A 57,671-nucleotide genomic window follows, 5' to 3' on the forward strand; every position below is an offset into this window, starting at 1 on the left:
GGTCAGCTTGCGGTTGGTGACAACCACGTTGCGGCGTTCTTCGACCACGGTCAGCTCGGGCGGGTATTCCCCGATCTCACCGCTGGCGGTGCCTTCGAACTGGGTTAGCGTTGTCACCAGCGCAGAGACGACAATCACGTCACCCGCGTTCACAACAGTCTCGGGCGTCGGCTCAACCGGGGCACCGTCCTGCAGCAGCTTTTCGACAATCAGATCGCCGTCATACCCGCCCTCGATGGCGGTCACAGACTGTCCGGCGATCGCCGCATCGGCGTTGACCTGATAGGCGCGCGCGTCGAACCGGTTCATTGGAAGGAACTCACCTTCCTCAAGCTTGCGACCACCCCCGCTGAGCTTTTGGGCCAGTTTGATCGCCTCTTGCCGCAGGTCGACGCGCATGATGATCGGGATGACGCTGACCGCGAGGATCGGGCCGATTGAGCCAAAGATATAGGTTACCGAATAGCCGACCGCGATGTTGGTTTTTAGCTTTTCGGCTTCATCCGCGGCCAACCCCAGCAGATCGATGGCGTTACCGGCGGTGCCGATGATGGCCGATTGGGTCAGCCCTCCGGCGGCCAGCCCGGCGGCCAGACCTTTGTCCAACCCGGCCAGACGGGCCACGACGATGACGAAGAACAGCCCCCATAGCGTCATCATGAAAGCAGCCAGCAGCTTGGTCAGCGCAGTGCGGTTCAGCGCGGCAAAGAATTGCGGCCCGCCATTATAGCCGACCATGAAGATGAACAGCGAAAAGAACACGTTCTGAACATCGGTGCTGAGGGTGATACCGCCGATCTGCCCGACGAACACCGCCACCAGCAGCGTCCCGGCAATACCGCCCAGTTCGAATTTGCCGACGCGGAATTTGCCGACGCCATATCCCAGGCCCAGACACAGGAAAAGCGCCATGATTGGAAAGGCGCGGAGCTGTTCAGTGATCAATTCCATCTTGAAACCTCCATGTCAAAGTCTGGCCGACAAGGCAGCGCCTCAGAACGCTGAAAACAATTGAAATATTGGTTTAGTGTACTGGCGCTAGGGTAAGCATCCGCCTTGCAGTCTGTCAAATTGTCATTTGTGCCAATGGGTTGACCAATGAGAGTGCCTGTATCAAGGCGGTTGAACAAAACACGGCTTCGAGGGCGCTGTTTCCGCCAGAGATCGGAATTTCCGGTTGCCCCGGGCACGGACCGGGATACCTAGGCCGCTAGACCAAGTTGCAAGGGTATCTTTTGACATCCGCCACCCTCATCCTGCCCAATCAGCTTTTTGCCGATCACCCCGGATTGTCGGACAAGACCCGGCGTCTGGTTCTATTCGAAGACCCGCTGTTTTTCGATGACGCCATCTATGCGGCGCGGATGCACAAGCAAAAGCTGTGGCTGCATCGCGCCAGTATGATGCGGTACTGCCAAAACCTGCTGGCCCGGGGCTTTGAGGCCGAAATCCATGGCTATGAAAGGCACGCGGAGGCAGCGCTGCGTCTGTTCCGACGTTTGGCGCGCGATGGGATGACGCAGCTGGTCATGGCGGACCCCGTTGATTTCCTCATTGAAAAACGTCTGCGGTGGGCGGCGGATCAGACGGGTCTCCATCTGGACATGCGCCCCTCGCCGGGCTTTCTGAATACGAAACCCGAAAATGAGGCATGGATCAAAACACGCAAACGGTGGTTCATGGCCGAGTTCTACAAAAGCCAGCGGCGGCGCTTGGGCGTGCTGATGGAGGGCGATCAACCCGAAGGCGGACAGTGGAGCTTTGATGAGGAGAACCGCAAGAAAGTTCCCAAAAAGCTGCTTGGCTCTTTGCCCTGGATCGACTGGCCCACGCATGGCGCCATAGACCGGGCCGCCGCAGACAGCGTGATGGCTGACTTCCCGGACGCCCCGGGTTCATTGGACACGCTGTATTATCCGACATCCCACTGCGCCGCCGCCGCGTGGCTACAGCAGTTTCTGGAACGCCGGTTTGACCATTTCGGCGACTATGAGGACGCGATTGTCGAAGGCGAAAGCTGGCTGTGGCATTCGGTTTTGACCCCCGCGCTCAACATCGGGTTGCTGACGCCGAAACAGGTGCTGGATGCAACCTTGGAGCATGCGCAGAAGCGGTCCGTGCCGTTGAACTCGGTTGAGGGCTTTGTGCGTCAGATCATCGGTTGGCGGGAATTCATGCGCGCGACATACGAAGATCTGGGCGTGCAGATGCGAAGGACCAACCATTGGGGTCATCACCGCCGGATGCCCGCGTCGCTTTATGATGGCACAACCGGCATCGCACCGATTGACGACACCATCGGGCGTGTGTTGCAGACGGGCTATTGCCATCACATCGAACGCCTTATGGTTCTGGGCGGCTTCATGTTCCTGTGCGAGATCGACCCCGACGATGTCTATCGCTGGTTCATGGAGATGTTCGTGGACAGCTATGATTGGGTCATGGTCCCGAATGTCTACGCGATGAGCCAGCACGCAGATGGCGGGCTCATCACCACCAAGCCCTATTTCTCGGGCTCAAACTATATCCGCAAGATGAGCCATTGGCCCGCAGGCCCTTGGGCCGAGGTCTGGGATGGTCTGTATTGGCGGTTCATCTTCAAACACGCAGACAGTCTTGGGCGCAATCCGCGCTGGGCGATGATGTGCAGAACCGCGATGCGGATGCCGGCTGAGACCCGCGAAAAGCATCTGAACAGAGCCGAGGCTTTTCTGGCCGGTCTCAGGTAAGCCAATGCACCTACCGGCAGGCCCTGAGAACCGAGATCAGGTGCTGTGACGCCTTCGACAACGTGTCTTCGTCAAAACCGGCATATCCTAGCAAGAGGCCCTGCATCTTGTCCGGCAGCACACAATGGGAAGACAACGCGCTGACGCGCAGCCCGCGTTGCTCGGCTTGCTGACTGACATGCTGATCCCACAGCGTGTCGCACGGCCCCTTTGGCAGGACGCAGAGATGCATACCGGACGAATCCGGTTGCAGGTCAAGCAGGTCCGAGGCTGGGGTCATCGACTCAAGCAGATGGGTTTGACGCTTGGCATAGACCCGCCGCATGCGGCGCAGGTGCAGGGCGAATTCTCCGCTATCCATGAAACTTGCCAATGCAGGTTGCGGTATCAATGACGCCCGGGCGCCAACCTTGCCAAGATACCCTTTGGCTTGGTCCATCAGGCGTTTCGGAAGCACCATGTACCCGATCCTCAGCGCCGGGCTGACCAACTTGGAAAAGCTGCCAAGATAGATCGTGTTGTCCAGACCATCGAGCCCGGACAGGGAAGGCAGCGGTTGCCCGCGATAGCGGAACTCGCTGTCATAGTCATCCTCGATCACCACGGCCCCGGCGGTTCTGGCCCAATCCAGCAGGGCGATGCGCCGCGATACCGGCAGGCTGGTGCCGGTTGGATAATGCCGGGACGGGGTGACGACGGTGGCCTGCGTTGCCTGCGGGATGCGCACTGCGTCCAACCCGTTGTCGTCGATGCGAACGGGGCAGGCGGTGTTGCCGGTGTCCGACAGGATCGTGTGCAGCTTGGGCCAGCAGGGGTCCTCGACCGCGATCTGTTTGCCCGCGCCAAGCAGCCCGTGAAAAATCACCTCGAACGCCTCGCGCGCACCTGATGTGATCACAACCTGTCCGGGATCGCAGGGCAAGTGCCGCCAGGCGGCCAGGTGATCGGCTATCGCTTCGCGCAGGGGGTACCATCCCAATGGGTCCGGGCGCGCCAGCAAACCCGCCGTTGGCGCGCGCCAGGCCCGTTCCAAGTGGCGCGCCCATTGCCGATGCGGCAGCAGCGCCTGATCCGGCAGTCCGGTTTGAAACGGCCGCCAGTTCTGCGCCACCGGTCCTGCGGGGCGTGGGATGGGCTGGGGTTGGGACAGATGGGTAATCTCACTGGCGATGAAGGTGCCGCTGCCTTGCCGAGAGATCAGATAGCCTTCGCTGATCATCTGGTCATAGACCGCCTGCACCGTTGTGCGCGAGATCGAAAGCTCGGACGCCAGCGCCCGGCTTGATGGCAAACGCCCCCCCGCCAAAGCCGGAGCGCCAGAGACTAGGGCACGCAGCTTTTCCAGCAATTGGGCCTGCAGGGACAGAGACTGTGACCCGTCCAGCGAGATCGCGAACAGGTCGCGATGTAAATTGGCCTTAGAAAATTTTTCAGAATTGGACATTTGAAAACGTCCAATATGGGGTCATTACCGCCATAGCAAGATCAAAACCCGAGCGACGACCATGACCGACACACTTGAGATCACCGACAAAACGCGCCTGCGCCGCTCTCATCAGCGGGGACATTTTGACCGCACGACAATCAACGCCATTCTGGACGCGCAGCCGATGTGCAGCGTGGGGTATGTGATTGATGGTGCGCCTTTCGTGACGCCAACGCTGCAATGGCGTGAAGGCGATCATGTGTACTGGCACGGATCATCCGCCAGCCGCGCGTTGCGCAAATCGCGTGACACGCAGGTCTGTCTGTCTGTCGCGATTCTGGATGGCTTTGTTCTGGCGCGGTCCGGGATGCACCATTCGGTCAATTCACGCTCGGTCACCTTGTTTGGGACAGCGTTCAAGATCGAGGACCCTGCGCAAAAGCTTGCGAAGCTGGGGCGCTTTGTCAACGGCTTGTTCCCGGGCCGGTATGAGGGACTGCGCCCGGATTATGAGCAAGACCTGAAGGCGACGATGGTGCTGGGCATGGAAATCACCGAAGGCAGCGCGAAAATCCGCACCGGTGGTCCGATTGATGAGGACGAGGATTACGACCTGCCGATTTGGGCGGGCGTCATTCCGGTGCGCACCACGGTCGGAGAGCCGATCCCCGACCCGCGCAACCTTGAGGGCGTTGCCATGCCCGACCACGTTCAGTCGTTCAAACTGTAAGGCGCGGCCATGACTCATCTGTCAGTGAACCTGAACGTCGCCGCTTTGCTGAGGAACCGGCGGGACCATCCCTGGCCGGATATCCTCGATCTGGCGCGGATTGCCCTGAACGCGGGCGCGGTCGGTGTCACCGTGCACCCCCGCCTGGATGAACGCCACACCCGCGCCGACGACGTACGCGCGTTACGTGGTTTTCTGGATGCAGAGTTTCCCGACCGGGAGCTGAATGTCGAAGGTTACCCCGACGCGCGCTTTTTGGCGCTGGTCCACGACGTACGCGCGGATCAGGTGACGCTTGTGCCGGACGATCCGGCACAGGCGACCAGCGACCATGGCTGGGACTTTGGCGCAGACGGGGCGATGCTTGCCGATGTTATTGCCGGGTTGAAACAGAACGGCCACCGGGTGTCTGTTTTCGCCGACCCCGAGGTCAGCCATATGGCGCAGGCCGCCCTGACCGGGACAGATCGGGTCGAACTTTACACCGGCCCGTTCGGCAGTGCCTATGACGACCCGGCGGCAGAAGCGCGCGAACTGGAGCGTCTGGCCCAAGCGACCGCCGCGGCCGAGGCGCAGGGCCTTGAGGTCAATGCCGGGCATGACCTGACGGTTCAGGGGCTGCGGAAACTGACCGCTCGGGTGCCGTCGATTTCCGAAGTCTCCATCGGTCACGCCCTGTTTTGTGATGCGCTGACCTTTGGCATGGCCGAAACCGTGCGGCGATATTTGACGTCTTGCGGACAACACAACATCTGATACGGATCAAAAAACAGCTCCACCAGCGGCCCCTTGCCAAAGGGGCTGTTTTGGAGTCCGGCGCCATGGACGCGATAACCATCTGGCGCATTTTTGCCTGTGAATTGTGAAATTGGCGTTCAAAATGCTGGACGAAACCGTTTTAGTGTCCAATGATGGCGTTAACATTCTGTTGCTGTATCATATCCACTTGCCGCGAAACGATGCAAAAAATAAGGCGGGTATGATCTGGGGCAGCATGTAAATAAAAGACTTTCTTGCTGTGAGCTCGACGAAAGTTAACTAACTGGTTAGATAAGAGCGGGAGACTCGCAAGAGCCTGGAGGACAAGACGCTAAATAATCGGTAGCCTTGTGGAACGGGAACGCCCGGCCGCGGCAGAAATCGCCAGGTAAAAGAGCGCGTCAGAACGCGCCCAAAGACAAAAAGATCGCATTTAGGGAGGAAACGATAATGCGTAAAATGCTGAAAACAAAATCGGTCATTGTGGCTGGGCTGCTGTGTACGTCCAGCCTTGCGCAGGCCGAAGAGGTAGAGGTTCTGCACTGGTGGACCTCGGGCGGTGAGGCTGCCGCGCTGAACGTTCTGAAAGATGACCTGTCAGGTCAGGGTGTTGGCTGGACCGACATGCCGGTTGCTGGCGGCGGGGGTGAGCAGGCGATGACAGTGCTGCGCGCCCGTGTGACCGCTGGCAACGCGCCGACGGCGGTGCAGGGTCTGGGCTTTGACATTCAGGACTGGGCCGCGCAGGGCGCGTTGGCCGATCTGAACGAGGTGGCCGCGCAGGAAGGCTGGGATGAGGTTGTGCCTGACGCGCTGAAGGCGTTTGCCAAGCATGATGGCAAATGGGTCTCGGCCCCGGTGAACGTGCATTCGACCAACTGGGTTTGGGCCAACAAGGCGGTTCTGGACGCAAACGGCATCGCACAGCCGACCAACTGGGATGAGTTCGTCGCCGCCGTTGAAGCTCTGAGCGCCGCCGGTGTGACGCCCATCGCCCATGGCGGTCAGGCGTGGCAGGACGCGACCGTGTTCGACGCGATCGTCATGTCGACGCTGGGCCCGGACGGCTACAAGGCGGCCTTTATCGATCTCGACGAAGACACTCTGGGCGGTGACGCCATGAAAGAGGCGTTCGACCGCATGTCCTTTATCGCCGCCAATGTTGACGAAAACTTCTCGGGCCGCGACTGGAACCTTGCCACTGCGATGGTGATCAACGGTGAGGCCGGGTTCCAGATGATGGGCGACTGGGCCAAGGGCGAATTCCTGAACGCGGGTAAAACGCCGGGCGAAGATTTCCTGTGCTTCCGCTTCCCGGGCACGCAGGATCAGGTGACGTTCAATGCCGACCAGTTCATGATGTTCGATCAGGGCGGCGCGGTTTCGGCTGAGCAGGCGGCGCTGGCCAGCGCGATCCTGTCGCCGTCGTTCCAGTCGGCGTTCAACGTGGTCAAGGGCTCGGTCCCGGCGCGTACCGATGTCAGCGACGCGGATTTTGATGCCTGCGGCAAGCAGGGCATGAAGGATCTGGCGGCGGCTGCGGCCTCGGGCAATCTTTTCGGGTCAATGGCCCATGGCCACGCGGCACCGGCTTCGGTCAAGAACGCGATTTATGACGTCGTGACGGCGCATTTCAACGGCGAGTATGACAGCGAAACCGCTGTGGTCGAATTGGTCGACGCCGTTTCGATCGCCAAGTGATCTTTTGATCCTCGGGGTGGGGTAATTGCCCCATCCCACGAGGGCGATCTACGTCTCAACACCACTCGCAGGAGGGCGCGCCATGGCTGTTTCGGCCGACGCGGATTTCAAGACACGCCTTCAGAACTGGATTCCCAAACTGGTCCTGTCACCGTCGCTGGCGATGATGTTGGTCTTTGTCTACGGGTTCATTCTGTTCTCGGTCTACCTGTCCTTTACCGACAGTCGTATTCTGCCAACCTATGGCTGGGTCGGCTGGGAGAATTATGACAAGCTGTGGCGGCTAAGCCATTGGGAAATCTCGTTGAAGAACATGGGGATTTTCGCGGGGCTCTATATTGTCATTTGCACCGCTATCGGGTTGGGGCTGGCGATTTTCCTCGATCAGAAAATCCGGGGCGAAGGGTTGCTGCGCCCAATTTACCTGTACCCCATGGCGCTGAGCTTTATCGTCACCGGCACCGCATGGAAGTGGTTTCTGGACCCGGGTATCGGGTTGGAAAACGTCATGCACACATGGGGCTGGACCAGTTTTGAATTCGACTGGATCAAGAACCGCGACTTTGCGATCTATACGGTTGTTCTGGCCGCGGTCTGGCAGACCAGTGGCTTTGTCATGGCGATGTTCCTGGCGGGCCTGCGTGGGATCGACAATGAAATCCTGCGCGCGGCGCAAATGGATGGGGCGTCGAACTGGAACCTCTATCGCCGCATCATCATCCCGCAGTTACGTCCGGCGTTTTTGTCGGCTTTCGTGATCCTCAGTCACCTTGCAATCAAGACCTTTGACCTTGTGATCGCTTTGACGGGTGGTGGGCCGGGTCGTGCGACTGAACTGCCCGCTACTTTCATGTATTCCTACACCTTCACGCGGAACCAGATGGGGATCGGTGCAGCCTCGGCCACGATCATGCTGATGACCATCGCGGCGATTATGATCCCCTATCTCTACGCTGAATTGCGGGAGAAACGCTGATGTCCCAAGCCACTCAGGATACCGCAATCCGCACCGGCCGCGTCACGCGTACGCTGATCTATCTGGTGCTGCTGCTATTTGCCTTGTTCTACATGTTGCCGCTTTATGTGATGCTGGTGAATTCGGTCAAACCGCTGGAGGAGATCACCGGCGGTGGCATGATGGACCTGCCGCAGGCCTTCACGATTGAGCCCTGGCTCAAGGCGTGGTCCTCGGCTCAGATCGGTGTCGATCCGACCGGGTTGAAGCCCTATTTCTGGAACTCGATCAAGATGGTGGTTCCGGCTGTGATGGTCTCGACCATTTTGGGCGCGCTGAATGGGTATGTGCTGACCAAGTGGCGGTTCAAGTATGACACTATCCTGTTCGGATTGATGTTGTTTGCCTGTTTCATCCCGTTTCAGATCGTCCTGATCCCCATGGCGCGGATGTTGGGTATCATCGGTCTGGCGGGTACCACCTGGGGTCTGGCACTGGTGCACGTGGTCTATGGGATCGGGTTCACCACGCTGTATTTCCGCAACTATTACGCCGTTTTCCCGACCGAGTTGATCCGTGCGGCACAAATCGACGGCGCCGGGTTCTTTCAGATTTTCTGGCGCATCCTGCTGCCCAGTTCCGGGCCGATCGCGGTGGTTTCGATCATCTGGCAATTCACCAATATCTGGAATGACTTTCTGTTCGGGGCGTCCTTTGCCGATGCCAACAGTCAGCCGATGACCGTGGCGCTGAACAACCTTGTGCAGTCGTCCACGGGGGTAAAGGAATACAACGTTCATTTTGCAGGTGCCATTCTGGCGGCCCTGCCAACTCTACTCGTCTATATCGTGGCCGGTCGGTACTTTGTCCGCGGCCTGATGGCGGGTTCGGTGAAAGGATAAGACCTGATGGGTTTTCTGGACATAGATAACGCGACCAAATCCTACGGGTCGGTCGAGGTGCTGCACAAGGTCGACATCTCGGTGCAAGAGGGTGAGTTTCTGGTGCTGGTCGGGCCGTCAGGCTGTGGCAAATCCACCCTGCTGAACATGATCGCGGGGTTGGAAGAGATCACCAGCGGCGAAATCCGCATCAAGGAACAGGTGATGAACGGGGTCCACCCGTCAAACCGCAACATCGCCATGGTGTTCCAAAGCTATGCTTTGTATCCCAATATGACCGTGGGTCAGAACATCACCTTTGGGCTTGAGATGCACGGCGTGCCCAAGGCTGATCGGGACAAGGCGATGAAAGAGGTCGCCAAGCTGTTGCAGATCGAACAGTTGCTGGATCGCAAACCCGGCCAGTTATCCGGGGGGCAGCGTCAGCGTGTTGCGATGGGCCGTGCATTGGTGCGCAACCCGGATGTGTTCCTGTTTGATGAGCCCCTGTCCAACCTCGACGCCAAGCTGCGCGTCGACATGCGAACCGAGATCAAGAAGCTGCACCAGAACCTCGGCACCACCATCGTCTACGTGACCCATGACCAGATCGAGGCGATGACCCTGTCCAGCCGCATCGCCGTGATGAACGGCGGATACGTTCAACAACTGGGCACGCCACAGGAAATCTATGACACGCCTGCCAACATCTTCGTGGCAACTTTCATGGGTTCACCCGCCATGAATGTGGTGCCCGCAAAGGTGGTGGTGCTGAATGGCCGTCCGCATGCCGAGGTGGCCATACACGATGGATCGATGGCGCAACTGCCGTTCAGTCAGGACAATCTGGCCGCATGGGATGGCCGTGACATTCTGCTGGGCATCCGGCCCGAGACGATCACGGATATGGATGGGGCGGACCGCAAGTCCTCGAACATCGCGCAGATGACCAATCGGATCGTTGTGACGGAACCCGCCGGATCGGACACGTTTGTGTCGATGACGCTTGGGGGGAAGGATGTCATTGCTCGCATGCGCTCGGACGCCGAGGTTGCGCCGGGGCAGGATTTTGCGTTCGCCGTGAATATGGAAAAAGCTGTGGCTTTTGACCCGGAAACTGAAATGCGGATCACTCCGTGACTTTCGTTGAGGTCGAGGGGTCACCCTCTCGGCCTTGATGACTGAAGATCAGTTGCGTTGACTGAACGTCAGATCGGAAATCGGCGGTTCGGCCAGACAGCGCGTGGTAGAACTGCACAAGGCCCGGCTCGACCTGTTGCGCCTGTGCAAGGCAGTCTTCGCACAGCTGCTCAACCTGATCGTAGGGCAGGCGATCTCGGATCGCTGTGATCAGCTTGGCGTGAGAGACTTCAAGCTTTTGGAAGGCGGGTGTGGCCAGCAGGGTTTTATCGCCGACCAGAACAAACACAGGCTCCAGATCAGACCGCCCCTTGAGGTGCACAAATCCGGCCTCAAGCATCGCCATGTCATCTCGGGTTTTGTCGTGAACCGAGTTCGAGACGACAATGTCATAATCCACGTGGCGGCAGCTCTGCTCGATCCGGGCTGCGACATTTACCACATCGCCGATCACTGTGTAGTTGAACCGGCGCTTGGATCCGATATTGCCGACACAGGCCAGACCTGTCGCACACCCGGTCGCCAGCGCAATCGGCGGACGCCCTTGCATCACCTCCGAGGCGTTGAAGGTCACCAGCGCCTGTCGCATGAGCAACGCGGCCTGTGCGGCACGACAAGGGTGATCCTCGACCGGCAGCGGGGCGTTCCAAAAGGCCATCACCGCGTCGCCGATGAATTTGTCGATCGTGCCTCTTTCCTGCAGAATTTCATCGCCCAGCTGCGAAAACAACTGGTTGAGCAGGGCAACCAGATCGGTCGCCGAGACGGACTCGGACAGGGGGGTAAAGCCGCGAATATCCGAGAACATTACGGTGATTTCCTGCGTCTCACCCCCCAGTTGCAACTGATGGCCCGATCCTTCCATTTCGTCCAGAATCTCGGGCGCGACATAGTGGGAAAAGATCTGACGGATCACCCGTTTTTCCCGCTCGGTCGTGATGAACAGATACCCCGCCAGCAACCCGAAATTCGCCATACCGCCCATCAGCGGAAAGGTGACGTCAAACAGAACAAGCTGGTTGCGAAAGGCCAGCCAACTGATCCCAAGCACCACCGCGGCCGAGGCCCCGCCCGCCACGAACGAGGCGACCGCGCCAAACCGCGCCATCACGGCCGTGACGACGATGCCCAGAGTGATAAAGGACAAAAGCTCAAGCGCGGCGGTCACGTCCGACCGGCTGAGCATTTCGCCGGTCAGGATCTGCTCTAGCAATTGCGCGTGTATTGAGACACCGGGGACGGATTCCCCTAATGCCGTCTGGTGCATATCAAACAAACCGGCGGCTGAAGTGCCGACAAGGATAATCCTGCCTTCGATCTGTTCACGCAGTACAGGATCGTCCGGTGCCTGCATGATGTCATTGGCCGACAGATACAGGTCGGGATCGTCGCGCCGGTACCGCACCCAAACTTCGCCGTTTTCGGTGGTGGGCAGTCGGAAATCGCCAATTTCCAGCGCCAGCATAATCCCGGCTTCGTCTGGCGTGCCTTCGGCGATGATGATGGATTCACCCATCGCAACCCGAAGCGCCTCGATCCCCAGGCCGGGCAGGGCCCCGTTTGGGCCGCCCCACAACACTGGAACCCGCCGAATGATCCCCGTGCCCCCGAGGGGTGAGACATTGACCCCGCCAATGCCCGCCGCGTTGATTTCCAGTGGTGGGGCAGACGGTGTCCAATGAGGGACCGAGACCAGCCCGGCAGTCGGTGCTTCGCCAATCTCGATAAGTCCGGCCTTGGCTGTCGTCGCTGTGCCATTGCCGGTTTGCCGGGCCGCCGCACCCAGCACGACGGGCCAATTGGCGATTTCCGATGCAAACAGGATGTCATTGTCCAGCGTAGCGGCCTGACTGTCGCCGGACAGAAGACCGGCAAGGCTGGGATCTTTGAGAAGCCGTGCGGGCGAGAACCTGTCGGGTTCGACGAACAGCATGTCAAAGGCGATGGCCGCTGCGCCATGTTCCCCGAGATTTTGAACCATTTGCGCCAACAGGGTACGTGGCCATGGCCACTGACCCCAGCTCTCAAGCGATTGTTCATCGATATCCACCACCCGCACCGGCAGGTCCGGGTTATACTCCCGCGGAGACATGCGTTGCAGAATGTCGAAATAGATGAGGCGCGTCATGCGCACGGGGTAGGGGTCGATCACTCGAATGAAACACCCAAACAGGATCAGACCAAGCCCCACCAGTTGAAAGCCACGGTGTCGCCCGGTTCGTTCTTTGGGCTTTCGGGTCACGTTTGCCTCCGAAATTCCGGTGGTTTAGCCGCCGTTGCCGCCATTGCCACCTGCAGCGCCGCTTCCGGGACTACCGCCAAAGCCGCCGGTGCTGCCGCTACCGATCGTGCCGCCACTGCCCGGACCACCGCTGCCAGAGCCGCCACCTATCGAACCGCCGCGCCCGTCTCCGCTACCGCTGCCGCCTCCGATATTGCCGCCAGTGCCGTTCCCGCTGCCAGTGCCGCCACCGATACTGCCACCATTGCCGCTTCCTGTAGGTCCATCTGCGGGGGATGGGGACTCGCCCGGAGACGCGCTAGCCTCGGCGCTTTGCACGCCGGATTGCTCTGGATCGGGACGGCGATCTTCCGAACGCTGCGGTGGCGGGGGCAGGGTGTCTGTCCCGCATCCACCGACGTCTATCTGCAAGGGAACCAGTAACTCTTCCTGCGCGCGGACAAACGGAAACCCGGTATCCAGCGCCTTGTCATAGCTTTCGCGATCAACTGGACGCCCGACATTTCCGGCCTGCGTCGTGGCCAAAAGACTGCATTGGCGACCTGCCTCACGGCAGGTCCCGCTTTGGCCGCACATCTCAACACGCCCCTGCAGGACCAGCATCGCGCTTTGCGTGCCCGGGACGACCCACAGATCAAAGGTGGTGCCCCGCACGGCCATGGTCGCGGTCGGTGTCTGAATGGAATAGGCGCGCTTTTTGCTTTTGCCCGAGATGAACCGGAAACTGCCGCCTAGGGCCTGAACGGCAAAGCTCTTGGCTTTACGGTTGCCGCGCAGCATCGTTACGTCCAGCATCATACGCGCATTCGGACCGATGGCGATCTTGGTTTCATCCACGAAAAGCAGTTGCACAACGCCGTTTCTGTCAGTCGAGATTGCATCCCCAGATGCAACATCCATCCCCGCTCGCAAAGCCTGAGATTTTCCGTCACGCGTGATTTGGGCACCCTGTTTGACACCAATGACCGTTCCAATATCGGCGATGCCTTGCGCTGGAAAAACTAAGAAACAACAGAAAACAAATAACACTTTAAACCAAGCCAAACCCACCGGTATTCCCCCACATAATGGTTCCACGCGCATCGCGCCCGCCGCTCGGTTCTGTGCCTCTATTTATTCAATCCATTGAAATGGTTTTTAATAAATATATGCAAATATGCCTTAAAACCTGCATGTTTGGCAAGTTTTGTCTGATTGCAGGGCCCGCCCGTCGTGCGGGAATGCCCGCGTGGTTCAGAAAGTTTCGCCGTACAACACCGTCCTTTCGCGAGGCAAGGCCCGGCTTTTGGTCTTATTCGGGACCCGCAACCTTTGGCATCCTTCGACCATGTAACGGTGCAAACAAGTTTCCTCTTCTTTGCCATTTAACCGAAGCCATGGGCGGGTAGGTGACGCGAAAAGCCCCGCCAAGCCTGCCGCAAAACCCGGGCCAACCGGTGCGTTTTCAAAGGGTTTGCATCGCCCGGCAAAAAAATCAGAACACTGCAGAATTGACCTTGTGTTTCCGTTGCGTGGACGGATATACCCGTCGGCGGAGACGTGGCCGAGTGGTCGAAGGCGCTCCCCTGCTAAGGGAGTAGGCGGGAAACCGTCTCGAGGGTTCGAATCCCTTCGTCTCCGCCATCCTTTTTCACCTGGCGATCAAACTTTTTGCGCGTGACATCGGGCCGTTTTGTTTTGCGATCAATTAGGTGTGCCTTCGAAGGGTGCTCTGGCGGTTTTGGTGCATGGTGTTCTAAGCTCTAGCGGGGTGTAGGAAAGCTGCTATAGTCCCTCAAAACAAGGGGGAACAGAGCCACATGAACAACCGTTTGCGCAAGATCACCATCGTCGGGGGCGGGACGGCGGGTTGGATGACCGCGCTTATTCTGGACATGGTGTTTTCCCGCACTTCAGGGCCAAAGGATCGCCCGGCTATCTGTCTGATCGAAAGTCCGAACATCTCGACCGTGGGTGTGGGGGAGGCGACTGTTCCGCGCATGCCGGTGACCTTGCGTCAGGCAGGCATTGCCGAGCGGGATTTCTTTCGTGAAACCAATGCGTCGTTCAAACTGGGCGTTAAGTTCTGTAACTGGAACAAGGATGCCAAGGGCAATCGCATCGACTATGTGAACCCCTTCGCCCACGGTCAGATGGTTGAGGGGTTGGAGGCCGCCGAGTATTTCCTGCGGTTCGGCAACGGGGATCGGGATTTCACGCAGTCGATCTCGCCTCATGATCATCTGGGTCGCATGTGCAAGGGCGCGCGGCAGCTAGGCCAGCCGGAATTCGAGCAACGCTTTGGCTATGCGTACCATCTGGACGCCGTCAAATTCGCGGGCATGCTGACCAAGGTCTGCACCAATCGCGGGGTTGAGCATATTCAGGATGAAGTCCAGTCAGTCGAGCTGGACGAGCAGGGCAATGTCAGCCACCTGATGTTGGAGCGGAAAGGCCGCCACGACATCGAGATGGTGGTAGATTGCACCGGGTTCCGCGGGTTGATCATCAACCAGGCGCTGGGTGAGCCATTCATGGATTACTCGGACTACCTGCCCAATGACCGCGCTATGGCGCTACAGGTCGAACATCCCGATCCGGAAAAGATCGAAAGCCTGACCCGCTCGACCGCGCTCGGCGCCGGTTGGACGTGGCGGGTGCCGCTGTATAACCGGGTGGGGACTGGATATGTGTTTTCGTCGGCTCATCGCACGGACGATCAGGCGGCCGATGAATATCTTGAGTGGCTGGGCGACAGCGGTAAGGGTTTGACCCCGCGCGTGATCCCGATGCGTGTGGGGCGTGTGCGCAATGCCTGGGTCAAGAACTGCGTGGCGATTGGCCTGTCCGGCGGATTTATCGAACCGCTGGAAAGTACCGCGATCCATATGATCGACCACGCGGTGCGTTGGTTCGCCGAACATCTGCCCACGCAGGAAATCGAGCCCGCGATGCGCGACAGATATAACCGGCAGATGGATAAGATGTATAATGAGGTGCTGGAGTTCATCTGTCTGCATTACCGTCTGGGCAACCGCACAGACGATCAGTACTGGATCGATGCGCGTACCGAGATGAAACTGCCGGATCGCTTGGCCGAGAACCTCGAACTGTGGCAATATCGTCTGCCGACGGATCATGACATTGAGTTCGCCACGCTGTTTGACCATCGCGTGTATCAGACGGTTCTGCTGGGTAAACAGGTCTATGACACCGGCTATGGCCCGGACATTCGTGATCGCCTGCGCCCGCTGAAAAAGCCGATCTGGTTCCAGGGGATGAAGCGTGCAAAAGCGGATCTGGCTCAGATCATCAAATCGATGCCGGACCACAAGACCCTGTTGCGCGACATTCGGGGGGAATTGGGCAAACCGGCTTTCGGTATGGCTGCAGCGATGCAGCCCACCGTTGCGATGCCGGGGACAAAGCCGGCCCCTGTCGCCGTCCAGAACATGCCGAACTTTGCCGAAATCGAAAGCGGCGCGAAGGACCTGCAACTTTTCTAGTGCGGTCCGGTAGGGAGAGTGGCATTGAACGGAAAACCGGGGCGGGGCTCCGGTTTTTCATTTTGTGATCCGTTGCAATGCGATTGTCAGGCTTGCTGTGGTCGTCTTTATGGTCTGTGCCACGGGCTTTTTGAGCGGGCTTGAATTGGCTGACCCAAGCACGACACGTGGCTGCGTCTCTCTGAAAATCGCTTGGACGAAACAGGTGTCGCCCTAGACAAATCCCTTAGCCCGTAAGAACCTGTGCGCAACCCACAACAAGGAGTCGTTTGGATGAGATTGATTGGTTGCACCGCTTTGGCATTGTTTCTGTCCTGCACTTCGGTTCTTGCTGCGGACACAGAGACCTGCGCGGCAGGCATGACACTGGAGGATGGCACGCTGACGATCGCGACCGGTAATCCAGCCTATTACCCTTGGGTGATGAATGATGCACCCGAAAGTGGCGAAGGGTTCGAGGCCGCCGTGGCCTATGCCATCGCCGAGAAAATGGGCTTTGGCCCGGATCAGGTGACATGGGTCCGCACAAGCTTTGACGAGGCCATTCAGCCCGGTGCCAAGAATTTCGATTTCAACATGCAGCAATACTCGATCACACCTGAACGAGAGGAGATGGTCGATTTCAGCCTGCCCTACTACACCTCTGCCATGGCGGTCCTGACCACCAATAACGTGGTCGACGCGGGCGCCGAAGCAACGCTGGAGGGCCTGAAGGGGCTGAAATGGGGGGCTGTGGCCACCACTACCGCGATCCCAATGCTGAACGATGTGATACAGCCCACGGACGAGCCGCTGCTTTACAACGACAATGCCGATGTCAACGCGGCCATTATGGCCGGACAGATTGATGCCGCGCTCTATGATCTGCCCACGGCGCTCTACCTTTCGGCTGTGGTTGTTGAGGGCGGGACCTTGCTGGGTCAATTCCCTCCGGGCCAGTCAGAAAGCCCTGACCAGTTCGGCCTGTTGATGGAGGATGGCAACGCGCTGAAAGAGTGCGTCGACGCCGCCATCGCCGAACTGACCGAAAGCGGAGAGCTGGCCGCGCTTGAGGCCCAATGGCTGTCCGAGGCGACGGGTGTACCGGTCATCGAATAAATGGGTGACACATCGTTGCACAGCCGCCGGACCACGCCGTCAGACGCGACCCCCACGCGCCGCGAAGCCTATGAGGCCAGGGTTCGGCGGCGCGCGAACCGGATCGCACTGATATCAACGCTCAGCGTGGTTGTCGCACTGGTGGTCCTTGTCCCGCTTGCCCCGGGGTGGGAGGCGGTGCAACGCGCGTTCTTCAATGGCCGGGTGTTTACCGCAACCTTTCCCGGCTTGCTGGACGCCTTTTTGATGAACGTGATGATCTTTGCCTGGTCAGCGCCTCTGATCGCTTTGACTGGGCTTGCCATTGCACTGTGCCGCGACACGCGCGCCCCGGCGCTGTTCCCCCTGCGGCTGTTCGGGATCGCCTATACCGATGTATTCCGCGGCCTGCCGGTGGTTCTGGTGATCTACATCATCGGCTTTGGTGTACCCGGTCTGGGCCTGCCCCGACCATGGAACAGCCCCTATATCTGGGGCACGCTGGCGCTGGTTCTGGTCTATTCGGCCTATGTGGCCGAGGTGATCCGCTCTGGCATCGACTCGGTCCACCAATCGCAGCGTTCGGCGGCCGCGTCACTGGGGCTGAGCGACAGTGACACCATGCGCTTTGTGGTGTTGCCGCAGGCCATCCGCAATGTGGTTCCGGCTAATATGAACCTGTTTATCGCCCTGCAAAAAGACGTGGCGCTTTTGTCTTTCATCGGCCCGGTCGAGGTGTTTCGGCAGGCTGGTGTCTACAAATCACTTTACGCCAATTTCACACCTTATGTCGGTGCGGCCCTGATCTTTCTGGCGCTGACCATCCCCGCCACACGATATGCGGACTATCTGATGAACAAGCAAAACAAGGCGCGCTCATGACGGCCAAGCTTTCGTTGCGCGGGGTGCGCAAACGGTTTGAGGATCACGAGGTTTGCAAAGGCATCGACCTTGATGTGAACGATGGCGAGATGGTGTGCCTTATTGGCGCCTCAGGGTCCGGCAAGTCCACCCTGTTGCGCTGCATGAACCTGCTTGAGCCAATCGACGACGGCACCATCTGGTTGGATGGGCAGGATATCTCTGAACCGGGTCTGGACCCTCAGCCTGTGCGCCAGAAGATTGGCATTGTGTTCCAAAGCTACAATCTGTTTCCCCACATGACAGCGGCAGAAAACGTGATGCTCGCCCCCCGCCGTGTGCATGGGCTCAGCCGGGATCAACTGCGCCCGCGCGTAACCCTACTGTTTGACCGGTTCGGGTTGGGCGACCGGATGGGGCACTATCCTGATCAGCTGTCGGGTGGGCAACAACAACGGGTTGCCATTATCCGCGCGCTGGCAATGGAGCCTCAGATCATGCTGTTTGACGAGATCACAAGCGCATTGGACCCCGAGCTGGTTGGCGAAGTTCTGGACGTCCTGCGCGATCTGCGGCAGCAGGGGATGACCATGGTACTTGCCACCCACGAGATGGGCTTTGCCCGCGAACTGTCAGACAAGGTGTGTTTTCTGGATGCCGGTCGCATTTTAGAGCAAGGCCCACCCGAGATCCTCTTTTCCAACCCACGCGAGCCGCGCACCAAAGCATTCCTGTCACGCGTATTGTGATACCGCACTGGTATTGCGCGCGCCGGGGCGTGGTCGCTCAAACAAAGCGCTGATTGCCACGCAGTGATGCGGTGCAGTGCAGAGGTTTTTTGGACTGTGTTTTGGTGGGCCTGACGAGAGAAACCTCAAACCATTTATTCGAGGTTCTTGAGGACTGGGAACGCGATCTCGCGACATTAGACCTTAACGGTCTGAGGTGCGATGATGAGCAGCCTAAGCCCAAAATTTAACAAGATTTCGCGTGGCAAAGCGGCCAACAAGAACTATCCGCCGCCTTTCTCACTGCGCCTCACATATGACGAACGCGCACGTCTGGATGCCGAGCGTGGCGACAAGCCGCTTGGCGCATATATCCGTGAGCGGCTTTTCGGCGATGATGTTGCACCGCGCAAACGACGCGGGAATAGCCCGGTACAGGACAAAGAAGCCCTCGGGCGCGTTTTTGGTGCGCTCGGCCAGTCTCGCCTGTCAGCAAACCTCAATCAACTCGCAAAGGCCGTAAACTCAGGTTCTTTGCCTGTCACGCCGGAGACCGAAGCTGATCTTCAGGATGCCTGCCGTGAAATCGCCGATATGCGCGCGGCCTTGCTTCGGGCGCTCGGAAAATCATCGGGCAACGCGCCATGATGCTGAAAGCCAAAGAACGCGGCAACGCCCCACAACTGGCCCGCTATCTGCTGTCGATGCGGGATAATGAGCATGTGGAACTGCACGACGTGCGCGGCTTTGTCAGTGATGACTTATTAGAGGCGTTCAACGAGGCAGACGCCATTGCACGCGGCACACGCTGCCAGAAATACCTCTTTTCCATGTCCTTCAACCCGCCTGCCGAAGCCAAGGTCAGCACGGGACAGTTCGAAAAGGCCGTGCGACAGGTTGAAGATAAGCTGGGACTGTCAAATCAACCCCGCGCCATCGTGTTCCATGAAAAAGACGGGCGACGGCACGCGCATGTCGTTTGGTCACGGATTGATAGCGAGCGGATGCGCGCCTTGAACATGAGCCATTACAAAACCAAACTGCGTGACGTGTCGCGCCAGCTATTCCTTGAACATGGCTGGACGATGCCGCGCGGGTTGGAAGACCGTCGTATGCGCGATCCTTTGAGTTTCACACTAGCTGAATGGCAGCAGGCCAAGCGCTCGGGCCTGAATCCAAAGGAGTTGAAAGCCATATTCAGGGCCGCTTGGGACTCGTCAGACAATCGTGCTGCCTTTGAACAAGCCCTTCGATCACGCGGCTTCTGGCTCGCCAAAGGCGATAGGCGCGGCTTTGTTGCCGTGGACTATCGCGGTGAAGTCTATGCCGTTGCGCGTTACAGCGGTGTTAGGACGAAAGAGGTCGAGGCCAAGCTTGGCGATCCTCAAAAACTCCGCTCTGTCGAGCAAGCCAAAGCCGAAATCGCACGCGGCATGTCAACGCGTTTGCGCGAGTTCATTGATGATGTCGAACGCGACGCCAAGCGCCGTGAAGTCCTCGTTGACTTCCGCAAAGCAGAGACAGTCGGGCGGCATCAGGAAGAACGCAAACAGCTTTCAGATGCGCAGGAGAAGCGCTGGAATGCCGAGACGCGAAAACGGGCCGAGCGCCTGCCGAAAGGGTTTTCAGGCATCTGGCACCGTATCACCGGACGCTATGCGAAGGTGCGCGCGCAAAACGAGCAAGAAGCGCTGGACGCCCTGCGTCGCGACCGCGCCGAGAAGGACAACCTGATCTTCAAACAGCTTGAAGAGCGGCAGGCAATGCAGCGCGATATCGACATCCAGCGTAACGCAGCGCGCGACGAGCTCATGCAGCTACGCGAAGATGTTGCCCGGTATCAAAGCGATGATGATCGTCCTGATCACAATCATGAGCGTTTAGCTCGTGCGCGTGAGCAACTTGATCACGTTATCAACAATCGCAGCCGCAAACCGCGCGGTCACCGCAGGAGAGGTTTCGAACCTTAAGAAGTTGAAGCTTTGAGAGGTATGCACTCATTTGGAGAAGGAGGTTCGACGTCTCATTTGTTCTGTTCCTGTGGCTTCGAAACGGTGCAACGGTAGTCGAGTGGAAACGTTACTAATGCCAAAATGGCTCCATTCCGTCGAATTGAAAGGAAGGGCAAAAATGCTTGATAAACATTCAGTAATGTGAATATATAAAGAAAAAACTACGAGGTCCCATGAGAGCACTAAAAATCGCATTTGTATTTGCCGCTACTTCGCTATTTCCAACAACTGGTTATTCAGACCCAACACAATCCGATATGGACTTTGTAGTACGCACCCTAGATGAGCTTCAATCAAAAGGGATTGATGCTAAAATCGCCCTAGGTAGCGATTTCATTTCGTCGTCATGCCAGTTCTATTTGAAACACCCGTTGGCTCTTCCTGAATACGAGAACTATAGCGTGGTTGCGTTAACAACACCTAGTTTGGACGATTCTCGTCAGGAAACTAGGGAATTATGCTTCTCTAAAGACAGAAAAGTGATCAAAGCTGCAATTCTTGTCTCAGGTGATCCAATAAACTACCTAGATCATTTCTAGGCTAAACGCCGTTTTCCTCATTCGACCCGATGGCTCTCAACGACGTTGCGATATTGATCGCCGAAACTAACATTACCAGTAACCAGAAGACTACGAGGCACCAATACGAACCAAGTTCGACTTCCCTTCCAACATCGCCCCGGAAAACAAAAAAGCACGCCGTCGCCACCAACAAACCCAACCAAGTTATGGCTGCCAACAAACATGAAGGTGGTCGATAATAAATGTAGGGCAAAGATAGAAGAACACCCCCTGCGATCCCAACGAAGCAAAACCCAATGTAAGCGATATGTAAGTCTTTTGGGTACAGGCTTGCTATTGGGATAACGCCTGAGGTCACAATCCAAACCAACAATGATGTTAACAAACCGGATAGAAATGATACGACTATGGCCAAAATTACATTGTCGACTAAAAACTTCCATACTTGATCAAACATTACAGTTCCTCATTGAGTAAAGAACCTCTTTCGTTCGTCGTCGGTGACACTGCACATAAATTTTGTCATGCCTAATGGCAGCGGACTATAGAATTTCGCAATGACGCAGGCCTTGCCACCTTCTCCAGAGAACGTAATCGGATGACTGACCTGAAACACCGAACTGCCTTCGAATTCGCTTGCCTTGGGATCAACAAAAAACGATGCCTCCATACCGTCTGAACCAGAAGCTGGAGTAAAGAAGGAGCCTGACTTCTCTATTAATACCTTAGTGTTTTCGATAGTTGGTTCCGGTGTAAACTCCCGCAAAAATGAAATGTAGGGTGAAACAATCTCAGACTCTCCCGACGAGTGGACTTTATACACAAATTCTACCTTCTCGCCGTCGAATTCGACTGACGATTCAAATTCTAGTTTCGTGCCATCAGGCGCTACAAAAGAGCCACCAATATTCGGGAGGTTTTTATTTGAATCGGGAGGAATGCGAAAATCTACGGAAGGGTCTACGTTAAACTCGCGTTTAAGCGGTAGGAGATCATCTGGTAGCAGGTCAAGCTCCAAAGGTTCAAATATATCGTCGCGATAGGTTTCCGGGGCAGATAACTGAACCGGCCAAAGTATTTCCGCATTCGCGTGTGAATTCGTAAAAGCTCTCAGGTGCGTAACTTTTGGCGCTGGGTACGATAGCTTCTTTCGGAAGGGCCAAGATACATCACTTATCCCACTACCGGGTTCAATGGGATAGGTTAGAATTGGAAGACCAATATCTTCCCATCCAAAGTCCGTTATCGTATGATCTTCGCTTGTATTAATGAAACCAAATCTAATGCATACATTGGCAATGTGTGCTCCGCCACCGATATCGTTTAGTTTCTTCTGGATGCCAAACATCGACAATGCTTCGAATGTTACCGGTGTTCCCGTGTCATTCAGGAAACTGTTTGGGAACCTATATACATCAGAGGTGCGAGCATGAAGCGGAGGGCCTGCAGTTAAGTCACACGCTGCGTTTTGGCTATCAGCCGAAACACCTCGGCCACAATAAACTAGAAATGCAAGAAGAATAAGTTTGAGAGCATTTTGCATGGCTAATATATACCTTATAAAATGTGGTATCAGCATGCACTGTCAACGTCGCCTGCTCAAGCTGAATGTGTAAGCAAATTCCCTCTCCTGTCTCCCGCAACCCGCATGCCAGTCGGTAACTGACGCTGGCGTATGGCGCAGGTCTTTCGTTGCAACTTGCTTTGTCGGCTCCCCCGCTGCCTGCGCAAAGCTCCGTTGCGGTCCCCCCCAACAATGCGTTGCACCGGCCCTGTCGCATGCGCCGGACGCATCGTTACCGGCTGGCACGGGGTCAGCCGTCAAACAAACAGGAGACTGATATGAAAACTCAAACACAACCCAATCAACACCAACAGAACCGTTCAATGCGCCCTGATTACCGCGTCTGGTTCGTTTCGGAGGAACCCAACGGCCAAGCGCTCTGGACCGAAGTTGCAGCCCTTTGGCCCACCAAATCCGGCAAAGGATATCACGGTCCGGTCCAGACACCGATCCCTCACACCGAAGGGCGGCTGGTGACCATGCCTGTGCAGGACAAAAAGCCCTCACAGTGATAACCCAACCTCACCAAATAGGGTGCTGCCAATCGGTCAGCGCCCTTTTCTCTGTTCTGAAACAACCAACGAATTCCCGTAGCTATTCTTTGTATTACACCCCTAAATCCCTACGAAATGAGAGAATGCAAGATGTGTTTTGTAGTACAAAACCCTCTTGCCAAGGGGCCCGCTGCGCGCCCCTGTGGAACCCCCGGCCATTGGCTCTGATAGGGCATTGAGCCCAGTCAGAGCCATCAGACCGTATCGTCGGTCAACCACTCGCGGGAGACTTCGCTCTCCCTGCACCCATCGATCAAAGGGCGTTCCTGCCCTTGTGAAATCCTGACCATTTCATGGAGACCAGAAAGGGAGCTTTCGCGCTACCCTTACCTTGGAACCATCCCATCGATCAAAGGGCTATCGCGCCCCTTGAAACCACTCGCAGGCGTTTGACCGCTGCATCACCAATAAGGGGAGCGTTCCTGCTACCCCCAATACCCCCATGAGGACTTCATCCAGACCAATCCTTGTTTGCAAGCTAAAGCTCGTCTTTTGTTCGACACCGATGCTTGGTCTGGGATCAAGTCGCCTTTCAACTGCTCAGCTTTTTGTGCAAGGATAGAACTTCGAAGCATCCAGACTACTTTTCTTCTCAAACGGAAAGGAGTCAGATTACTTCTTTGCAAGTCACGTTGCTTTCAAAAGACGAGAGCCTTTTAAAAGCTACTTTCTAAAGAACAAGACTTGACACTCAAGTTTTCAAAAATTGCTAAATTTTTAAGAATAGAAGCAAGCAAGATAGCTCGGAGTTTGAATAAGAACTCGTTGCTAATGCCACTTGACGAAAGCTCCTAATTTGATCTGAGATGGCCTCTTTGGTCAAAGCGAATCTCAAGTTTCGCTGTGGTGGTTTAACTAGTTGAATATATAACTGGTTGATAAATATATGAAAATAACTATTGACTATTTCCCATATGATATAATTAGAGGTGCCCTTTTGGGTTCAGAAAAACACCGGCAATTGACAGAGATTTATGAATGGAGTAGAACATGAAAGACGATAGCGGAGGTGTCCGCTTTGAAAATGACACTTCTACAGTTGTAGAAACAAACTTCAAAACAAAAGCTAATGAAGAGGCGAGCTCGATGAGCAGCCTTCAGCTTACTCGTAAGCCGGATGGGTCGTTACACTTCTCAGTAAGAGGAACAGTAGCAATCCTTGCTGTATTTGCTGTTGTGCTAATCTTGGTATTAGTGAAGTAATCTGCGAGAGAAGTTACAAGCAAGTAGATGTCGAGCGATGATTTGGGGCGGTTCAAAGCGACTGCCCTTTTTCTTTCCAAGATGCGAAGTAGTTGCTTCTTGCATGGATAGATTTACGGAGGGGACTTCTATAGTTCCTCAATGATCTGTTCAGTGCTCACTAAGGCGAGCCATTGACTGGGCGATGTAACTTTGTTGCGTCCATCGGCGATGTTGCTCTGACACATTGGACAAAGCACCCCAAGCGCCTTGACCGGGACTTTGGCCGGAAGAAGTGGGGGGATGAAGGATACGCCCGTGAGGAACTGGTTGCTGAACTTGGCGCAGCGTTTCTGTGTGCTGATCTGGCACTGACGCCTGAACCCGGTGAGGATCATGCCGCGTATATTCAAAGCTGGTTGAAGGTTCTGAAAGAAGACAAACGCGCGATCTTTTCAGCCGCCGCACATGCGCAGCGCGCCGCAGATTTTCTGCATGGGTTGCAGAGCTCTGATGCAAAAGAAGGGGCTGCCGCATAAGCGGCAGTTTTCTTGTAGGAATGCGTAGTGTGCAGCGGTGGTGCAATTTCGCGGGGGCAGTTGATTGTGCTACGCTTTCCTTTTCAGATGAGAGATAGTCAGATGCTTTTTCGTGTGATTTCTGGGTTTGGGTGCGTTCTGTTGGCGTTGGTGGGAGCAGCGCAAGCCGCTGAATGGCAAAGCGGTGAAGCTGCTAACGGCGCTTGGTCGATGATCGAAGAAGGGAAATTTAACCTGCGGATTTCCTGCTGGCCGGATGATCCCAATTTCTTTTTTGTGCTTTCTGGCGGCCCATTCAATGGGATGCAGAATATAGATGACAACAACGAATCGATGATGATGTGGATTGAGTTATCGGACGGGCGCACCGCGCGGCACCCGATAGACGGGCACTATTTCGCACCTGACAAAGCATTCGTTGGCCGTTTTATCGTTTCCGATTTTGTGCTGGAAGAATTCCGGCAGGGTGCAAAGCTCAGCCTGACATCACCAACAGGCGCAGAAATCGCCGCTTTCGGTATGCAAGGAACCGGAAAGGCGCGCGGACACTTTAAACAAGCTTGTAGGATTTAGTTTCCCGCCTATTCATCAGGAAAGAGTCCGGGCATCCAGCGGCCCGCAAGCTTGGCCGGAAATGCAAGCTGCAGTGGTGCGCGGGTACTATCCGAATGGAGTGCTCCAACTTCAATTAGAGCAGAAGTCACCCGACGCGCGCTTCGTTCGGTGACGCCAAGCAATGCAACAACGTCTGCGCGCGCCATCGAGCCTTGCATTAACACAGCGCGCAACACCGTATCGGATTTGGGCGGCAAAACTCCCGCGCGCATTTCCTCTTCCGCCCAGATCAAAATGCGATCCCGCAACCTGTCCGGTTTCATCAGGTCTTCCATGAACTTGACCTGATCGGTACAGATTTTCAGGAAGAACGCTGTGAAATCGGCCAGCGCTGCTTCGCTGAGTGTGCCGCGCCCGTCGAGATCGCCGCGCCGGGGTTTATCGCAGGCGGCCAAATGGCGCTTATATTCCGTTTCATTGCGGGCTAGGCCACGCGCGACCGACCAGAGTCCTTTGGTGTCGAGTGCGTTTTTCAGCATTGCATACGACATCAACCGGGCCACCCGGCCATTGCCGTCCAAAAATGGGTGAACCCATAACAACCGATGGTGCGCGCACCCCGCCGCCAGTATGGATTCAATGCGCCCGGCGCGTTGGTAGGCGGCCTGCATCCGATCCAGAAAACGCGGAACCGCACCGGGGCTTATGGCAACGTGGCGTCCGACTTCTACGTCAAGCGTTCTGAATTCCCCCGGTACGACTGGGAGTTTTTCGCCCGTCGAAAGCATCTCAACGAATAGCAAATCTTGCGGCAGTAACTCGCAAAATCGACGGTGTATCTCCCGGATCATCTCAGGTGAGGCCGGGTATTCAGTTAGCCCGCCTTCATCGATCCATTTTTGAACCGTGATATGTGCTTTGGCTTCAAGCTGTAGATCGCGTTTTTCAGGGTCGGCGCTATAGTCATCATTCAGCGCTCTTTCGATGTCGATAGGGTGTGTGTTGTGACCTTCGATGAGGTTGCTGTAGTAGCAGTTCATCGACCGGATCAAATCAGCTAATGCGTCTGCAATAGATGACGGTAGACTGCTGGCAAAGCGAGCGGATGCCGTTGCCAGATCGAGGGCGAGATCGTTTAGTGCCGCACGTTTCGGCGAGCCTTCACTAACCATTAAAGGCTCAAACAGGCCAATGGTTTCGCCGTCATCTCTTGCTAATTCGTCACTCATTATGTCCGCTTTCCTGTCCGCAAAAGTGAGGATCAGAGTATATAAATATCATGTACTTATGTGCTTTGTCAGTCAAAAAATGCCCGGCTCTATGTCCGTTTTTGTGTCCGCTTTCGCGTCCGGTTGGCAAATCGCGCTCTAAAGACCGGCTGATCGTGAAACCAGCCGGTCGATATCGTTATATCCGCGGCGCGCGTGTGGCGAGCTCGTTATCGATGTTTTTCATCGAAACAAGCGCATCGCGTTGTACCCGGCTATCGCGGGGTGCCGCAGTAAAGGCGATAAGTGCCTCTTTGCGCAGGCCGTATAGTGCGGCGGTGCTCAGTGCTGCCGCTTCAAATCGAGAAACAAGTTTCATGTCATTCTCCTTTTGCTTCAAGGAGACCCCGAACCATTCAGGGCCTTTCGGCCCCACACCCATCATGCTCGGCTCAGTGAAGGCGCTGATGGTTTGGGATGACGAAGATGCTTTTCATGGGAAGGACGTGAAACACTTCGAAGAATTGAAGCGGTGGCGTCGAAAGAACCGCCCACCGCGCAACAGAGGAATTTACGAAATTTTAACGGCAGTTAACTAAAATAGTGGTTGTGTTAAGTGACGTTGAGAAAGAACAAGCTCGGCTGGCTGCTACATTCAAGCGAAAAGCCCAAGATTTCGATGATCTTCAAAATGAGATTGCCGGACGCGACAACGGGCGTGCTGCTCGTTTCTTCAAAAGCGACAAGGCCGGAGGTAGATTGGGTCGCTGATCGGATGAAAACAGGCTTCAACAAGGACGGGTCAGCTCGTCATCTGGAAAGCCTAAACGTCGCTCGGGAAGCTACCTTCACCAATGAACTGCGTCAGGGGTCATTCTCTCGGAACCTGCAGAACATGAGCAACCGCCATCCGTGGCTGAAGTTGATTGTTCCGTTCGTACGCACCCCCACCAACATCATTGTCCAGTTCGCGCAAACCACACCGGGCCTGCAATATGCTTCGAAGACTTGGCGTGAAGAACTGGCGGCGGGTGGGTCTCGTGCAGCTACAGCTCACGGGAAACAAGTCGTTGGCGGTCTGATCTGGGGCAGCGCCATCATGGCAGCTCTGGACGGACGCATCACTGGCACCGGGCCGAAAGACCCACAACAGCGGGCGCGGTTGTTGGAAACTGGATGGCGTCCATACAGCTTCCGCATTGAGGGCGATGGCGGCAGCGTCCGCTACATCGAATACAAGCGGCTTGATCCGTTTGCCATGGTCTTCGGCATCGCTGCAGACGTCGCGGAGATCGGCGGCGAGCTGGACGAGATGACTATGAAAGATGTTGCTCTCGCGGCCACTGTCGGCTTGATGCAGAACCTTGGTTCAAAGTCATACCTGACAGGCATCCAGACCGCCGTTAAAGCGATGGAAGACCCAGCTCGGTGGGGTCAGTCCACGGTCAACAGCTACGGGTCGTCAATGATCCCGTTCTCGTCGGCCATGCGGGAAGCAAGGAAGCAGTATGACCCGTACATGCGGGAAGTTCGCAGCCTTGTGGACAGCCTGCGCAACACAGTGCCGGGTTTGTCCGATGACCTGCCAGCGCGGCGCTCGTGGATCACTGGCGAGCCTATCGCGTATCCGTCTGGCTGGGGACCGTCCAGCTTGTCTGCCCTTGGCGAAGCCGTAGCCGCATCCAACCCGTTCATCACCAGTGACTGGAAACAGGACAAGGTACTCGATGAGCTGACGGGGCTGCAGTATAGCTTCAGCGCCCCTACGAGGAAGGTGCAGGGTGTCGAACTGGATGCGAGCCAGTACGCACGTCTCAATGAGCTACACGGCACAATCAAGATCGGTAGCTACACCCTGCATGGGCGGCTGGAAAAACTGTTCGAAAGCGACAGGTATCTGCGGCTTCCTACGGACGTGTCAGACCCCACAGTCGATCCGCGCATCCGATTGGTTCAGAAAGTCATTACGGGCTATCGGGAGAAAGCCAGAGCTGAGCTGCTGAAGGAATATCCTGAGATCAAACAGCAGGTACGGTCGCAGCAGCAGGAGCTTTCGCGGAATGCGCGGCGTCGGCACTCAGGGATGGAAGCCTACGGCAATCTCGCCAATCAGTGACCCGGTTTAGCCATGATAATAAAGGGGCCTTCCGCTGTTCGGCGGGGGGCTTTAGCACATCGCAGACGGTTTCGGCGGTGGATCGAGGCGGGATTCCGGGTGCGGAAACGAAGGCGTGAAAAGTGTTTAAAAACAATGGACTAGAAATAGGTTCCACCATTGATAAATGCCCCCGCTATACTATAGCTATGCTAACGCTTTGCCTGTAGCTTCCTGTGGCTACATCCTCCCCCCGGTATAATCCTATAGCAATATAGCTGTAGCTATGCCCAAAGCTTTGAGTGTAGCTTCCTAAAGCCTATCCCCTCCCCCGTTATATCCATAGTCATAATTCCTATAGCTACAGCCAATGGGATTGCTCGGCCATCGTGGCTGTGTATTGGCATGTAGCTACAGCCCTCCAGCGTATTTTCGTTGGGGGGCTTTTTTGTTTGACGCGGTGTGGGTCTTGCCGCTGGTGTCAGCCTCAGCCCGTCACGTAATCGACATCGACGGCGAGCCGTGGTTTCCGGCCAAGGACGTCTGCGATGTACTGGCACTTCGTGACCCCAGCCAAACCGTTCGGCGGGCGTGTAAGCCAGAGGAACAGCAGCACGTAACCAAGGCTTCTCTTAATCCGCTAGATGCGCGGGTTAGCTTTCCCAACAGGGGAATGCTCTGCGTGAACGAGAGCGGCCTTTACTCCTTGATCTTCAAGAGCCGCAAGGCTGAAGCCGAGGCGTTCCGGTATTGGGTTTGACCCGTGCAGGCATGTTGCGCTACTTGATACTGACCAGTTCCAGTTAAATCCGATTGAACTGAATAATGGTAACGGCACCCAAAAAGGTCATGCTTGTTTCCGAGAGCAGTCTAATCACCCGACGGGATCACCCGCAATTTTTTCGCGGGTCACGCATCACCTCAAAAACCTGGAGGAAGCCGAAACTACCTCTATGGCAGACTTGGAGGTAAAGACCACGGGCGCGGGCAGTGTATACGCGCCGCTTGGCGATGAGGCGAAGACCAAATTGAAACGGTCTCACTTAGGTATGACGCTGTGTGCTTCGCCTGTGAGCCGTGTGAGTTCCAGCAGGTTAGTCGTTCTAGCGTAGTTTCAAACGACGTTAGCTTTCCTAACCGGGGGATGCTTTGCGTCACTGAGCGCCATCTAGATTCCAGCACAGTAACACTGCGCGGATCAGTGTTTAGCCCGACAAATGGGAAATGCACTGACCACCTTTGATTTCAACAGCAACAGCCTCCGCGTTATCGACATCGAAGGGGAGCCTTGGTTCGTAGCGCAGGATGTGTGCCGTGTGTTGGCACTCGCTATCGACAGGAAGACAGGTAACGTCTGCTTTACGCCGAAGCGCTTCACTACCCTTGTGGCTGATGAGGTTGCCTTGCATCCAGTGCAAGTGAACCTGTCCGATGGCCGCGTTCAGAACCGACGGATGCATCTCCTCGCAGAGAGCGGCCTGTACAAGCTCATCATGCGCTCGGACAAATCCGAAGCCCGTGCTTTCCAAGACTGGGTCACTCGCGTTGTTCTCCCCGCCATCCGCAAGGACGGAGCGTATATCGCAGGCGAGGAGAAGTTAGCTGCGGGGGAGCTGAGCGAAGACAGCCCGTGTTTTTGGGGTCAAATATCTGAGCGCCTTACTATCTATACGTAGGGAAAGCGTTCCCCCCTTCGCACCGCGCCGTTGGTGTGGCTGGAAGAAAAAACCGGGGGTGGGGGTGTCGCTGTCTATAGCTTGCCATCCACGAGCGCCACGACGACAACGACCAACAGGGTCCAAGCCGCGCCAGCAAGCAATGGCCAGATCGGGTTTCGATTTGCGAGTCGCGCTGTTTCAGCCTGCAGCCTCTTAGTCTCTGCCATCAGATCGGCAACTGTTGTCGGCTTATGCAGTCCAGTCATGCGCGTCACCCTGTCAGCCACATTGACCTGCAGTATAGGGTAATGGGTGCAACCAGCAAGGTCAGTGCTTGGCGTGTTGCTCGGGCGGTGCTGCCCCTTGTGAAGCCATACAGAGCGCTGGCTACGTCTTAAGATAGGCTGAGGGGGCGCTTCCGCCCCTCTCGGTAGCTTGGGGGAATTACACGTGGCGGTGGTAGGAAGACCAGCGAGTGAGGTACAGCTTCACCTTCCCGGTGCACACAACGACTTCCCCTTCGCCTCCGCTTTCCACCTGCGGGCGAAGGAACGGGGACAGGCTTCCGCGCGTCTCAAGTGTGATTGCGCCAATGAGCGGGAGTGCGACAGTGTAAATTCTCATGGGTCTTCCTTCGTTCGAGTTCGATTGAGGTGGACGCTATGCCGCGCAATACAGAACTGCACTGAGTCAGTTTGACTCACCCAAGGCGATATTATCTTTTGTCCGCAAGGGTATACCTCCACGTACACTTGTGTGGCGGCGGCAAAGACTGTCCGTAAGGGTTGACTTATGTCTTCGTACACCATTATCAACGTACATCACCTAAACGGACACGAGGACGATATGAGCAAGACCATCCTGTACGCGCGAGTTTCAACCGCTGACCAAACACTTGACCACCAGCGGTCGCAAGCTGAAGCTGCTGGGTTTGAGATCGACGAGATGGTATCTGACCATGGGGTGTCAGGTGTCAGCACTACCCTGCAGGAAAGACCTGAGGGGAAGCGGTTGTACGATAAGCTGCGCCACGGCGACACGCTGGTGGTACGTTGGGTTGATCGCTTGGGCCGTAACTACCAAGACGTAACAGACACGATTAGGCACTTCATGCGACAGGGTGTTGTCGTGCGGACGGTGATCAACAACCTCACCTTCGATGGGGCAACAAAAGACCCCATGCAGGAAGCCGTAAGAGATGCACTGATAGCCTTTATGGCAGCCACCGCTCAAGCTCAGGCAGAAGCAACAAAGGAAGCCCAGAAGGCGGGCATAGAGGCTGCACGGCAGAACGAAACCAAGTACCGAGGCAAAAAACCCAGCTACGATCGAGCTGCGCTTAACACTGTCTTGGATATGCTAGGGCGTGGCGCAGGTGCATCGGAAATTGCTAGAGCAGTTGAGGTGAAAGTGAAGAAAAACGGGACATGGAAGACCCAAAAACTGACGCGGCAAACAGTCCTAAGGATCAAGCAGAACCCAGTTGCAGCAGGAGAGGCGCTTTCGAAATGGGGGCTATAACGCAGTTAGCTTAGGTACGTCAGATCAAGCTTGCGACTTCAGTGTCTGCTTACTTCTTCGCTATTTGTACTCTCGCAATTGCTGGAGCGACAATTAAGACCTTGAGGTTATTGACAAAGGTGATGCATCTTTCCCATCAAACATGGAGATCAATCAAATTGACGACCGAAGCAGATCACCCCGTAGGTGAAGTCATTGATTTATTTTGTGGAATTGGCGGAATTAGCCATGGGTTTAAGCGAGCGGGATTCCGCATCCTAGCAGGATATGACATTGATGATGGCTGCCGTTTTGCATACGAAACGAACAATGACAGCCGATTTGTTGCCAAGGATTTGGACGAGGTTTCACCCGCTGAACTACAAAGCCGCTTCACTGGAACTGTCCCTTCAGTTCTCGTGGGATGCGCTCCATGCCAACCCTTCTCAACGTACAAAAAGGGGAAGGAAGACGACCGGTGGAACCTTCTTCAGAAGTTCGCAAACCTCGCATTGGGCGTTGAACCCGACTTTATCTCAATGGAGAACGTTGCGGGGCTGATGGATTACAAAGGCGGCAAGGTTTTCCGTGAGTTCGTTTCAGCGTTGGAAACGAAATATATCTGCCGGTATTCTGTAGTAGATTGCACTGAGTACGGTGTCCCACAGAAGCGCAAAAGACTTGTTCTGATCGCCTCCAAGGGCGAAACTCCTGTGTACCTTGAGCCACGCGAAGGCACTGCACTAACGGTCAAAGACGCCATCGGACATCTGCCTGCACTTCAAGCGGGTGAAGTAAATGAGGATGACCCACTCCATCGCTCCAGCCGATTAAGCGACCTAAATGTCCAGAGAATTAGGGCGTCCCGCCCCGGCGGCACTTGGCGCGACTGGCCCGAGCATCTTTTGACAACCTGCCACCAAGCAGAGACGGGCAAAGGTTATGGCGGTGTCTATGGACGGATGGATTGGGAACGCCCAGCTCCGACTATAACCACCCAGTGCTACGGGTATGGCAATGGACGGTTTGGGCATCCAGTTCAGGATAGGGGCATGTCTCTCCGGGAAGCAGCTATTCTTCAGTCTTTCCCGGAGGACTATAAGTTCTTTGAAAAAGGTGGCTTTCCCGGATTTAAAGCAGTAGGTCGCTGGATTGGGAATGCTGTCCCAGTAGCCCTTGCAGAGCAAATAGCAAAAACGATTTCTTTGGAGATTAAACGTTTTGAACAAGCCTGAAGAATTTGAAATGACCGTATCTTTTGAGATGCGCGTTGACCTTAACGTTCTTAACCATCTGGGTATTAAGCTCTATAGCAGTATACCTGCAGTAATCTCGGAAGCTGTTGCAAACGCGTGGGACGCCGACGCGAATACAGTTTTGATCCAAGTGAGTGATGGAGAAATCACCATCGAAGACGACGGTCACGGCATGAACGTAAGTGACATCAACTCAAAATTCCTGACCGTGGGTTATCAGAGAAGAAGAAACGGCCACGCACTCACTCCTAATGGAAGGCGAGTGTTGGGTAGAAAAGGTATTGGCAAACTGTCTCTTTTCTCGATCGCGGACACCATCGAAGTTCACAGTAAGAAATCAGGCACGGCTTCAGGTTTGATTCTAAGCCTGCCCGCAATTCAAAAGTCAATTAACGACGGGGAAGCGACCTACAAACCAGTTACCGTCGAACCGAGCCCGTTTGAAAAGGAGTCTGGAACACGAATAATAATTAGGGACCTTCGCAAAGCAACCTCCCATGCGCCGGGACCTCTGCGGCGGCGTTTAGCCAGAAGGTTCTCTGAGCTGGGAAAAGAGGATTCTGACTTTAAAGTCATGGTAAATGGCGTCCAGATTTCTGGAGAAGACCGCGAGTACTTCAAAAAGGTGGAATTTCTTTGGGTCTACGGCGATCGAGGTCAGCAGATCAAAAGCAGTTCAAATGCTGATATAGTTTTTGAGCGTGATGCGCCGCTTTCAGGGTGGATCGGGACAGTGAAGTCAGCGGGTGACCTTGTAAGCGAAGACGGCGACAACTTGAACGACATCCAAATTATGGTGCGCGGTCGGGTTGCGCAGGAGAAAACGCTGCAGTTCTTTGGTGAAGACGGCATGTACGCTTCCTATGTTGTTGGGGAAATTCACGAAGATGGGCTTGATGACGACGACAAAGCAGACATCGCTACTTCCAATCGCCAATCCTTGATTGAAGATGACGCTCGCGTTCAGGAACTTCATTCTACCATAAAAGCTGAACTCAAAAACATCCAAAGTATGTGGACAAAACTCCGCAACGAGGCAGGAAAAAAGGCCGCACTGGAAGTCCCTGAAGTGGACGAATGGTTCAAAACATTGGGTTCTGACCAAAAAAACAAAGCATCCCAGTTGTTCGGAAAGATCAATCAGTTAAAGCTGGAAGCCGACGACAAGAAACCTTTGTTTAAGTATGGGGTATTGGCGTTCGAGAAGCTAAAGCTGCAGGACAGCCTCAGTAAGCTGGAGAACATCCAAGACGATGACTTTTCAGGATTCTTACAAGCCTTTGAAAGCCATGACGAGCTTGAAGCTCAATTGTACTACGAGATTTCTCGGGGGCGCTTGGATATTATCGACAGCTTTGAGGGGCTGACCGAAGAGAACCACCTTGAAAAGGTTCTGCAGAAATTCCTCTTTGAACACCTTTGGCTACTTGATCCCGCTTGGGATAGGGGAACCACCGACCCGGTTATGGAGACCGAGGTTAAAAAGGCGGTGTTGGACGACGAAGAGTTTAATGGCGAGTACATGGAACAAATCGGACGAGTGGACATTCAGTACCGCAAGTCTGGAGGGGAACACCTGATTATTGAACTAAAGCGGGCCGGGCGCACGACGAGCAGCATTGAGTTGCTAACGCAGGTCAACAAATATCAGATAAAGATGGACCAGCTTCTAGCTGGCACTGGACGTTCCCACGAGGCTTACGAAATTATTTGCTTAGTGGGCAAGGACCTCAGTGATTGGAAAAACCCTCAAGGAAGAGAAAAATCGCGGGAGATGCTCAAGGTAGCAAATGCTAGAGTTGTCACTTACCAAGAACTGATTGGCAACGCGCGACGGGCCTATAGCGCCTATTTAGATGCATCTGAGGAAGCTGGTAAAATTTTTAGGATACTGGACGCAATAGACAAGAGCCTATGAGGCTTGCAGGCATTGCTAAGGGCGAGTTTTAGTAACGTTAAGGGGGGAGCCAAATAGGTTCCCTCATTTTTTGGTGACGGCAATAGAACTCTGGGTTGCACAGGTTGCGGGCCTTTCTGGGGTTTCCACTACGTCGCCAGCATTGCGGGACTGAATGGCCTCTGCAGCTTTGATTGTCGCTTCCTGTAGCGCTCTGATCAAACGCGGCCATGAAGGGGAATCTTTGGCTAGATTGTCCGGGCATCTTGATTAGAGCCTTCACTGTAACACCTCACTGTAACAGACTCGTTTTTAAGCCCTTGTTATCTAAGGGTATAAAGTCAAATCAACAACTTATGGAGATTTGGTGGAGCCTAGGGGAAACGCCGCCGAACGCCTAATACACTGATAGTAAACACTATTGTAGTGTGTTGGTATCCACGATCAGAAAATTGGACACCTGTGGTCACAGGGGCTGGGCACTTTGCTTCATTGAGATTGGACAGTGTGCAGGACCTATTCGGTTACAAGGGCGGAAGGCTCAAAGGCAACCGGCGCGGAGACTTCCAATTATCGTAGCGCGGGTTGCCTTTGTATGACCATGATTGCTACTAGCCCAAAATCAAAGCCCGAATCTGCTCATCGACAAGACAGGCGTGAGGTACGGCCTCCAATTCATCGCACCTTCTCATCCGAAATTTGTCGATGCCAATTGAGGTTGACAATATGGCACCAGCCCGTAGGGCTTTGCGGACTGGCAAAATTAGGTTCACACAAATTGAAAGTCATCTTCGGTAATCAGTGTAGAATTCACACCAACTAGTGTGATTGTTCCTTGGCCATCCAAGTCCACTACAGCTCCGCCTGATGTATCGGTGATAACCAAATCCGAGTAAGCAAGACCCGTGCCCTCCAAGACCAAAAAGTCATTGCCGTCTTCAAAATCGGTAATTCGGTCATCCCCATCCCCACTTTTGAAGACAAACTGGTCCTTTCCGTGACCTCCAACCAGAGTGTCATCGCCGGTTCCGCCAACAAGCACATCGCGGTTCCAACTGCCGTTCAATGTGTCATTGCCAGCTCCGCCATGGAGGTTGTCTTGTGTATTGGTTCCGTTGAGGATGTCATTTCCATTGGTGCCATTGACCTTTGTATTGGCCAGAATGTCCTCAAGTATCCAGACTTCTCCATCACCGAACTCAATTTCTTCGATCCCATAGCCTTTTTCCAAAGTCTCAAATCGACTCTTTACAGTTATGGTCTCGTCTCCGTCCGGGCCAGAAATAGTAATTGTCAGATCATCTGATCCATTGGAGCGGGTCAACTGCACATCGCCAGACGCCACATCGGTTAACAACAGGCGGTCTGTTTCAGTCTTGGAACTGGAAAAGTCCACAATGGTGTCATTTCCATCGCCGCGCGACCAAACAAACTTATCGCTGCCATTTGCACTGTTGATTGTGCCGCCACCGCCCCGCAGAATATCGTCGCCGGTGCCTCCCACAAGAATGTCGCGATGCCAACTGCCGTTTAGTACGTCGTCACCGGCCAGACCATAAAGATTGTCTCGCGTGCCGGTCCCATTTAGAACGTCATTTCCGTCCGTACCCGTCACCGTTGTTTTGAGCAGGATATCGTTCAGCGTCCAGATTTCCCCATCACTGAATTGAATCTCCTCGATGCCATAGCCCTTGTTCCAAGCTTCATAGCGCCGGGTCACGGTAATTGTTTCTTCACCGTTGTCGCCTGTCACGATGATTTTCAGATGGGTACTGTTATTGTCACGTATGAGCCGAACATCATCCGAGTCCACATCTGTGAGGACGAGGCGATCCACTTCATCCATTGAACTCGCATGGTCACCAATCCAGTCGTTCCCGTCACCACGCGACCACGTGTAAGTGTCATTCCCATTTAATGCGACAAAGCCACTGGAACCGCCGAACAAGGTATCTGCCCCTGTGCCGCCTTCCAATACGTCGTCACCGTTACGTCCTTCGAGCGTATCATTCCCAGCTTTTCCAGTCAGGTACTCGGCCTGAGCAGAGCCGGACAACGTGTCGTTTGTGTTGCTGCCATTGATTGTGATGAGGTTGGGTAACACGGTAATGGTGATAACCGCCGTATTGGACCCTCCGTTTCCATCATCCACGGTGTAGGTCAGAGTTTCCGTGCCAAAGAAATCGTCGTTCGGCGTATAGCTGACCTGACCGTCCACAATACTGGCCATCCCGTTGGATGCACCCCAGACAGAGCTTATGGTCAACGCATCCCCATCAATATCCGTATCATTCGCGACCACATCAAGAAGCACTGTTTCTCCTGCGGTCAGGCTTGCGGCATCTTCTGAGGCGGTAGGCGCGTCGTTCTCCGGTGTCACTGTGATGGTCACTGTAGCCGTACGGCTGACGCCGTCGCCATCCACTGCTGTGTAGGTGAGCGTTTCAACTCCATTGAAATTGGCATTGGGTGTATAGTTGATTTGCCCGTTTTCAATGATGGCCGTTCCGTTAGAAGCCGCGCTAACCGATGAAAGGGTCAATGTGGCGCTGTCATTTGCGAGCGCATCAATCGTAGTTGAACCATCCTCCACTACAGAAGCCGTGTCGTCTGCAGCTTCAACGGTTGGCGCAGGTGGTGACGCAGCCTGCCACGCTGCAAGACTAACATCCGACAGCGTCAAGGTATCGCCATTGCCGTAAGCAATGGTGACATCGCCGTCCAACTCGCTCACGGTGACGCCAGCCAAGTCAACGTTGGGGTTGAAAACGACGCCATTGATTTCGATGAGGTCATGACCGACATCAAAGTCCGTCACTGTGTCAGCACCATCCCCGGTTTCGACACGGATGGTGTCGCTTCCAGAACCGGTAGCGTAGGTGTCGTTTCCTCTGCCCGCGTCAATTGTATCATCACCGGCACCGGCAAGGACTGTGTCGTCACCGTTGCCTGCATCAATGATATCGTTGCCCGCCCCAGCGGAAATAAAGTCATCATCCTCCGTACCGACAAGCGTTTCGCCCACATTCGTTCCCAAAATCTGACCTGATGCAGCAGCCTGCCAATCCGCAAGGGAAACGTTGAGCAGGGTGACCGTTTCATCGTTGCCAAAACCTATGACGACATCATCGTTTTGCTGGGCGACAGTAACTCCGGACGGCGGCGCATTTGGGTCAATCACCACCCCAGAGATGGCAATAGAATTCGACGCTACCTGAAACCCCGAAAGCGATTGGCTTCCGCTTCCCGGCTCAATGTTGGTTTCATCTTCCGCCATAGCTTGCGACGAAGCGCCAGCATTCGGCATAGTGGCCGTAATCGATCCGTTGGATACAAGCCTATCACCAACGAATTCGCTACCGGCGGTGTACCAAACCACTGTGTCAGCGCTTGTCAGATCATTTTCATACTTATTTTCAAAGAAGTAGATTATCGCCGGAACACCCGGTTTTGTGGCGTCTCCTAACCGTATTTCATAGGGTCTGCTGAACGCAGCATCGTTTAGCAAACTTGGATCATCTGCAAAGCGTCCTGTCAGAGAAGGCTCTCCATTACTATCGACATAAAAATAATAGTAGTCGTAGTATGGGGTAGCAGATATAGTCTGAATTTCCGTGACTGCAGACCCCAGGAAGGAAACTGTTTCAGTAACAACGCTTGAATATAGTATTTGGTCATACGGCCCGGTAAGGATCTCCCCTTCTGGGGCAAAAGTATCGTATGTAATTGTTTCAAATACAATAAATGGAATTTCTATATCTTCAATCGTGAGATTGGTGTCGTCCAACCCGTATGCATACGTTGCGACTTCATATACCTCAGACCGAATTTTAATCTGTTCGGTAGCAGCATCGTCCCAGTAGTATTTGTCTTCTGAACCTGGGTTTAAAAGCACGACATCGACCTGCGACCAATCAATATCAGCATCGACGAGATCAAGCGAAAAATCCGAGAAGTTCTCTTCCGTGAGGCCCGCAACTTCCACCGTCAGGATGTTTTTTGCGCCAGTTATTTTATCGGTATCGCCTCCGCCATAAATTATCGTCGGACCTTCGCCGCCTTCTTGCACATGGAACGTGTCTTCGCCCTCACCACCTGCAGCCATTTGACCACCAGACAGGTAAAACGTGTCGTCGCCATCACCGCCAACAGCGATTTCAACATTGGCATCTGTAAGATTCAGAGTGACGCCATCTGTGCCTTCAACAATGGCCGTATCCCGACCTTCGCCGCCATCAACCACCGTGTCATCCGCGTCAAAATAGAGCGTGTCATCCCCGCCTTCGCCGCGAAGCTCATCAGCACCGCCACCGCCTTTGATGACGTTGTTTTGACCATCGCCGGTTATTTTATCGTCAAATTCGGAGCCGATGACGTTTTCGAAGTTTGCTAGCCACAAACTTGATCCATCGGAAGATATCGATCCTGCTGTATCGTCTGGCCCGTCCAGAATTACTTCGACACCACTTTGAAAGCTCGAGACGTCTAAATGGTCACCCATTTCACCATTGTCACCACCGTCAATTTCCATACCTTCAATGCTAGGGTGAATAGATTGTTCCAATTCCAAAATATCATCATTTGATGAAAGGATAATCTTTTCAAATCCATACAGCTTGTGATCAACAACTCCATCTTCTGTGGTTACTTCCACCCGAGTGTCGTAGTAACCTCCATCATATTCGCCAATAGTGGCAATCAAACCCGTTGATGCGCTGTCTGCATAGTCAAAGGTATCATACCCGTCTGAGCCATCGGCAATTATTCCCAATGGGACTCCCCATTGCGCAGGCGTGGTAAATTCTACTCTTACAACATCGTCACCTCTACCAGCATTAAGTACGTGACGAGGCCCTCCGCTTAAGACAACGGCATTCTGACCAGCATCGTCGTGGATAGTTCCGACCGAGAATTCTGTTGTCGAAAGCTGGGCAGAAATAGACGAAACTAAGCCATTTTTTACGGTAAGTGACTCGCCAAAATGATAGTCGTCTACTTCTTCATCCGTAAGGCCATAAAAACCTTGAAAATACTGATTGGTTTCGTTTGTGTAATAGTTTTCGTCAACGTAGGGTGTTTGGCCAGTAACCACATTCCAGAACAATCCCAAGCCATTATCCTGAGCGGCAATCAGGCCAAGCCCGATTGCCGAAATAATATCGTAACTGCCGGGCTCTATCTTTGTGATTTTTTCTTCCTGATAACCTGGTTGATCTGGCAAATTAAATGGTCGACTGGACAAAAGTAATTGTTTGAAGAAATAGGATTCATTCAGATAAGGGAACAAAAGCGTTCCCGCCCAAGGGGCATAATCTCCACCAAAGACGACTGACGCAGCCGCTCCCGCATCCGCTTCACCAATTTCTCGAATCGTTGGCAGAACGCGTTCGTTAGGGTCTGGTCGACTAAGTTTTTCCAACACATCTTGGAAAAATCTAGAAGCGACTCCATTCGACGCACGCTGCATCTCGTTTGGGCCCATTGGTTCACCATAACGCGCTTGATGCTGCAATTCAGTGTAGCTTCGGATAAACCCCGCAAAAGCTCCGGTATCTGAGTTGACGTCCTTTGCGCCCTCGATCCACCTGTAAGCGTTCAGATTGACCCCATCTGCAGGAACGATGTGTGTGCCGGGAAGTAGATCAATCTCTACACTGATAGCATCAAAGACCGCTTCATAAGCCGCAGTGAATATCCCCGCTGCAGAAGAGTTGACTTGAAATTGAGCAAGCGCAGCTTGGATCAGAGGTTTCAGTTCATCGACCTGTTCCTGGGAAAATGTAAAAGACACAATCAGTTCTCCTCAATCCAGCTGGCAATGACGTCGCGGACGTATTGATCTATTACGATCCAATTCGTAGGTTCGAAGTCTTCCCCAACCCAAATTTCATACGAAAAATTAAGGTTTTGGTTCAGGCGGTAGTGAACACTGCAAGTCGGACTGACGCAGGTCATTCGAAGTCTAGAACCAATTGGACTTAGGTAAGCTTTCGGAAACAACCAACCACCGTCGATTGTAAATGAGCCTTCAGCCACTCGATGGACAAAACCGTCATCTTTCTCCACGCCTTCTGAAGAAATAATCTGCTCCCAAAATGCTTCACTATCTTCGGCAGCTTTTGTCCCGATAGTAGACAGTCTAATGGATCGAACACGCACACCATCGACGCCGGGAACTCCAAATTGGCCATGCCCCAACCTAGGATCAATGAAGCCACCCCAAAGTCCAACTGCACTTATCGGCTCGACTTGGCAGGGTAGAAAATTCAAAAGCTGCCCGCCGGTTCCGATAACTGTCACTAACCATCCGCTCGGATTTGGGAATGCGAAAACCGTACGCTCAAGTACCGTACCATCAGCATCAATCACTGAACGCAGTGAAACTTCCAATTCGTCGCCGTAACATTCAGCGAGGTCGGTTTCATCGGAAGTGGCAGTCAGGATCAAACGTTCAGAAACTTCATAGCCCAATGGTGCGTCACTTGCCGTTTCTGCTCGCCCTTTGCCTTCATGCCTAAGTGTATTTGGCATGTAGGCATGTGCCTGTTGGCTACTAAGGCCAAAAAACACTGCACAAATTGAAAATCTGATGCACCAACAGAAATATTCCAATAAATTCAATTTAGTGCACTCCAATATAAGTCTTAACGGCGACTCAAATCATGCATGCATAGATTGCAAGTTTAGTCAAAAAATTTCTTGGAGGTTGTTGAATTATTTCCTGAAACGTAAAAAATTCTGTAACTACGTTCAGCCTTCCAATCGAATAGTTCAGGCTTCGTTTTTAGACGGCGCTCGAACGACTATCATGCTGCTGATCCTATGCTCACGCTTATCTTACCTGGTTGGTCGCACGCAATACGTCAGATCTCTGCCGTCATAATCTACCGTGGCGCTTGGGCGTATCTCTGTCAGAGACTGTAGTTCGATTTTGGTTTCAGTTTGGGCAGTACCGCGAGCCATAGATAGACTTCGATATTATCATTCAAAATGAGTATTTCTCCGCCTCAACGCATTGAACGGACTGATGAACGCCCGATAGACCCATGCCATTCCGAAGATAAGTCCGGAGGAAAAAACAACCAGAAACATGCGGGCAGGCAAATCTGCGTCAAGGTTCCGAAAGAGAATATACAGCGTTGGAAGCAACAGGAGGAGCAGCCCGATCATCTGCGATAGCCCAAGCAGCTTGAACCAAAGCACATAGCGCAGCCGAAGGGTGCGCCCATCCCAGGTCATACTACCAATTCTATATAGAGCACGTACATCCCAACTGGTCAGATCATAATCATCCATGAACTTAACCACAGCTAATCGGCCACGCTTACCCAAGACAAAATTGAACCGATCCCGAAAGTGGCGTTCGCTTTTAATGGACTGGACATCTTCCGGAAGGAGATCCTTGTGATGCTCCTCAACCGGTTTCGCACGGGAATACCCGCCACTGACCAATGCGGTTTTAATCATCTCCGACAGTCCTTGATCAATGTCTATCGCGACATCACCAAATTGGTGGTCTTTCGCCCGGCCCTCAAATTCAACGACATTGTTGCTTTCATCGTCTTCTGAACCGGAATCCATCATCCGTATCCCGCCACAAGGCTGGCGATCAGGTCTTCGCCCCCGGCACCAGAGGCATTGTGCATGAAAAACTTGTAGGTTGCCGCCACCATATTGGCGATTTGATCGTGGCTAACATCAGCATGTGTTTCATCAACTGCGCGCAGGACAATGCCAATGGCTCGGGTAAGTGTACTCTGATCCAGCCCCACCTGACCCAAAGAACGAGGCCGTTCCTCCGGTCCATCCATAATCCACAGCGGGTCAATCTGGAACCGCCTTGAAATCTCTATCAGCGTTTCCGCTGGCAGCTTGCGTGTACCGCGCTCGTAGTTTTGTTCAGCGCGGAGCGAGATGCCGAGCGCATCGGCAAATTGCTGCTGAGAAAGCCGCAGCGCCTCACGCAGCGCCAACAACCTGCCCGCAATGGCCTCTATTGACTCGTTTGTGCTCTTTTTCATATTTTGTACTCAAAAGGCTAGATATTTAGCCTCAACAAGAGGGCAAGGTCGTGAATTCGAACATTCGTAGTCCTGCACAACGAAGAGAATACATCAAGTACCAACTTCGCCTTCAGGGCACAACGCTGGCAGAGGTTAGCCGGGAATTGGGCGTTTCCACTGCGATCATGTCGCAGGTTTGTTTGGGGGTTCGCCGTTCTGAACGCATTATGTCAGCATTGGCCGCCCGGCTCGGCGTATCGCCCGAGGCCCTCAACAGCTTTGGCAATGGGGAGGGTCAACAATGTAGCAAGTAATGATGCTTCTCTCCTGAGATGCGAAAGGCCCGAGCGCTGAGCCCGAGCCTTTGCAAAACTTAAGTCGTCGATTGCAGCCGACACTTAGATTTTGCCGCATCTCCTCATTCCAGTCAATCAAAACACGCCGAACGACGGTGTTCGGCGCAAGGAGACGTGTTGATGTCTAAATCCAGGAAACTACAAACCAAGGATATTTGTCGGTATATCCTGAACCCATCGAGGTCGAACCGGGCCTGCGCTCGTGCATTGAATATTAGCCCAACAACAGTTGCAAAGTACCGCAGTCTTTTGAAACTGCATCGGATCGATCTGGAGGCGCTAATCGGTTTGTCCAATGTCGAAGTCGAAGATCTCGTGCAGGCGCGCTACAAGGGTGGTGCCCATATCTTTTCTGAACCTGACTGGTCCGTTCTCTGTGTTGAGCTTGGCAAACCGGGTGTAACCATCGCGCTGCTATACTATGAATATGTAGAAAGCCATCGTTCTGATCGAAATGCAGACTTGTTGTCGGCCTCTTCATTCGGGCGTAGATTGCGTGCCGCGCGCAAGGCGAAGAATCCCGCGATGCGTCAAACACATCCACCCGGTGCGCGTGGATTTGTGGACTTCAGCGGAAAGCACTTGTTTCTCACTGAACGACGAACCGGGAAACGAATACCCCAGGAAGTGTTTGTCGCTTCGCTTGGCGCAAGCCAGTTGATCTTCGCCACAGCGGTTCCGTCACAAAAGCTGCCTGATTGGATCGAGGCCAATGTGCGAGCGCTTGAGTATTTTGGGGGCGCGCCGCTTGAGATTGTCCCTGACAACCTGAAATCTGCTGTCACAAAGCCAAACGGAAAAGGGCGTCCAGCAGTGATCAATCGAAGCTATCTGGATTTTGCTGAGCACTACCACGTCACGATTCTTCCTGCGCGCATCCGCCGCCCGCAAGACAAAGCCCTCGCGGAAATCGGTGTTCGGATGATCAATATGTGGGTCATCGCGGCGCTTCGCAATCATGTCTTTTACTCGCTGGCGGACATGAACCGAGAAATCATGCGGCTCGTGAACAGGATCAACGAACGAAACTTTCGCCGTTTGAAAAGCTCGCGGCGGGCTGAATTTGACCGGATGGAAGCATCAGCGCTTCAGCCCTTGCCTAAGGAGCGGTACGAATACGTTCAATGGCAGGATGGACTTTTGGTTCCGAAAGACTACCACCTGTACTGGGCGAAGGATTATTACTCGGTTCCGCATCACTATATTGGTCGGAGACTGAACCTTGCGGCAACGTCGACGACTGTCCGCTTCTATGCTGATGACAGTGTAAGCCCCATCGCATTGCACAAGCTGGGTCAGGGCCGCGGTGAAAACATCACCGAACGAGACCACATGCCGCCGCAACATCGGGATTATGCCGAGATCAATCTGGAAGACCTCTATCTGTGGGCGACGAGGACTGGGGAGGAAGTGGCCACACTCTTCGATGCGATGCGGATCAATCAGCGCATCAAGCCCGATCCCCTCGTAAGGCAGATGGCGCGCGCACAAAAAATCGCGCGGGAATATGGTGCGGATCGATTTGTATCGGCATGCCGCTATGCAAACTCAGTCGGGACGCAGACGATTGAAAGTGTGGCGAACATATTACGATACGACATTGACTTGAGGCAAACAAAGGCGAGGGATCGGATCGTATCCACTCCCGTTCCCCACGACAATGTGCGTGGCGGAACAAGCTATGATGGGAGCAAGTCATGAATATCAGCAATACTGTTGCCTCCCTTCGCACACTTCGTCTCGGTGGTATGGCCGATGCCCTGGAGCAGCAGCAATCCGCTGCATCCTGGCGGGATGCGTCATTTGAAGATCGCCTTGAGCATCTTCTGAGTCAGGAAATCCTGATGCGTCGAACACGCAAGGTCGAACGTATCCGAAAGGCCGCCAAGCTGCGCCACAATGCCCGGCCAGAGGCCTTTGATTTCAATCCCGCTCGCGGCCTGGAAAAGTCTCGCATCACCAGCCTGTTTCGATGTGACTGGATACGCGCGGGTCGATTGAATCTCCTGCTTACCGGCTTGACGGGTACGGGAAAGACCTGGGCAGCCTGTGCGTTCGGCAATGCAGCCGCGGCACTTGAATTGACCGTTGGGTATCACCGGGTCGGCCCACTGCTCGAAGAGCTTGACCTCGCACGTCATGATGGGCTCAGGGTTAAGAAGCTTGAAAGCCTCCGACGTCTAGATCTCTTGATCCTTGACGATCTGGGTCTTGAAGAACTGACGCAAGGAGCGAGGATTGATCTGCTCAACCTGCTCGAAGACAGGGTTGGTCGGCGCAGTACAATTGTAGCTGCGCAGATGCCCGTTTCCAAATGGCATGATTATCTCGGCGGTGATGCAACGGCCGACGCCATCATGGACCGGTTGGTTCATACCAGTGAGCAGATCGAACTAAAGGGTAAATCCCTCAGAGCTGGCAGTCTGGAAAAAGAAACAGCGCAAATGGAAACCTGATCATCATGTGCTGGACGTGGCCATTACCTCGTGGTGGTCACGTCCAGCAGAAGTCAAAAATTGCCGTCCAGTTTCCTGACACCTACTGTCCAACTTCGTGACGGTCGCCATGTTGGTTAATAGTGTGTCTCACCTTAGTGTCACACTGATTAGTACGCAATCCTCAGCACCCAATTGACTATGACCTAATCGCAGGACTGCTTTACTGTCCTGTTTACATTCGGCACGGTACTCATTGATAGATGTATTGGCATGGAGCAATGCGCATGAAACGGACTGCGACTGCCTTTGGGTTGATGCTTGCTACAACATCGCTAGCAAGTGCGGATGAGGGTAAGTACCAAACCCTAATGTTGTCCGGTATCTTATTGGTTCAAACCAATACGGAAACTGGTCAAATGCGAATGTGTCGGGTGGACCCTAAGTTAGTGGTCTCTGCAGAACCAGTGGAGTTGTCTGCACCTGAGTGTGGGCAATGGAGTTCACCAGATAAGGAGGAGCAATAGTAGTGGAGACAATTGTTGCTATTGTGGCAAGCGCCCTTGCACTGGCTTTTGTGGTTTGGCTCTGGATAATCGTGCCTATGAATATGGCGCAGAACCGAAACCGGTCTGGTCTGATCTGGGTGCTCATCTCTATCGTAGGGTCACCGTTGTTAGCAATTCTTCTATTGTATGCTTTGGGTGATGCACCATCTGCATAAGAGGCCCAGCATTCAAAACATACTGTTCTCTAATGGTGTGTAGTGTGAGAGTTAGGCAGTGGTGATGCCGTCTGGAGAGTAAACTGCATCCAGTTTGCGCAATCCAGATTTTGTTTGGCTGAAATTATTATAACTTTGGCAAGAATTCGAAAGGCGACAGCCTGACGAATTACTAAGTCCTCATTGGATTTCAAACCTTTAGGTGTCAAAGCAATGTAGATCGGAAAGACCCCAAGTCGAAGTCAAGGCAGGGGTCCTGATCACTACGCTTTGTTCATAGAAGTGAGGGTGTCGTAGTGCTCGTGGACGGTTCAAATTCTGACATTCGCAAGAGTTGATCTCGCTCAAGGTTTGCAACTCAAGGCCACCATAGAAAGTGGCTGATCTTTTGGGTGCCCCGGACGGACAGTTTCTCGTCCGATAAAAAAATAGGAAGTTTGGGAATAGAAATGGATGAAATTTTTCGCATCTACTCTTCGATAGTTGGAGATGAGATTGCCTACTTGTTTTCCGCAGCAATTGTTGTTTGGCTCGGAGCGGCGATACTTGTTTTGTTTGTGCCTGGCCTGAACAAGAGCCGGTTCGGTGGCAGTCTTGTTGCTATTACACCAAACAGCTTAGCGACATTAGGTGTTTTGGGAACTTTCACGGGTATTCTCATCGGTCTTCTCGATTTTGACGTGCAGAGTATCGATGAAAGCGTTCCTAGCCTATTGGCTGGTCTCAAGATTGCGTTCACAACGAGTATTGTTGGCATTGCTGCGTCGATCTTGTTCAGGTTAGTCCGAACAGTTGCACCTTCAAAAGCGGAAACCGCTGACGCAACACCGGAAGACATATTCTCAGTTCTGCAAGAAATCCGAGACGACGGTCGTAAGAGTGCCGATGCCTCACGAGAGCAGATGCAACAACTTCGTAGTGCCATATCCTCAGATGGTGACAGTAGCCTCTTGACGCAGGTCCAAAAGCTGAGAACCACACTTCATGATGGACAGACTGAGCTCATCAAAGAGTTCCGTGAGTTTTCCGAGCACATGGTTGAAAATAACCAAAAAGCCATTGTCCAGGCGCTCGAAGAGGTAATTCGGGATTTCAATCAGAACCTTACTGAGCAGTTTGGTGAGAACTTTAAGGAACTCAACTCTGCCGTCGCTTCCATGGTTGAGTGGCAAAACAAGTATCGGGAACACGTGGACAGTCTTCAAGATCGTCTGGAGGCGGCAGTAAAATCGATCGAAGCTACTCAACTAGCACTGTCCAAAGTAGAAGAGCATTCAGCCAGCATTCCGCAAGCAATTGAAAAACTAGAGCCTGCGCTTACGGGCATAAATACGCAATCAGAAGTGTTGCAAGTGAACTTAGATGCAGTTTCTCAGCTTAGAGATAAAGCCATCGAAGCGTTCCCGGTAATTGAAGCAAATCTGGAAAAGATAACCTCGGATCTTGGTGCCAGCGTTAGTGATGCTGTCGCAAAGTCTCAGGCTTCGCTTGCAGAAAGCCAGAGTAGCTTTGATAAAATTTCAAGTGGGTATGGCACGGGCACATGAAAGTTCCCACAAGGGAAAGGAATGAAATAGCGAAACTACGGCTCGAACAAGGTCTGCGAGCAGGCTGAACAATGCGCTGGGTCGCCTCACTCTTAATCGTAAAGTGCGATGCGCCCGACGGCTGCGTTGCATGCACTTCGAAGTAAAACGTTAGAAGGTTCGATTCTATGGAAGTTTTGTTACTGCTGACTGTCGTCGTAGTGGCTGTACTGCTCATTGCGCGTAGCAAACGACAGCCTGACAAAAGTACTATGCGTATACGACAGGAAACCTCGGACTTGAAGCCAAGGTTGGGTGCGTCGCCTTCCCAGAATACAAGTCGGCCATCACGTTTCGATGCAGGCGATGTAGTACAGAAACCCTCCGCAAACGTATTGGAAGGCTCAGCCTATGTTGTGGACGGCGACACGATAAAAATAAAAAGAACACAGGTGCGTTTGTTTGGCGTGGATGCGCCCGAGATTAACCACCCTTACGGCAAGAAGGCCAAGTGGGCTTTAGTATCGCTATACAAAGGTCAAAAGGTAAGGGCAGTGGTTACGGCTGAGGATACCCATGGTCGTACGGTGGCAAAGTGCTACCTTGAGGATGGGCGTGACTTGTCTGCTGAAATGGTCAAGCTGGGGATGGCGATAGATTGGCCAAAGTTCTCTGATGGGAAGTACAAAAGCCTAGAGGTGCCGGATGCGCGTAAGAAGCTCTGGCTGGCTGACGCGCGGCAAAAGGGCCGTACTAAGGTCTGGGAACAATTCGAAGCCAAACAAGCACAGCGCAATCAGAACAAGTAAGACCTCGCGCTCTCCAGCGGCGTTGGTGTGGGTAGATAGTACGGTCGCTCATCGGTCAGAAAGGCGTTCGCCAGCATCTGGTTTAGATCGTATAGGTTGATAGCCCGAGATGCTCTTTGCAGCCGACAAATGCGTTCAACGCCACACATTACATCTTCCGATAGAAGGTCTCTCAATTGTAGTTCCCAGTGTATAGAACCAGTCGGTGTCAGCAGTGCTGTTCTGTACCCGGTGCAGCCTCTTCGATTTAGTTGTTAGACTACTTATGCTGGCACGTCTTTAACCGCAAAATAAAACCGGATGAAATGACAAAAATTAATATAAAACAGATAGATAAGATTTCCTAGTTAGGTGTATGCACCAAGTATTCTAGTCTTTATACTGATACTGACTAACCATCCAGCGCACTAAGCATATCGGTGTAGAGTATTACTGTTGGTATGATGTGTTATGTGTATACACACGCTGTATACTGTTAGGTATCTACTACTGATGAATATCAAGTGAATATACATATAGTGTGTATTTTAAGTAGAGCCATTTGTGTATTATATGCATATACACAATAACTCGTCTATTTAGGTATAATGCAGTATATACTATGAACTTCTTCTACTGATGTATATACAATGTATAATGTACAGCTACTTTTTCTATCATCGGATCATATCTAATCTTTAACCTTGCAGAGGCAGACAGATCACACATTCGGAAACGTGTATCTGTCCTCAATCTTGTGGAAATCTAAAGGGTAGACGGATGAGTCATGCAAAACGATGAATGCATCCATCTGTTTGTTCACAAGAGGGAGGGTTAAGCAAAGCGCGAATACTTCTGTTCCTTCCCTCATAAGAAGAAGGGGCTGGAAATCCCCGAAATGCACCTTAGAAGATTGCCGAATTGCAAAGAAGACAGATGATCCGGCACGAGTGTACATCTACTCCAGTTCAGATTGGCGCCAGTCTAGCCTGCCAACAACTCAGGTAGCAGCGATCAACCTTGGCCAGCATTGAGTATCCGGTAAACCGATGCGCGGCTGATGCCGAGGCCTTGTGCAATCTTGGTAGCGCCGATGCCTTCACCTGCCAGAGCACGCACCTCGTCCGACTTTGCCAATGCGGTTGGTTTGCGTCCTTTGTACTTTCCGGCAGCTTTGGCCTTGGCAATGCCTTCACGCTGACGTTCCAGCATAATCTCACGCTCAAACTCGGCCACGCTTCCCAGCAGGTTCAACATTAGCTTGCCTTGGGCAGTGGAAGTGTCGAGGCTTAACCCCAAGATCGTTAGGTGCGCTCCGACGACGTCAAGCTGGCTGCGGATTTCCATCAGGTGGGCCATAGAGCGCGCCAGACGGTCCAGTTTGGTGACTACTAGGTGATCACCCTCTCGGATGAAGTTGAGCGCCTCTGTGAGCTTCTCACGCGCTCTGACATCGACTGAGGATACCTGTTCGGTGAATACCTTCTCGCACCCGGCCTTTTCCAGTTCCCTTAGTTGAGCATCAAGCCCAGCCGTTTGATCCAAAGTGGAAGTCCTAGCATAGCCAACAAACATAATCTGTTCCGTCTCTCAAAGCTTTAGATATTGAGATACATACTGTCTCAAAAGTCAAAATCAATATTTGCGAGACACAATTTGCGCATGTGCTAGTTGTGTCGCTGGGGCAGGGCTTAGTGAAACACAGGGATCAAACCAAAAGGTTCTAAATGAATGCTGACCTACCCCTAGGGGGAATTCTACCTGCCTTGAATGATAGATACGGGCTCGGAAAAATTTGCCGAAAATTCGGAAGAAAATTCGGCCGACACAATGGACATTGATGCGATATGGAGCGAATGACTGTCCTGAGTTCAAACTGCCGGTTGCTGCAATACATTCCAACATCGGTTTGAAGCGGTTGCCGAAAGCTGCACTTTTGGCTCTTTGGAATGGATTGGATTGATGCCATCTATATTTGTCGAACTCGGATGTAGCATCTTCGGGGATTTCAAGGCTGGCGATAATGCCGGTTACAACTCTCAGCTTCTGTGTGATTTGGTGGATGCGAACGAAGACGGTAAGTTCAACAAACCTATTCTGCTTCAGGCGGCCTCATTAATTGAGGTCGCTGCCATTCAAGTCTTCTACCGAGCGCGAAACTACAATCTTGAAGGCGTACCGAATGTGTCGGAAGAAGATCGGCAAGAGATTGAAGGTAAGCAAATCGATAAGTTTGCCGTTGTTATCGACAACCTACGAAAATATCGCATCTTGGATGGAATGGGTGCGGACACTTATGACGACCTGCACAAGCTTCGAAAATACCGGAACAAAATCCACATCCAATCGGACGTCAATATTCCGAACGTTCACCGTGACGAATATCGAGTTTTCACGAATGCTAAGACACGTTGGGCGGTAGACTTAAATTGGCGAGTGCTATCGCACCTTGCCGATCACTATTCTCGACCAAAGCATATTCAAGGATTTGTCCAGCCGCTTCGGTTGCCCAAGTTAGCTTGATCTTGACCTTAGCAAAAGGCGAACGAACTACCTTCAGCCCGCGCGATGAAATTAGTCGAGACGCTATATGGATGTTTATATTCTAGCTGCTCTACCTTATGTTGTGAGTAGTCCATACAATTAGAGACAGAGGGATGCTGCGACGCCCCTTGCTATTGGATCGCAACCGATTTGATGAGGCATTGGAATGACGGACTGCGTAGATAACGTACCAGAGGTGGTAGAGGAGCAGGTGCCGCAACAGCCACCTTTACCAGCGGAACAGCCGGTCCGCGTGCCATTGTATAGACGTGACCTGCACCCGACTAATCTCGTATTGTCGGCGGAGGACTTGAAGGAGTTCTGCGAGCTTCTGGCAGACGCGAACGAGAAATCAAAGCAAATCGAGTTTGGCGCTTTAGATATCAGTGCATTTGAAAGCTCCGAGCACGCTCAGGTTCGCATCAACGAGTTAATGCCTATCGATTATGAATACGTGGCAGGAAATGGCGATTCCGTGCGTGGGCTTGGAATCCCCAAAACTGAGGAACGAACCTTTCCTGATGATCTGGTTTCGCTGTTTGTGTCGAATTCGACTTATGCCCAAAGGGCCATCGACAATCGTCCAATGAATACAGTGAATGCGTTCATCTGTTTTGAGAAACCCAGCTTAAAGATCGACTTGCAAACTCTTCCTTCAAACCCAACCGAGAACCGCAGTGTGATCAATGTTGAAGGACGGGATGAGGATTGGGTGATTTCAACCGCTCAAAAGATCGAGGATTTCTTCAAGTCGCGAAAGGCGACGCGCCCCATCATCCATGGGTCTGGTGCGTACGACTACCTCATTTACCTGCTCGTTCTGCCGGTATTGGTCTGGATTATCTACAAGAACGATAATCTGATCAGCGGTTTAGTTGGTGGCAAGTCCATTTTTTTGAACGTTATTCTCGGGATTTATGGCCTTCTGCTGTCGCTTCTAATTGCGCGATTTGTTTTCCAGTATGCGCGATGGCTGTTTCCCCCAATGGAGTACTACAAACGCAACAGATGGCCGGCATTCGTTCATCGTGGCATCGCAGGGTTTGTGGCACTAACGATTGCGGGCGCCGCGATCACGGATGTTGCTGCTTCGATTTGGTCTTCTATTGCTCCTTAGACCCAAGGACTTGAGGTCGTGGAGTTTGGTGCTGATGTCTCTTAGATCTCGAGCGCCAGTCTCTTTCTCCATGTAGTATCAATTTATCAACGCAGAGAGAGGCTGGATGCCGCCTTTTGGAGAGTTAGGAAGGCGATGCGTCTTGGTTAAGAATTACTGCGAGTAATCAAGCTATCGGTAAACCTTGATGTGCTCTAAACGCAATTCTCTATACCCAATCTTGCGAATAGCCTTGTTCAGCAGTGGCAATGGTACATTCCCGTCGCCATAACGCCAATTGAGCTTTCTTGATTTCACCTAAGATAAGAAAAGCGTCTTCACGCGACTTGGGCTGTTTGATTCCTGTGCCGTTACAAAACTTATCAAGTTCTGAACGGGCATGTTCTCTGCCAAGCAATTCCCAGTAGTCTTCATTATCCGCCTCATGAAGACGGATGGCGTCGGCGATGCGTTCCTTCTCTAGCTCGGTATAGGGGCCGAGTTCATACCTACGTGCCTTTGCTTTCTTTAGTATTTCTGTGAAGTGCTCGTGCACCTTTGTGCGCAGTTCGCCGTGGTTCATGCCCGATGCTTCTATGTGCTTTGCTATTGTGTCGCCGCACACTGCAAGACGCCTTGCCAGAGTACCAGCCTCTTTAGGGCATCTTGTACGCAAAGACACCCGAAGGGTCCTACGTGTGGTGCTTGGTCTAGTGTGGGGTTTTGGTTTTGTGTCGGGCAGTGGCCAACGGAAGTAGTAGATGCCATGTCGGGACAGTGAAAGATACGCATGCAGCTTCATTTTGTGTCACACCTGTGTGTCACACCGCTATAATGCTTGCTATCTAGTTGTATTGTTAGGTTTTGGTGGAGCCTAGGGGAGTCGAACCCCTGACCTCTTGCATGCCATGCAAGCGCTCTCCCAACTGAGCTAAGGCCCCATCTAGGGACTGCCGAGGCAGTGGACGGACGTTTATGAGACGGCGGCGGGGAGTGCAAGTCCAAAAAAATGGATTCCGCCAAAAAGTTCCCGTCCCAAATCCGGGGGTGGGCAAGAGGCGGCAGTGGGCCGCCTCGGGCCGGGTTTAGTTTTCGTCTTCTGACGACATGTCAGTGATATCGTCCAGCGAGACGTTATCGTTGTCGTCGTCATCATCGTCCAGCAGATCGTCGTCCAGCTCGACATCGACGTTGTCGTCATCATCCAGAACGATTTCTTCGTCCGACGCGTCTTTGCGCGCCTTGGCCGATGCCGCATCTTCTGCGTCTGCGGCGATCATCCGGCTTTTGCCGGTTTCAAGCTCAACGATCTCGCCGGTATAGGGGCTGATGATCGGGTCCTTGTTCAGGTCGTAAAAGCGCTTGCCGGTTGTCGGGCAAACACGCTTTACGCCCCATTCTTCCTTGGGCATGTCAAATCCCCTTGATATCAGGTGAGTCGTAATAATGATTCAGGTCACGTGCCACATGCGGCTGGCACTGTCAAAGCCTTTGCGCAGGAGAAACAGGCATATGGGAGATCACGCACTGCCCGGGACGCCTCCGGTTCCGTTGACGTTGCGCAAATCGGCGCGCGTGCGGCGGATCAGCCTGCGGATTTCCCAGCTGGACGGGCGGGTTACGCTGACCTACCCGCAAGGTGTGCCCGAGTCTGAGGCGCTGAGTTTTGCGCGTACCAAGGAAGGCTGGATTCGTGGCCATTTGCAGGATCGCCCTGATCCGGCCGTGGTGCAGTTCGGCCAAACGATTCCCATCGAAGGGGTAGAGCGGCGAATCGTGCCCGCCAAAGGCCGCCGCGTTTCGCTGCAGGGGGGTGAGGTTGCGGTGCCAGCGGGGGCTGAGGCGCGGCGTCTGGGGCGATTTTTGAAAGAACTGGCGCGGGACCGGCTGACCGGGGCCTGTGATGATTATGCGCAGATGCTGGGTCGTGAATATACCAGCCTGACCATGCGCGATACGCGGTCCCGCTGGGGGTCATGCAGTTCTGCTGGGGGTCTGATGTTCTCGTGGCGTCTGATCCTCGCGCCGTCCGAAATTCTGCACTACGTCGCGGCGCATGAGGTGGCGCATCTGGTTGAGATGAACCATTCCCCCGCTTTCTGGGCACAGGTCGAGCGGATCTTTGGCGACTACCGGGATCAGCGGCGCTGGCTGCGTGACAATGGCGCCATGCTGCATCAATACCGATTTGATGGCGGCGCGAGTTGACCCCGGGGCGATTTGTGATCACAGATACCCCATGCTGACACCGCGACCTTCCGACTCTCATACCGCGACACATGACCGGGTCTACAGGGCCCTTCGATCACGCATCATGCACGGCGAGATCGCGCCGGGACAGGCCCTTACCTTGCGCGGGATCGGCAAAGAGTTCGGTGTTTCGATGACCCCCGCGCGTGAGGCCGTGCGGCGTTTGGCAGCCGAAGGGGCACTGTTCCTGTCCACCTCGGGGCGGGTATCGACGCCTGAGCTGACCAATGACCGGATCGAAGAACTGGCCGCCCTGCGCGCGCTGCTTGAAGTCGAGCTGGCCAGCCGCGCGTTGCCTCGGGCGCACATGGCGCTGATCGACCGGCTACAGAGCATCAATATGAACGTGGCCGAGATGGTGACCAAGCGCGATGCGGTTGGGTATATCCGCACCAATCTGGAATTTCACCGCACGCTCTATCTGCGGGCGCAGGCCCCCGCGATGCTGGCCATTGCAGAGACCGTCTGGCTGCAACTTGGGCCTACCATGCGGGCGCTTTATGGCCGGTTAAGGCGAACTGAGCCGCCGCATAACCATAAGCTGATCATCGCCGCGTTACAGGCGGGGGATGAGCCGGGTTTGCGTCTGGCGGTCCGGTCCGATGTAACGCAGGGTCTGCGTTTGCTGGTCAGTTAAGCGACTTGCCGCCGATGCCCGGAAATCGCCGGGCAGAGCTGTTGTGGTTCTGGTTTGAGGCCGGGCTCTGGGTTATCCTGACACAAATCACAACAAGAGCAGATTTCAGCAATGATCAACCGACGGATATTCTCGATGGGCCTTGGGTCGGCCCTGTTGACCGCCTGTTCCACGGGGGCGCCCACCAGTGCACCTGCGTCGCGGATGCAGGCCGTGCCCAATTCCGGGTGGGACGCCTGGGTGGCCGGGTTCAAAACCCGCGCGGCGTCGCAGGGGATTTCGCAATCCACCCTGAACCGCGCTTTTCAGGGCGCAGGCTATCTGCCCGGCGTGATCGAACGCGACCGTAATCAGGTGGAATTCAAACGCTCGCTTGAGGATTATCTGGCAATCGCCGCCTCGGATGAGCGGATTGAAACCGGCAAGCAGATGATGGTCCGCCATGCCGGAACCCTGTCCCAGATCGAGTCGAAATACGGCGTCGATAAAGAAGTGGTTGTGGCCGTCTGGGGGCTGGAAAGCCGTTATGGCGCGCGTCGGGGTGATATTCCGGTGATTTCGGCAACCTCGACGCTGGCGTATGACGGGCGGCGCGGTGCGTTCTTTGAAAAACAGCTGATCGCGGCTTTGCAGATCATTCAAGAGGGCGACACCACGCCCGACAAGATGACCGGCAGCTGGGCCGGTGCGATGGGGCATACGCAGTTCATTCCGACATCCTATCTGGTCTTCGCAGTGGATTTCACCGGCGATGGGCGGCGCGATATCTGGTCGGATGATCCGGCGGATTCGCTGGCCTCGACCGCCGCCTATCTGGCGCGCTCTGGCTGGGTGCGTGGGCAACCCTGGGGGGGTGAGGTCGGCACGGTTTCGGGCACGCCGGTCGCGGTGCTGCAGCCACAGCAGCCGGGGCCAAGGATTGCTGTTTTCCGCAATTTCCAGGTGATCAAACGCTACAACAACTCGGACAGCTACGCGATTGGGGTCGGGCATCTGTCGGACCGGATCGCGGGCGGCGCGCCGTTTCAGGCGTCATTCGGGCCGGATGAAACCGGGCTGACGCTGGAGGACCGCAAAGAGCTGCAGCGCCGTCTGACCGCTGCAGGATATGACACGCAGGGCGCGGATGGTGTGATTGGCAACAACACCAAATCCGCCATCAGCGCCTATCAGCGCGCCAATGGGTTGCCCGTGACGGGGGAACCTTCGGTCGCGCTGTTGCGCAGCCTGGGGGGCTGACGGTTTAGGCCGCCAACCCTTTTGATCCGATATCCAGGAATTTCTGACGGCGGTCCTGAATCAGGGCTGCCGCGTCTTTGCCGTCCAGTTCTTGCAGCATCGACGCGATCGCAGCGCGCACCGATTCGACGGTGGCAGGGCGGTCGCGATGGGCCCCGCCTTTGGGCTCGGTGATGATGCGGTCACAAACGCCCAGCTTGTAGAGGTCCTGCGCGGTCAGGCGCAGCGCCTCGGCGGCTTCGCGCATCTTCTCGGCATCCTTCCACAGGATCGAGGCGCAGCCCTCGGGCGAGATCACCGAATAGACCGAATGTTCCAGCATCGCGACGCGGTTCGCGGTGGCAAAGGCCACAGCCCCGCCCGAGCCGCCTTCGCCGATGATCACCGACACCAGCGGCACTCCGATCTTCAGACACATCTCGGTTGACCGCGCAATCGCCTCGGACTGGCCGCGTTCCTCGGCCCCTTTGCCGGGATAGGCGCCCGCCGTGTCGATCAGAGTAATAACGGGCAGACCAAAACGCCCGGCCATTTCCATCAGCCGCACGGCTTTGCGATAGCCTTCGGGACGGGCCATGCCGAAATTGCGTTCGATCCGCGATTTGGTATCCGACCCTTTTTCATGGCCGATCACCATGACGGGCTGATCGTTGAACCGGGCCAGACCGCCGATCACCGCCAGATCGTCGGCAAAGTTGCGGTCACCGGCCAGCGGAGTGAATTCGGTGAACAGCTCTTTGACATAGTCCTGGCAATGGGGGCGTTCGGGGTGGCGCGCCACCTGGCATTTGCGCCATGGGGTCAGATCGCCATAAAGC

47 protein-coding genes, 2 tRNA genes and 1 pseudogene (2 of these 50 cut by a window edge) are annotated in these 57,671 nt (G+C 54.2%); 34 read left to right on the forward strand and 16 right to left on the reverse strand.

Annotated features, from left to right (window positions below; all coding sequences use genetic code 11):
- On the reverse strand, positions 1–951 hold the 5' portion of the coding sequence (gene aspT, locus ACRZ94_RS18005) for an aspartate-alanine antiporter (protein WP_480655853.1). 750 nt of this gene lie to the left of the window's left edge; only the first 951 of its 1,701 coding nucleotides appear in the window; its start codon is at positions 949–951; the stop codon falls past the left edge of the window.
- 284 nt (positions 952–1,235) lie between these two features.
- On the opposite strand from aspT, the gene ACRZ94_RS18010 reads away from it, so the two are divergent.
- Entirely contained in the window at positions 1,236–2,729 is a 1,494-nt protein-coding gene (locus tag ACRZ94_RS18010) for a cryptochrome/photolyase family protein (RefSeq protein WP_480797980.1), read from the forward strand.
- 10 nt (positions 2,730–2,739) lie between these two features.
- Here the strand turns inward: ACRZ94_RS18010 and pdxR are convergent, their stop codons facing one another.
- A complete protein-coding gene (pdxR, locus tag ACRZ94_RS18015) occupies positions 2,740–4,173 on the reverse strand; it encodes a MocR-like pyridoxine biosynthesis transcription factor PdxR (RefSeq protein ID WP_480797981.1) in 1,434 nt (477 codons plus the stop codon).
- Between the two features lie 61 nt (positions 4,174–4,234).
- Between pdxR and ACRZ94_RS18020 the strand changes: the two genes are divergently transcribed.
- The 6 genes from ACRZ94_RS18020 (at position 4,235) to ACRZ94_RS18045 (ending at position 10,321) form a co-directional block, all read left to right on the forward strand.
- Positions 4,235–4,885: a pyridoxamine 5'-phosphate oxidase family protein gene (locus ACRZ94_RS18020; RefSeq protein ID WP_480655859.1), complete on the forward strand. Its 651-nt coding sequence runs from the start codon at positions 4,235–4,237 to the stop codon at positions 4,883–4,885.
- Positions 4,886–4,894: 9 nt separating this feature from the next.
- Entirely contained in the window at positions 4,895–5,641 is a 747-nt protein-coding gene (locus ACRZ94_RS18025; protein ID WP_480655861.1) for a pyridoxine 5'-phosphate synthase, read from the forward strand.
- Positions 5,642–6,103: 462 nt separating this feature from the next.
- Positions 6,104–7,345, forward strand: coding sequence for an ABC transporter substrate-binding protein (locus ACRZ94_RS18030; RefSeq protein WP_480656114.1), 1,242 nt, complete (start codon positions 6,104–6,106; stop codon positions 7,343–7,345).
- A gap of 82 nt (positions 7,346–7,427) precedes the next feature.
- A complete protein-coding gene (locus ACRZ94_RS18035; protein ID WP_480655863.1) occupies positions 7,428–8,321 on the forward strand; it encodes a carbohydrate ABC transporter permease in 894 nt (297 codons plus the stop codon).
- The gene (locus tag ACRZ94_RS18040) at positions 8,321–9,202 is read left to right on the forward strand and encodes a carbohydrate ABC transporter permease (protein WP_480655865.1); all 882 of its coding nucleotides are present in this window, start codon (positions 8,321–8,323) and stop codon (positions 9,200–9,202) included. The genes ACRZ94_RS18035 and ACRZ94_RS18040 overlap by 1 nt, the downstream gene beginning before the upstream one ends.
- A gap of 6 nt (positions 9,203–9,208) precedes the next feature.
- Positions 9,209–10,321 carry an ABC transporter ATP-binding protein gene (locus tag ACRZ94_RS18045; RefSeq protein ID WP_480655867.1) on the forward strand — a complete coding sequence of 371 codons (1,113 nt, stop codon included), beginning with the start codon at positions 9,209–9,211 and terminating at the stop codon, positions 10,319–10,321.
- On the opposite strand, the gene ACRZ94_RS18050 is transcribed toward ACRZ94_RS18045, so the two are convergent.
- Together ACRZ94_RS18050 and ACRZ94_RS18055 are read right to left on the reverse strand one after the other, a co-directional pair.
- A complete protein-coding gene (locus tag ACRZ94_RS18050; RefSeq protein WP_480797982.1) occupies positions 10,311–12,563 on the reverse strand; it encodes a CHASE2 domain-containing protein in 2,253 nt (750 codons plus the stop codon). The genes ACRZ94_RS18045 and ACRZ94_RS18050 overlap by 11 nt on opposite strands.
- Before the next feature lie 24 nt (positions 12,564–12,587).
- Entirely contained in the window at positions 12,588–13,463 is an 876-nt protein-coding gene (locus tag ACRZ94_RS18055; protein ID WP_480655871.1) for a FecR family protein, read from the reverse strand.
- A 633-nt stretch (positions 13,464–14,096) separates the two neighbouring features.
- On the opposite strand from ACRZ94_RS18055, the gene ACRZ94_RS18060 reads away from it, so the two are divergent.
- The 8 genes from ACRZ94_RS18060 (at position 14,097) to ACRZ94_RS18095 (ending at position 21,265) form a co-directional block, all read left to right on the forward strand.
- A tRNA-Ser gene (locus ACRZ94_RS18060) sits at positions 14,097–14,186 on the forward strand.
- Positions 14,187–14,362: 176 nt separating this feature from the next.
- Positions 14,363–16,048, forward strand: a complete 1,686-nt coding sequence (locus tag ACRZ94_RS18065) for a tryptophan halogenase family protein (RefSeq protein WP_480797983.1) — start codon at positions 14,363–14,365, stop codon at positions 16,046–16,048.
- A gap of 273 nt (positions 16,049–16,321) precedes the next feature.
- Complete coding sequence (locus tag ACRZ94_RS18070; protein WP_480655875.1) at positions 16,322–17,146, forward strand: ABC transporter substrate-binding protein; 825 nt, start codon at positions 16,322–16,324, stop codon at positions 17,144–17,146.
- Positions 17,147–18,007: an amino acid ABC transporter permease gene (locus ACRZ94_RS18075; RefSeq protein ID WP_480655877.1), complete on the forward strand. Its 861-nt coding sequence runs from the start codon at positions 17,147–17,149 to the stop codon at positions 18,005–18,007.
- Positions 18,004–18,735, forward strand: coding sequence for an amino acid ABC transporter ATP-binding protein (locus ACRZ94_RS18080; protein ID WP_480655879.1), 732 nt, complete (start codon positions 18,004–18,006; stop codon positions 18,733–18,735). The genes ACRZ94_RS18075 and ACRZ94_RS18080 overlap by 4 nt, the downstream gene beginning before the upstream one ends.
- A 204-nt stretch (positions 18,736–18,939) precedes the next feature.
- Positions 18,940–19,362 carry a hypothetical protein gene (locus tag ACRZ94_RS18085; protein WP_480797984.1) on the forward strand — a complete coding sequence of 141 codons (423 nt, stop codon included), beginning with the start codon at positions 18,940–18,942 and terminating at the stop codon, positions 19,360–19,362.
- Entirely contained in the window at positions 19,359–20,684 is a 1,326-nt protein-coding gene (locus ACRZ94_RS18090) for a relaxase/mobilization nuclease domain-containing protein (RefSeq protein WP_480797985.1), read from the forward strand. The genes ACRZ94_RS18085 and ACRZ94_RS18090 overlap by 4 nt, the downstream gene beginning before the upstream one ends.
- A 215-nt stretch (positions 20,685–20,899) precedes the next feature.
- Complete coding sequence (locus tag ACRZ94_RS18095) at positions 20,900–21,265, forward strand: hypothetical protein (RefSeq protein ID WP_480655884.1); 366 nt, start codon at positions 20,900–20,902, stop codon at positions 21,263–21,265.
- A 448-nt stretch (positions 21,266–21,713) separates the two neighbouring features.
- On the opposite strand, the gene ACRZ94_RS18100 is transcribed toward ACRZ94_RS18095, so the two are convergent.
- Positions 21,714–22,790, reverse strand: coding sequence for a hypothetical protein (locus ACRZ94_RS18100; RefSeq protein WP_480655885.1), 1,077 nt, complete (start codon positions 22,788–22,790; stop codon positions 21,714–21,716).
- A 299-nt stretch (positions 22,791–23,089) separates the two neighbouring features.
- Between ACRZ94_RS18100 and ACRZ94_RS18105 the strand changes: the two genes are divergently transcribed.
- The 4 genes and pseudogenes from ACRZ94_RS18105 (at position 23,090) to ACRZ94_RS18120 (ending at position 25,659) form a co-directional block, all read left to right on the forward strand.
- Positions 23,090–23,323 (forward strand): hypothetical protein, encoded by a 234-nt coding sequence (locus tag ACRZ94_RS18105; RefSeq protein ID WP_480655886.1) that lies wholly within the window; start codon positions 23,090–23,092, stop codon positions 23,321–23,323.
- 1,032 nt (positions 23,324–24,355) lie between these two features.
- On the forward strand, positions 24,356–24,568 hold the full coding sequence (locus ACRZ94_RS18110; protein ID WP_480655888.1) for a hypothetical protein: 213 nt from the start codon (positions 24,356–24,358) through the stop codon (positions 24,566–24,568).
- Between the two features lie 218 nt (positions 24,569–24,786).
- Positions 24,787–25,086 (forward strand): annotated as a pseudogene (locus tag ACRZ94_RS18115) (zincin-like metallopeptidase domain-containing protein); the annotation flags it as partial.
- Positions 25,087–25,188: 102 nt separating this feature from the next.
- Positions 25,189–25,659: a hypothetical protein gene (locus ACRZ94_RS18120; protein ID WP_480797986.1), complete on the forward strand. Its 471-nt coding sequence runs from the start codon at positions 25,189–25,191 to the stop codon at positions 25,657–25,659.
- Between the two features lie 8 nt (positions 25,660–25,667).
- Here the strand turns inward: ACRZ94_RS18120 and ACRZ94_RS18125 are convergent, their stop codons facing one another.
- On the reverse strand, positions 25,668–26,870 hold the full coding sequence (locus tag ACRZ94_RS18125; RefSeq protein ID WP_480797987.1) for a Fic family protein: 1,203 nt from the start codon (positions 26,868–26,870) through the stop codon (positions 25,668–25,670).
- 178 nt (positions 26,871–27,048) lie between these two features.
- Positions 27,049–27,228, reverse strand: coding sequence for a hypothetical protein (locus ACRZ94_RS18130; RefSeq protein ID WP_480797988.1), 180 nt, complete (start codon positions 27,226–27,228; stop codon positions 27,049–27,051).
- A gap of 243 nt (positions 27,229–27,471) precedes the next feature.
- Here ACRZ94_RS18130 and ACRZ94_RS18135 point away from each other — a divergent pair, with 243 nt between their 5' ends.
- The 6 genes from ACRZ94_RS18135 (at position 27,472) to ACRZ94_RS18160 (ending at position 35,276) form a co-directional block, all read left to right on the forward strand.
- Entirely contained in the window at positions 27,472–28,965 is a 1,494-nt protein-coding gene (locus tag ACRZ94_RS18135; RefSeq protein ID WP_480797989.1) for a hypothetical protein, read from the forward strand.
- Between the two features lie 427 nt (positions 28,966–29,392).
- A complete protein-coding gene (locus ACRZ94_RS18140) occupies positions 29,393–29,704 on the forward strand; it encodes a BRO-N domain-containing protein (protein WP_480797990.1) in 312 nt (103 codons plus the stop codon).
- 457 nt (positions 29,705–30,161) lie between these two features.
- Positions 30,162–30,620 (forward strand): BRO-N domain-containing protein, encoded by a 459-nt coding sequence (locus tag ACRZ94_RS18145; protein WP_480797991.1) that lies wholly within the window; start codon positions 30,162–30,164, stop codon positions 30,618–30,620.
- A gap of 828 nt (positions 30,621–31,448) precedes the next feature.
- The gene (locus ACRZ94_RS18150) at positions 31,449–32,123 is read left to right on the forward strand and encodes a recombinase family protein (RefSeq protein WP_480797992.1); all 675 of its coding nucleotides are present in this window, start codon (positions 31,449–31,451) and stop codon (positions 32,121–32,123) included.
- A gap of 158 nt (positions 32,124–32,281) precedes the next feature.
- Positions 32,282–33,337: a DNA cytosine methyltransferase gene (locus ACRZ94_RS18155; protein WP_480797993.1), complete on the forward strand. Its 1,056-nt coding sequence runs from the start codon at positions 32,282–32,284 to the stop codon at positions 33,335–33,337.
- The gene (locus ACRZ94_RS18160; protein ID WP_480797994.1) at positions 33,324–35,276 is read left to right on the forward strand and encodes a BbrUII/HgiDII family restriction enzyme; all 1,953 of its coding nucleotides are present in this window, start codon (positions 33,324–33,326) and stop codon (positions 35,274–35,276) included. The genes ACRZ94_RS18155 and ACRZ94_RS18160 overlap by 14 nt, the downstream gene beginning before the upstream one ends.
- Before the next feature lie 748 nt (positions 35,277–36,024).
- Here ACRZ94_RS18160 and ACRZ94_RS18165 read toward each other — a convergent pair.
- From ACRZ94_RS18165 to ACRZ94_RS18180, 4 genes are all read right to left on the reverse strand, one after another.
- The gene (locus ACRZ94_RS18165; protein WP_480797995.1) at positions 36,025–41,046 is read right to left on the reverse strand and encodes an Ig-like domain-containing protein; all 5,022 of its coding nucleotides are present in this window, start codon (positions 41,044–41,046) and stop codon (positions 36,025–36,027) included.
- 2 nt (positions 41,047–41,048) lie between these two features.
- Complete coding sequence (locus ACRZ94_RS18170; RefSeq protein ID WP_480797996.1) at positions 41,049–41,786, reverse strand: hypothetical protein; 738 nt, start codon at positions 41,784–41,786, stop codon at positions 41,049–41,051.
- Between the two features lie 450 nt (positions 41,787–42,236).
- Entirely contained in the window at positions 42,237–42,839 is a 603-nt protein-coding gene (locus tag ACRZ94_RS18175) for a hypothetical protein (protein WP_480797997.1), read from the reverse strand.
- The gene (locus tag ACRZ94_RS18180) at positions 42,836–43,276 is read right to left on the reverse strand and encodes a helix-turn-helix domain-containing protein (protein ID WP_480797998.1); all 441 of its coding nucleotides are present in this window, start codon (positions 43,274–43,276) and stop codon (positions 42,836–42,838) included. Before ACRZ94_RS18180 ends, ACRZ94_RS18175 begins: the two co-directional genes overlap by 4 nt.
- Positions 43,277–43,734: 458 nt before the next feature.
- On the opposite strand from ACRZ94_RS18180, the gene istA reads away from it, so the two are divergent.
- From istA to ACRZ94_RS18200, 4 genes are all read left to right on the forward strand, one after another.
- A complete protein-coding gene (istA, locus tag ACRZ94_RS18185) occupies positions 43,735–45,315 on the forward strand; it encodes an IS21 family transposase (protein WP_480797999.1) in 1,581 nt (526 codons plus the stop codon).
- Positions 45,312–46,070: an IS21-like element helper ATPase IstB gene (gene istB / locus ACRZ94_RS18190; RefSeq protein ID WP_480798000.1), complete on the forward strand. Its 759-nt coding sequence runs from the start codon at positions 45,312–45,314 to the stop codon at positions 46,068–46,070. The genes istA and istB overlap by 4 nt, the downstream gene beginning before the upstream one ends.
- 1,152 nt (positions 46,071–47,222) lie before the next feature.
- A complete protein-coding gene (locus tag ACRZ94_RS18195; RefSeq protein ID WP_480798001.1) occupies positions 47,223–48,320 on the forward strand; it encodes a hypothetical protein in 1,098 nt (365 codons plus the stop codon).
- A gap of 167 nt (positions 48,321–48,487) precedes the next feature.
- Positions 48,488–49,108 carry a thermonuclease family protein gene (locus ACRZ94_RS18200; RefSeq protein ID WP_480798002.1) on the forward strand — a complete coding sequence of 207 codons (621 nt, stop codon included), beginning with the start codon at positions 48,488–48,490 and terminating at the stop codon, positions 49,106–49,108.
- A gap of 993 nt (positions 49,109–50,101) precedes the next feature.
- Here the strand turns inward: ACRZ94_RS18200 and ACRZ94_RS18205 are convergent.
- Entirely contained in the window at positions 50,102–50,662 is a 561-nt protein-coding gene (locus ACRZ94_RS18205; RefSeq protein WP_480798003.1) for a recombinase family protein, read from the reverse strand.
- Positions 50,663–51,049: 387 nt separating this feature from the next.
- Here ACRZ94_RS18205 and ACRZ94_RS18210 point away from each other — a divergent pair, with 387 nt between their 5' ends.
- Together ACRZ94_RS18210 and ACRZ94_RS18215 are read left to right on the forward strand one after the other, a co-directional pair.
- A complete protein-coding gene (locus tag ACRZ94_RS18210) occupies positions 51,050–51,610 on the forward strand; it encodes a hypothetical protein (protein ID WP_480798004.1) in 561 nt (186 codons plus the stop codon).
- Positions 51,611–51,797: 187 nt separating this feature from the next.
- Complete coding sequence (locus tag ACRZ94_RS18215; protein WP_480798005.1) at positions 51,798–52,748, forward strand: hypothetical protein; 951 nt, start codon at positions 51,798–51,800, stop codon at positions 52,746–52,748.
- A gap of 208 nt (positions 52,749–52,956) precedes the next feature.
- Here the strand turns inward: ACRZ94_RS18215 and ACRZ94_RS18220 are convergent, their stop codons facing one another.
- The 3 genes from ACRZ94_RS18220 to ACRZ94_RS18230 all read right to left on the reverse strand — a co-directional run bounded on the left by ACRZ94_RS18220 (position 52,957) and on the right by ACRZ94_RS18230 (position 54,139).
- On the reverse strand, positions 52,957–53,310 hold the full coding sequence (locus ACRZ94_RS18220; RefSeq protein ID WP_480798006.1) for a hypothetical protein: 354 nt from the start codon (positions 53,308–53,310) through the stop codon (positions 52,957–52,959).
- A gap of 282 nt (positions 53,311–53,592) precedes the next feature.
- Positions 53,593–53,668 (reverse strand) — tRNA-Ala (locus ACRZ94_RS18225).
- 144 nt (positions 53,669–53,812) lie between these two features.
- Positions 53,813–54,139 carry a TIGR02300 family protein gene (locus ACRZ94_RS18230; protein ID WP_480655891.1) on the reverse strand — a complete coding sequence of 109 codons (327 nt, stop codon included), beginning with the start codon at positions 54,137–54,139 and terminating at the stop codon, positions 53,813–53,815.
- A 100-nt stretch (positions 54,140–54,239) separates the two neighbouring features.
- Here ACRZ94_RS18230 and ACRZ94_RS18235 point away from each other — a divergent pair, with 100 nt between their 5' ends.
- From ACRZ94_RS18235 to ACRZ94_RS18245, 3 genes are all read left to right on the forward strand, one after another.
- Positions 54,240–54,935: a M48 family metallopeptidase gene (locus ACRZ94_RS18235; RefSeq protein WP_480655893.1), complete on the forward strand. Its 696-nt coding sequence runs from the start codon at positions 54,240–54,242 to the stop codon at positions 54,933–54,935.
- 31 nt (positions 54,936–54,966) lie between these two features.
- Positions 54,967–55,614 (forward strand): GntR family transcriptional regulator, encoded by a 648-nt coding sequence (locus tag ACRZ94_RS18240; protein ID WP_480655895.1) that lies wholly within the window; start codon positions 54,967–54,969, stop codon positions 55,612–55,614.
- A 111-nt stretch (positions 55,615–55,725) separates the two neighbouring features.
- Positions 55,726–56,853, forward strand: a complete 1,128-nt coding sequence (locus tag ACRZ94_RS18245) for a lytic murein transglycosylase (RefSeq protein WP_480655897.1) — start codon at positions 55,726–55,728, stop codon at positions 56,851–56,853.
- A 4-nt stretch (positions 56,854–56,857) separates the two neighbouring features.
- On the opposite strand, the gene ACRZ94_RS18250 is transcribed toward ACRZ94_RS18245, so the two are convergent.
- Positions 56,858–57,671: the 3' portion of an acetyl-CoA carboxylase carboxyltransferase subunit alpha gene (locus ACRZ94_RS18250; RefSeq protein WP_480655899.1), read on the reverse strand. The gene runs 149 nt beyond the window's last position; only the last 814 of its 963 coding nucleotides appear in the window; the start codon falls outside the window, past its right edge — the gene reads right to left on this strand; its stop codon occupies positions 56,858–56,860.

The sequence above is a fragment of the Ruegeria sp. CH10 genome (genome assembly GCF_056537125.1).

Bases quoted from the DNA above. Each gene is read 5' to 3' on its own strand.
- ACRZ94_RS18065 (WP_480797983.1), top strand. From the start codon at position 14,363: ATGAACAACCGTTTGCGCAAGATCACCATCGTCGGGGGCGGGACGGCG.
- ACRZ94_RS18055 (WP_480655871.1), bottom strand. From the start codon at position 13,463: ATGGATGTTGCATCTGGGGATGCAATCTCGACTGACAGAAACGGCGTT.
- ACRZ94_RS18235 (WP_480655893.1), top strand. From the start codon at position 54,240: ATGGGAGATCACGCACTGCCCGGGACGCCTCCGGTTCCGTTGACGTTG.
- ACRZ94_RS18035 (WP_480655863.1), top strand. From the start codon at position 7,428: ATGGCTGTTTCGGCCGACGCGGATTTCAAGACACGCCTTCAGAACTGG.
- ACRZ94_RS18075 (WP_480655877.1), top strand. From the start codon at position 17,147: ATGGGTGACACATCGTTGCACAGCCGCCGGACCACGCCGTCAGACGCG.
- ACRZ94_RS18045 (WP_480655867.1), top strand. From the start codon at position 9,209: ATGGGTTTTCTGGACATAGATAACGCGACCAAATCCTACGGGTCGGTC.
- ACRZ94_RS18215 (WP_480798005.1), top strand. From the start codon at position 51,798: ATGACGGACTGCGTAGATAACGTACCAGAGGTGGTAGAGGAGCAGGTG.
- ACRZ94_RS18110 (WP_480655888.1), top strand. From the start codon at position 24,356: ATGAAAGACGATAGCGGAGGTGTCCGCTTTGAAAATGACACTTCTACA.
- ACRZ94_RS18210 (WP_480798004.1), top strand. From the start codon at position 51,050: ATGCCATCTATATTTGTCGAACTCGGATGTAGCATCTTCGGGGATTTC.
- ACRZ94_RS18120 (WP_480797986.1), top strand. From the start codon at position 25,189: ATGCTTTTTCGTGTGATTTCTGGGTTTGGGTGCGTTCTGTTGGCGTTG.
- ACRZ94_RS18205 (WP_480798003.1), bottom strand. From the start codon at position 50,662: ATGTTTGTTGGCTATGCTAGGACTTCCACTTTGGATCAAACGGCTGGG.
- pdxR (WP_480797981.1), bottom strand. From the start codon at position 4,173: ATGTCCAATTCTGAAAAATTTTCTAAGGCCAATTTACATCGCGACCTG.
- istA (WP_480797999.1), top strand. From the start codon at position 43,735: ATGTCTAAATCCAGGAAACTACAAACCAAGGATATTTGTCGGTATATC.
- ACRZ94_RS18200 (WP_480798002.1), top strand. From the start codon at position 48,488: ATGGAAGTTTTGTTACTGCTGACTGTCGTCGTAGTGGCTGTACTGCTC.
- ACRZ94_RS18220 (WP_480798006.1), bottom strand. From the start codon at position 53,310: ATGAACCACGGCGAACTGCGCACAAAGGTGCACGAGCACTTCACAGAA.
- istB (WP_480798000.1), top strand. From the start codon at position 45,312: ATGAATATCAGCAATACTGTTGCCTCCCTTCGCACACTTCGTCTCGGT.
- ACRZ94_RS18125 (WP_480797987.1), bottom strand. From the start codon at position 26,870: ATGAGTGACGAATTAGCAAGAGATGACGGCGAAACCATTGGCCTGTTT.
- ACRZ94_RS18150 (WP_480797992.1), top strand. From the start codon at position 31,449: ATGAGCAAGACCATCCTGTACGCGCGAGTTTCAACCGCTGACCAAACA.
- ACRZ94_RS18040 (WP_480655865.1), top strand. From the start codon at position 8,321: ATGTCCCAAGCCACTCAGGATACCGCAATCCGCACCGGCCGCGTCACG.
- ACRZ94_RS18020 (WP_480655859.1), top strand. From the start codon at position 4,235: ATGACCGACACACTTGAGATCACCGACAAAACGCGCCTGCGCCGCTCT.
- ACRZ94_RS18030 (WP_480656114.1), top strand. From the start codon at position 6,104: ATGCTGAAAACAAAATCGGTCATTGTGGCTGGGCTGCTGTGTACGTCC.
- ACRZ94_RS18175 (WP_480797997.1), bottom strand. From the start codon at position 42,839: ATGATGGATTCCGGTTCAGAAGACGATGAAAGCAACAATGTCGTTGAA.
- ACRZ94_RS18195 (WP_480798001.1), top strand. From the start codon at position 47,223: ATGGATGAAATTTTTCGCATCTACTCTTCGATAGTTGGAGATGAGATT.
- ACRZ94_RS18070 (WP_480655875.1), top strand. From the start codon at position 16,322: ATGAGATTGATTGGTTGCACCGCTTTGGCATTGTTTCTGTCCTGCACT.
- ACRZ94_RS18105 (WP_480655886.1), top strand. From the start codon at position 23,090: ATGAAAACTCAAACACAACCCAATCAACACCAACAGAACCGTTCAATG.
- ACRZ94_RS18025 (WP_480655861.1), top strand. From the start codon at position 4,895: ATGACTCATCTGTCAGTGAACCTGAACGTCGCCGCTTTGCTGAGGAAC.
- ACRZ94_RS18245 (WP_480655897.1), top strand. From the start codon at position 55,726: ATGATCAACCGACGGATATTCTCGATGGGCCTTGGGTCGGCCCTGTTG.
- ACRZ94_RS18180 (WP_480797998.1), bottom strand. From the start codon at position 43,276: ATGAAAAAGAGCACAAACGAGTCAATAGAGGCCATTGCGGGCAGGTTG.
- ACRZ94_RS18170 (WP_480797996.1), bottom strand. From the start codon at position 41,786: ATGCCAAATACACTTAGGCATGAAGGCAAAGGGCGAGCAGAAACGGCA.
- ACRZ94_RS18080 (WP_480655879.1), top strand. From the start codon at position 18,004: ATGACGGCCAAGCTTTCGTTGCGCGGGGTGCGCAAACGGTTTGAGGAT.
- ACRZ94_RS18230 (WP_480655891.1), bottom strand. From the start codon at position 54,139: ATGCCCAAGGAAGAATGGGGCGTAAAGCGTGTTTGCCCGACAACCGGC.
- ACRZ94_RS18090 (WP_480797985.1), top strand. From the start codon at position 19,359: ATGATGCTGAAAGCCAAAGAACGCGGCAACGCCCCACAACTGGCCCGC.
- ACRZ94_RS18240 (WP_480655895.1), top strand. From the start codon at position 54,967: ATGCTGACACCGCGACCTTCCGACTCTCATACCGCGACACATGACCGG.
- ACRZ94_RS18085 (WP_480797984.1), top strand. From the start codon at position 18,940: ATGAGCAGCCTAAGCCCAAAATTTAACAAGATTTCGCGTGGCAAAGCG.
- ACRZ94_RS18095 (WP_480655884.1), top strand. From the start codon at position 20,900: ATGAGAGCACTAAAAATCGCATTTGTATTTGCCGCTACTTCGCTATTT.
- ACRZ94_RS18130 (WP_480797988.1), bottom strand. From the start codon at position 27,228: ATGAAACTTGTTTCTCGATTTGAAGCGGCAGCACTGAGCACCGCCGCA.
- ACRZ94_RS18100 (WP_480655885.1), bottom strand. From the start codon at position 22,790: ATGCAAAATGCTCTCAAACTTATTCTTCTTGCATTTCTAGTTTATTGT.
- ACRZ94_RS18145 (WP_480797991.1), top strand. From the start codon at position 30,162: ATGGGAAATGCACTGACCACCTTTGATTTCAACAGCAACAGCCTCCGC.